Source organism: Massilioclostridium coli (genome assembly GCF_900095865.1).
GTDB lineage: Bacteria > Bacillota > Clostridia > Oscillospirales > Ruminococcaceae > Massilioclostridium > Massilioclostridium facile.
The window spans coordinates 287,430-345,100 of sequence record NZ_FMIZ01000006.1 but is presented as its reverse complement, the minus strand read 5'-3'; the positions used below and the strand labels follow the sequence as shown (position 1 = coordinate 345,100).

Annotated in this window: 49 protein-coding genes and 1 tRNA gene (1 of these 50 only partly in view); 40 read left to right on the top strand and 10 right to left on the bottom strand. The window is 38.0% G+C overall.

The genetic code is table 11. From position 1 onward, the window contains the following. The 18 genes from rpsH to BQ2683_RS03750 form a co-directional block, all read left to right on the top strand. Positions 1 to 247: the 3' portion of a 30S ribosomal protein S8 gene (gene rpsH, locus BQ2683_RS03835; RefSeq protein ID WP_069987433.1), read on the top strand. Its footprint begins 152 nt before the window's first position; the window shows 247 of its 399 coding nt (coding positions 153-399); its start codon lies off the left edge, out of view; the stop codon is at positions 245 to 247. 18 nt (positions 248 to 265) lie between these two features. Continuing rightward, entirely contained in the window at positions 266 to 814 is a 549-nt protein-coding gene (rplF, locus tag BQ2683_RS03830) for a 50S ribosomal protein L6 (RefSeq protein ID WP_069987432.1), read from the top strand. Between the two features lie 19 nt (positions 815 to 833). Then, positions 834 to 1,193: a 50S ribosomal protein L18 gene (gene rplR, locus BQ2683_RS03825; protein WP_069987431.1), complete on the top strand. Its 360-nt coding sequence runs from the start codon at positions 834 to 836 to the stop codon at positions 1,191 to 1,193. A 15-nt stretch (positions 1,194 to 1,208) separates the two neighbouring features. Further along, on the top strand, positions 1,209 to 1,709 hold the full coding sequence (rpsE, locus tag BQ2683_RS03820) for a 30S ribosomal protein S5 (protein WP_069987430.1): 501 nt from the start codon (positions 1,209 to 1,211) through the stop codon (positions 1,707 to 1,709). A gap of 14 nt (positions 1,710 to 1,723) precedes the next feature. Beyond that, positions 1,724 to 1,900 carry a 50S ribosomal protein L30 gene (gene rpmD, locus BQ2683_RS03815; protein WP_069987429.1) on the top strand — a complete coding sequence of 59 codons (177 nt, stop codon included), beginning with the start codon at positions 1,724 to 1,726 and terminating at the stop codon, positions 1,898 to 1,900. A gap of 20 nt (positions 1,901 to 1,920) precedes the next feature. Further along, positions 1,921 to 2,361 carry a 50S ribosomal protein L15 gene (rplO, locus tag BQ2683_RS03810; RefSeq protein ID WP_069987428.1) on the top strand — a complete coding sequence of 147 codons (441 nt, stop codon included), beginning with the start codon at positions 1,921 to 1,923 and terminating at the stop codon, positions 2,359 to 2,361. Position 2,362: 1 nt separating this feature from the next. Beyond that, a complete protein-coding gene (secY, locus tag BQ2683_RS03805) occupies positions 2,363 to 3,655 on the top strand; it encodes a preprotein translocase subunit SecY (protein ID WP_069987427.1) in 1,293 nt (430 codons plus the stop codon). Positions 3,656 to 3,669: 14 nt separating this feature from the next. Then, positions 3,670 to 4,302: an adenylate kinase gene (locus BQ2683_RS03800; protein WP_069987426.1), complete on the top strand. Its 633-nt coding sequence runs from the start codon at positions 3,670 to 3,672 to the stop codon at positions 4,300 to 4,302. Between the two features lie 3 nt (positions 4,303 to 4,305). Next, positions 4,306 to 5,055 (top strand): type I methionyl aminopeptidase, encoded by a 750-nt coding sequence (map, locus tag BQ2683_RS03795; RefSeq protein ID WP_069987425.1) that lies wholly within the window; start codon positions 4,306 to 4,308, stop codon positions 5,053 to 5,055. 2 nt (positions 5,056 to 5,057) lie between these two features. Next, positions 5,058 to 5,318 (top strand): KOW domain-containing RNA-binding protein, encoded by a 261-nt coding sequence (locus BQ2683_RS03790; protein ID WP_069987424.1) that lies wholly within the window; start codon positions 5,058 to 5,060, stop codon positions 5,316 to 5,318. 15 nt (positions 5,319 to 5,333) lie between these two features. Then, positions 5,334 to 5,552, top strand: coding sequence for a translation initiation factor IF-1 (gene infA / locus BQ2683_RS03785; RefSeq protein ID WP_069987423.1), 219 nt, complete (start codon positions 5,334 to 5,336; stop codon positions 5,550 to 5,552). Between the two features lie 49 nt (positions 5,553 to 5,601). Continuing rightward, entirely contained in the window at positions 5,602 to 5,715 is a 114-nt protein-coding gene (rpmJ, locus tag BQ2683_RS03780; protein ID WP_040437253.1) for a 50S ribosomal protein L36, read from the top strand. A gap of 93 nt (positions 5,716 to 5,808) precedes the next feature. Further along, positions 5,809 to 6,177: a 30S ribosomal protein S13 gene (gene rpsM / locus BQ2683_RS03775; RefSeq protein ID WP_069987422.1), complete on the top strand. Its 369-nt coding sequence runs from the start codon at positions 5,809 to 5,811 to the stop codon at positions 6,175 to 6,177. Positions 6,178 to 6,192: 15 nt separating this feature from the next. Beyond that, entirely contained in the window at positions 6,193 to 6,591 is a 399-nt protein-coding gene (rpsK, locus tag BQ2683_RS03770) for a 30S ribosomal protein S11 (RefSeq protein ID WP_069987421.1), read from the top strand. 23 nt (positions 6,592 to 6,614) lie between these two features. After that, positions 6,615 to 7,241 (top strand): 30S ribosomal protein S4, encoded by a 627-nt coding sequence (rpsD, locus tag BQ2683_RS03765; protein WP_069987420.1) that lies wholly within the window; start codon positions 6,615 to 6,617, stop codon positions 7,239 to 7,241. A 65-nt stretch (positions 7,242 to 7,306) separates the two neighbouring features. Further along, a complete protein-coding gene (locus BQ2683_RS03760) occupies positions 7,307 to 8,257 on the top strand; it encodes a DNA-directed RNA polymerase subunit alpha (RefSeq protein ID WP_069987419.1) in 951 nt (316 codons plus the stop codon). 22 nt (positions 8,258 to 8,279) lie between these two features. Continuing rightward, on the top strand, positions 8,280 to 8,621 hold the full coding sequence (rplQ, locus tag BQ2683_RS03755) for a 50S ribosomal protein L17 (RefSeq protein ID WP_069987418.1): 342 nt from the start codon (positions 8,280 to 8,282) through the stop codon (positions 8,619 to 8,621). Positions 8,622 to 9,331: 710 nt separating this feature from the next. Continuing rightward, a complete protein-coding gene (locus tag BQ2683_RS03750) occupies positions 9,332 to 9,721 on the top strand; it encodes a hypothetical protein (protein WP_069987417.1) in 390 nt (129 codons plus the stop codon). Positions 9,722 to 9,818: 97 nt separating this feature from the next. On the opposite strand, the gene BQ2683_RS03745 is transcribed toward BQ2683_RS03750, so the two are convergent. Then, positions 9,819 to 10,484, bottom strand: a complete 666-nt coding sequence (locus BQ2683_RS03745) for a metallophosphoesterase (RefSeq protein WP_069987416.1) — start codon at positions 10,482 to 10,484, stop codon at positions 9,819 to 9,821. A gap of 19 nt (positions 10,485 to 10,503) precedes the next feature. Further along, positions 10,504 to 11,790, bottom strand: coding sequence for an O-acetylhomoserine aminocarboxypropyltransferase/cysteine synthase family protein (locus BQ2683_RS03740; RefSeq protein ID WP_069987415.1), 1,287 nt, complete (start codon positions 11,788 to 11,790; stop codon positions 10,504 to 10,506). 145 nt (positions 11,791 to 11,935) lie between these two features. On the opposite strand from BQ2683_RS03740, the gene BQ2683_RS03735 reads away from it, so the two are divergent. From BQ2683_RS03735 to BQ2683_RS03720, 4 genes are all read left to right on the top strand, one after another. Continuing rightward, entirely contained in the window at positions 11,936 to 13,315 is a 1,380-nt protein-coding gene (locus BQ2683_RS03735) for a D-alanyl-D-alanine carboxypeptidase family protein (protein ID WP_069987414.1), read from the top strand. Between the two features lie 23 nt (positions 13,316 to 13,338). After that, a complete protein-coding gene (locus tag BQ2683_RS03730; RefSeq protein WP_069987413.1) occupies positions 13,339 to 14,295 on the top strand; it encodes a carbohydrate kinase family protein in 957 nt (318 codons plus the stop codon). Between the two features lie 570 nt (positions 14,296 to 14,865). Continuing rightward, complete coding sequence (locus BQ2683_RS03725) at positions 14,866 to 20,160, top strand: family 78 glycoside hydrolase catalytic domain (RefSeq protein WP_069987412.1); 5,295 nt, start codon at positions 14,866 to 14,868, stop codon at positions 20,158 to 20,160. A gap of 367 nt (positions 20,161 to 20,527) precedes the next feature. Beyond that, entirely contained in the window at positions 20,528 to 21,874 is a 1,347-nt protein-coding gene (locus BQ2683_RS03720) for a sodium-dependent transporter (protein WP_069987411.1), read from the top strand. 52 nt (positions 21,875 to 21,926) lie between these two features. On the opposite strand, the gene BQ2683_RS03715 is transcribed toward BQ2683_RS03720, so the two are convergent. Continuing rightward, positions 21,927 to 22,937, bottom strand: coding sequence for an AraC family transcriptional regulator (locus tag BQ2683_RS03715; RefSeq protein ID WP_069987410.1), 1,011 nt, complete (start codon positions 22,935 to 22,937; stop codon positions 21,927 to 21,929). 160 nt (positions 22,938 to 23,097) lie between these two features. Here BQ2683_RS03715 and BQ2683_RS03710 point away from each other — a divergent pair, with 160 nt between their 5' ends. Then, complete coding sequence (locus BQ2683_RS03710; protein WP_069987409.1) at positions 23,098 to 26,880, top strand: glycosyl hydrolase; 3,783 nt, start codon at positions 23,098 to 23,100, stop codon at positions 26,878 to 26,880. A gap of 870 nt (positions 26,881 to 27,750) precedes the next feature. Here BQ2683_RS03710 and BQ2683_RS03705 read toward each other — a convergent pair. The 6 genes from BQ2683_RS03705 to BQ2683_RS03685 form a co-directional block, all read right to left on the bottom strand. After that, entirely contained in the window at positions 27,751 to 29,079 is a 1,329-nt protein-coding gene (locus BQ2683_RS03705; protein WP_069987408.1) for a sensor histidine kinase, read from the bottom strand. A gap of 2 nt (positions 29,080 to 29,081) precedes the next feature. Further along, positions 29,082 to 29,786 (bottom strand): LytR/AlgR family response regulator transcription factor, encoded by a 705-nt coding sequence (locus BQ2683_RS03700; RefSeq protein WP_069987407.1) that lies wholly within the window; start codon positions 29,784 to 29,786, stop codon positions 29,082 to 29,084. Positions 29,787 to 30,105: 319 nt separating this feature from the next. Next, on the bottom strand, positions 30,106 to 30,255 hold the full coding sequence (locus tag BQ2683_RS13030; RefSeq protein ID WP_083256363.1) for an AgrD family cyclic lactone autoinducer peptide: 150 nt from the start codon (positions 30,253 to 30,255) through the stop codon (positions 30,106 to 30,108). 1 nt (position 30,256) lies between these two features. Then, on the bottom strand, positions 30,257 to 30,841 hold the full coding sequence (locus BQ2683_RS03695) for an accessory gene regulator ArgB-like protein (protein WP_069987406.1): 585 nt from the start codon (positions 30,839 to 30,841) through the stop codon (positions 30,257 to 30,259). Between the two features lie 242 nt (positions 30,842 to 31,083). Beyond that, positions 31,084 to 32,493: an amidophosphoribosyltransferase gene (locus tag BQ2683_RS03690; RefSeq protein ID WP_069987405.1), complete on the bottom strand. Its 1,410-nt coding sequence runs from the start codon at positions 32,491 to 32,493 to the stop codon at positions 31,084 to 31,086. Positions 32,494 to 32,770: 277 nt separating this feature from the next. Further along, positions 32,771 to 34,390 carry a DUF1653 domain-containing protein gene (locus tag BQ2683_RS03685; protein ID WP_069987404.1) on the bottom strand — a complete coding sequence of 540 codons (1,620 nt, stop codon included), beginning with the start codon at positions 34,388 to 34,390 and terminating at the stop codon, positions 32,771 to 32,773. A 216-nt stretch (positions 34,391 to 34,606) separates the two neighbouring features. On the opposite strand from BQ2683_RS03685, the gene BQ2683_RS03680 reads away from it, so the two are divergent. The 6 genes from BQ2683_RS03680 to BQ2683_RS03655 all read left to right on the top strand — a co-directional run bounded on the left by BQ2683_RS03680 (position 34,607) and on the right by BQ2683_RS03655 (position 47,490). Further along, positions 34,607 to 34,693, top strand: a tRNA-Leu gene (locus BQ2683_RS03680). A gap of 312 nt (positions 34,694 to 35,005) precedes the next feature. Continuing rightward, entirely contained in the window at positions 35,006 to 35,914 is a 909-nt protein-coding gene (locus BQ2683_RS03675; protein WP_069987403.1) for a hypothetical protein, read from the top strand. Between the two features lie 298 nt (positions 35,915 to 36,212). Further along, entirely contained in the window at positions 36,213 to 41,819 is a 5,607-nt protein-coding gene (locus BQ2683_RS03670; protein ID WP_069987402.1) for a family 78 glycoside hydrolase catalytic domain, read from the top strand. A 587-nt stretch (positions 41,820 to 42,406) separates the two neighbouring features. Beyond that, positions 42,407 to 43,471: a discoidin domain-containing protein gene (locus BQ2683_RS03665; RefSeq protein WP_069987401.1), complete on the top strand. Its 1,065-nt coding sequence runs from the start codon at positions 42,407 to 42,409 to the stop codon at positions 43,469 to 43,471. Between the two features lie 66 nt (positions 43,472 to 43,537). After that, positions 43,538 to 46,834, top strand: a complete 3,297-nt coding sequence (locus BQ2683_RS03660) for an alpha-L-rhamnosidase C-terminal domain-containing protein (RefSeq protein WP_069987400.1) — start codon at positions 43,538 to 43,540, stop codon at positions 46,832 to 46,834. A gap of 146 nt (positions 46,835 to 46,980) precedes the next feature. Next, positions 46,981 to 47,490, top strand: coding sequence for a hypothetical protein (locus BQ2683_RS03655; RefSeq protein ID WP_069987399.1), 510 nt, complete (start codon positions 46,981 to 46,983; stop codon positions 47,488 to 47,490). 339 nt (positions 47,491 to 47,829) lie between these two features. Here BQ2683_RS03655 and BQ2683_RS03650 read toward each other — a convergent pair whose 3' ends face one another. After that, positions 47,830 to 48,477, bottom strand: a complete 648-nt coding sequence (locus BQ2683_RS03650) for a nuclease-related domain-containing protein (protein ID WP_069987398.1) — start codon at positions 48,475 to 48,477, stop codon at positions 47,830 to 47,832. A gap of 135 nt (positions 48,478 to 48,612) precedes the next feature. Here BQ2683_RS03650 and BQ2683_RS03645 point away from each other — a divergent pair, with 135 nt between their 5' ends. The 11 genes from BQ2683_RS03645 (at position 48,613) to BQ2683_RS03595 (ending at position 57,395) form a co-directional block, all read left to right on the top strand. Beyond that, positions 48,613 to 48,813 carry a DUF378 domain-containing protein gene (locus tag BQ2683_RS03645; protein WP_069987397.1) on the top strand — a complete coding sequence of 67 codons (201 nt, stop codon included), beginning with the start codon at positions 48,613 to 48,615 and terminating at the stop codon, positions 48,811 to 48,813. Between the two features lie 127 nt (positions 48,814 to 48,940). Continuing rightward, positions 48,941 to 49,744 (top strand): LCP family glycopolymer transferase, encoded by an 804-nt coding sequence (locus BQ2683_RS03640; RefSeq protein ID WP_069987396.1) that lies wholly within the window; start codon positions 48,941 to 48,943, stop codon positions 49,742 to 49,744. A 330-nt stretch (positions 49,745 to 50,074) separates the two neighbouring features. Further along, a complete protein-coding gene (locus BQ2683_RS03635) occupies positions 50,075 to 50,560 on the top strand; it encodes a terminase small subunit (RefSeq protein ID WP_069987395.1) in 486 nt (161 codons plus the stop codon). Beyond that, positions 50,553 to 51,803 (top strand): PBSX family phage terminase large subunit, encoded by a 1,251-nt coding sequence (locus BQ2683_RS03630; RefSeq protein WP_069987394.1) that lies wholly within the window; start codon positions 50,553 to 50,555, stop codon positions 51,801 to 51,803. The genes BQ2683_RS03635 and BQ2683_RS03630 overlap by 8 nt, the downstream gene beginning before the upstream one ends. A gap of 11 nt (positions 51,804 to 51,814) precedes the next feature. Continuing rightward, positions 51,815 to 53,014 carry a serine/threonine protein phosphatase gene (locus tag BQ2683_RS03625; RefSeq protein WP_083256361.1) on the top strand — a complete coding sequence of 400 codons (1,200 nt, stop codon included), beginning with the start codon at positions 51,815 to 51,817 and terminating at the stop codon, positions 53,012 to 53,014. 16 nt (positions 53,015 to 53,030) lie between these two features. Beyond that, positions 53,031 to 53,993 carry a hypothetical protein gene (locus BQ2683_RS03620; protein WP_069987392.1) on the top strand — a complete coding sequence of 321 codons (963 nt, stop codon included), beginning with the start codon at positions 53,031 to 53,033 and terminating at the stop codon, positions 53,991 to 53,993. A gap of 12 nt (positions 53,994 to 54,005) precedes the next feature. Next, positions 54,006 to 55,019, top strand: a complete 1,014-nt coding sequence (locus BQ2683_RS03615) for a phage major capsid protein (RefSeq protein WP_069987391.1) — start codon at positions 54,006 to 54,008, stop codon at positions 55,017 to 55,019. Positions 55,020 to 55,079: 60 nt separating this feature from the next. Then, positions 55,080 to 55,457, top strand: coding sequence for a hypothetical protein (locus tag BQ2683_RS03610; protein ID WP_069987390.1), 378 nt, complete (start codon positions 55,080 to 55,082; stop codon positions 55,455 to 55,457). Next, a complete protein-coding gene (locus BQ2683_RS03605) occupies positions 55,454 to 55,780 on the top strand; it encodes a hypothetical protein (RefSeq protein WP_069987389.1) in 327 nt (108 codons plus the stop codon). The genes BQ2683_RS03610 and BQ2683_RS03605 overlap by 4 nt, the downstream gene beginning before the upstream one ends. Continuing rightward, a complete protein-coding gene (locus tag BQ2683_RS03600; RefSeq protein WP_069987388.1) occupies positions 55,768 to 56,451 on the top strand; it encodes a hypothetical protein in 684 nt (227 codons plus the stop codon). The genes BQ2683_RS03605 and BQ2683_RS03600 overlap by 13 nt, the downstream gene beginning before the upstream one ends. After that, positions 56,448 to 57,395, top strand: a complete 948-nt coding sequence (locus BQ2683_RS03595) for a hypothetical protein (protein ID WP_069987387.1) — start codon at positions 56,448 to 56,450, stop codon at positions 57,393 to 57,395. Before BQ2683_RS03600 ends, BQ2683_RS03595 begins: the two co-directional genes overlap by 4 nt. Positions 57,396 to 57,671 lie beyond the last annotated feature (276 nt).

Below are 57,671 nucleotides of genomic sequence, written 5' to 3'. Positions count from 1 at the left end.
TATTGAAGATGGTAAACAAGGTATCATCCGTATCACTTTAAAATACGGTGAAAATAAATCTCAGATCATCACTGGTCTGCGCAGAGTTTCTAAGCCAGGTCTTAGAATCTATGCTAGCTGTGAAGATCTTCCAAAAGTTATGAAAGGCCTTGGAATCGCTATCGTTTCCACATCGAAAGGTATTATGACTGATAGAGCTGCACGTAAAGCAAACTGCGGCGGCGAAGTTCTGGCATTTATTTGGTAGTATAAGGAGGAATCAAGAATGTCTCGTATAGGTAGAGCTCCAATTCAGGTTCCTGCTGGCGTGGACGTTAAAATTGACGGCCACCACATTACAGTAAAAGGCCCTAAAGGAACTTTGGAAATGGATTTCCACAAAGATATGGCTGTTGCTTTAAACGATGGTGTCATCGAAGTAACTCGCCCAAGTGATAAAAAAGATCACAGAAGCCTGCACGGTTTAACCAGATCTTTGATCAACAATATGGTAATCGGTGTAAGCGAAGGCTTTAAAAAAGAATTAGAAATTAACGGTGTTGGTTACCGTGCTGCAAAACAGGGAAAAGATCTGGTTATGAACCTGGGTTATTCCCATCAGGTAACCATGAGTGAAATCGATGGCATTACCATCGAAGTTCCAAACCAGACTTCAATCATCATTTCCGGCCCTGACAAACAAAAAGTTGGTCAGTTCGCTGCGGAAGTTCGTGAAAAACGTCCACCAGAACCTTATAAAGGCAAGGGGATTAAATATGTTAACGAACATATCCAGCGTAAAGAAGGTAAAGCCGGTAAAGGTGCGAAAGGTTAGTTAAAGGAGTGACTGAACAATGGTGAACAAAGCTAGTAGCAATAAGGCTAGATTAAGAAGACATCGCAGAGTTCGCGGCAAAATCTCCGGAACACCTGCATGCCCACGCCTGAATGTATTCCGCTCCGCTAAGCATATCTATGCACAAGTGATAGATGACATTAACGGCGTTACACTGGTTTCCGCTTCCACAATGGATAAAGAATTTGAAGGATTCGGCGGAAACAAAGAAGCTGCACATAAAGTTGGTGAACTGGTAGGCAAAAGAGCTTTGGAAAAAGGGATTGAAACTGTTGTATTTGACAGAGGCGGTTACCTGTACCACGGCAGAATTGCTGAGTTAGCAGCTGGAGCCCGCGAAAGCGGCCTCAAGTTCTAAAGAGGAGGTATACTTTTGGCTAGAATAGATGGATCACAACTGGATCTGCAAGAAAAAGTTGTTGCGATTAATCGTGTTTCCAAAACTGTAAAAGGTGGTCGTATTTTTAAATTCGCTGCTTTGGTTGTAGTTGGAGACGGAAACGGAACCGTAGGTTTCGGTTTGGGTAAATCTGGTGAAGTTCCAGATGCAATCCGCAAAGGCATCGAAGATGCAAAGAAAAACCTGGTTAAGATTTCACTGAAAGGTACTTCTATCCCTCACGAAATCGTTGGTGAATTCGGTGCAGGTCGTGTTTTGATGAAACCAGCTCCAGAAGGTACTGGTGTTATCGCAGGCGGCCCAGTTCGTGCGGTTGTTGAAGTTGCTGGTATCAAAGATATCAGAACAAAAGCGCTGCGTTCTAACAACCCTTGCAATGTTGTAAAAGCAACTATCCAAGGTTTGTCTTCTTTACGCAATGCAGAAGAAGTTGCTGCATTACGTGGTAAGAGCGTAGTAGAAATTTTGAAATAAGGAGGCGCAGGCAAATGGCACTCAATATTACATTGAAAAAGAGCCTGATTGGTTCTAAAAAAGACCAGATTGCAACTGCTGCTTCTCTGGGTCTGAAAAAAATTGGCGACGTTACTACACAACCAGATAACGCTGCTACACAGGGTAAAATCCGTAAGATTTCCCATCTTATTGAGGTTACAGAAATCTAAACCTAAGGAGGTGTAAACCGATGAAATTACACGAATTATCTCCAGCAGCTGGTTCCACAAAAGCACCAAAACGTATTGGACGCGGTGCTGGTTCTGGTACAGGTAAAACAGCTGGTAAAGGACACAAAGGTCAAAACGCACGTTCCGGCGGTGGTGTAAGACCAGGTTTCGAAGGTGGACAGATGCCTTTGCAAAGACGTATCCCAAAAAGAGGGTTCAACAACATCTTTGCAACCAACTACGCTATTGTAAATGTGTCTGATTTAAATAAATTTGAAGATGGCGCTGTTGTTGACACAGCTGCTTTAAAAGAAGCTGGCTTGGTGAAAAAAGTAATGGACGGCGTTAAAGTTTTGGGCAATGGAGAACTGACCAAAAAACTGACTGTTTGTGCAGCTAAGTTCTCAGCTACTGCAAAAGAAAAAATTGAGAAAGCAGGCGGAAAGGCTGAGGTGAAGTAAGATGTTTCAGACGGTTCGTAATGCGTTTAAAGTAGCAGATTTAAGAAAGAAAATTCTTTATACCATTCTCATCATCATCATTTTTAGACTGGGCTCTGCTATTACGGTTCCGTTTTTGGATCCTTCAGTATTAAAAAGCATCGTTACTTCAGATAATAGTTTCCTTGGATATTTTAACGTATTAACCGGTGGTGGGTTGGAAAAAGCAACTATTTTTGCAATGTCCATCACTCCATACATCAACGCTTCGATTATTGTCCAGTTGTTAACTGTGGCAATTCCTTATCTGGAAAGGCTCCAGAAAGAAGGGGAAGTTGGGAGAAAGAAACTGGGTAAAATCACCCGTTTCCTCACATTCGTCCTTGCGCTGATTCAAGCAGTTGGTTTCTTCTTCTTACTGAAATCCAACAACGCTGTTGAATATTCCACAGGCTGGGAAGTTTGGTTTACAGGTATTATTATTGTAGCTGCATTTACAGCAGGTTCCTGCTTAATTGTATGGTTAGGTGAAAGAATTACACAAAAAGGGATTGGAAATGGTATTTCCGTCATCTTGTTTGCTGGTATTATCTCCCGTGCACCACAAGCATTTAGTACTTTAAAAAGCATGTGGGAATTGGGTGGTCAAGGCCAGTGGCAGAATTACATCTATGTTCCATTAATTGTGGTAATCTTTATTGCAATGATTATCTTTATTATTGTAATGACAAATGCGGAACGCCGTATTCCAGTAATGTACGCAAAACGTGTTGTAGGAAGAAAAATGTATGGTGGTCAAAATTCTCATATTCCTGTAAAAGTAAGTATGAGTGGTGTAATGCCAATTATCTTTGCTACCTCCATCCTTTCTATCCCAAGCTTGATTGCACAGTTTGTAAATGTTCAAGAAGGCTTCTGGCTGCATTTCTTCCAGGTCTTCCGTTATGATAGTTGGGGTTATGCAATCCTTTACTTTGTACTGATTATTGCATTTAACTTCTTCTATATCGCGATTCAGTATAACCCAATTGAAATTGCAAACAACTTACGTAAAAATAATGGTGCTATTCCAGGTATCCGTCCTGGTAAACCAACATCTGATTTCATCTCCAGAGTAATTTGGAAAATCGCTATGCTGGGAGCTGTGTTCCTAGGTATTATTGCGGTATTCCCAATCTTCTTCCAGATGGCAACAGGTGCTCAAATCGCTCTTGGTGGTACATCCATCATCATTATTGTAAGTGTTGCTTTGGATACAATGAGAGCATTGGAATCCCAATTGACCATGCGTAAACACAAAGGCTTCTTAGAATAATCAGGAGGGCAAGTATGAATTTAATTCTTTTAGGTGCTCCGGGTGCCGGAAAAGGTACACAAGCAGAAATTATTTGTGATACATTAAAAATTCCAGCTATTTCTACCGGTAATATCCTGCGCGAAGCGGTCAAAAATGGCACAGAGCTGGGATTGAAAGCCAAAGAATATATGGAATCTGGCAATTTGGTTCCGGATGAGGTTGTAATTGGCCTGTTAAAAGAACGGATTGCGCAGCCTGACTGTGAAAATGGTTATGTGCTGGATGGATTTCCACGTACAGTTCCTCAAGCGGAAGCTTTGGATGCAATGGGCGTAGTAATTGATCGAGTAATCGATATTGAAGTTCCTGATGAAAAAATTCAGGCTAGATTATCTGGACGCCGTGTTTGTGAATCTTGTGGCGCATCCTACCATGTGATGTATAAACCTTCTGCTGAAGAAGGAAAATGCGATAAATGTGGCGGGAATACGGTGCAGCGTAAAGACGACCATCCAGATACCATAAAAGAGCGTTTAACTGTTTACCATGAACAAACGGAGCCGCTCAAAGACTACTATACAAAAACAGGTAAACTGGTTATTGTAGAAGGGCAGGAAGATGTAAAAGATACAACCGCCCTTACTTTGAAAGCCTTGGAGGCATAATTGATGATTGCTTTGAGAACAGCAAGAGAACTGGAACTATTACGGGATGCGGGTAGGATTTCCGCCCAGGCATTACAGGTTGCAGGGGAACACTGCAAACCAGGTGTGAGTACAAAGGAAATTGATACCGCAATCCGCACGTTTATTCTCTCTACAGGTGCAACACCTAACTTTTACCACTACGGTGGTTTTCCTGGGAACGCCTGTATCTCTGTAAATGATACCGTTATCCATGGAATTCCTTCGAAACATGAGATTTTGAAGGAAGGGGATATTGTAAGCGTTGATGTTGGCGCTTTGTATAAAGGTTACCACGGAGACAATGCTTATACATTTACAGTAGGAGAAGTAAGCAAGGAAGCAAAACAGCTTTTGGAAGTTACAGAGAAAAGCTTGTATGAGGCAATTAAAGCGGCACAGCCAGGAAACCGTCTAGGGGATGTCGGCTATGCGGTAGAGAGTACAGTAACACCATATGGCTATGGTATTGTCCGTCAATATGTAGGCCATGGTGTTGGTACTGATCTACATGAGGAACCAGAAGTTCCGAATTTCGGGAAACCTGGGCATGGCATTCGCTTAGTGCCTGGTATGGTTATTGCAATTGAGCCGATGATCAATGGGAAAGGGGATGCAGTAAAACTGCTCTCTGATGGATGGACTGTGAAAACAGCCAGCGGCAGCTTGGCAGCCCATTTTGAACATACGATTGCAATTACAAAGGATGGCCCTATCATCCTTTCAGAGGCGTAAAGATGCAGATTATTGAAGGAATGATTGTAAAATCAAAATCGGGGCATGATAAAGATAGGTATTATTTGGTAGTTTCCTGTGACGATTCCGTTGCTTACATTTCAGATGGCAAACGAAGAAAACTGGATAAGCCAAAGGCTAAGAATTACAAACATTTGCAGCCAACAACCCATTTGGTTGATGTTACCCTTTATACGACCGATAAAAAAATTCGGAATCTGCTTTGGCAGTGGAACTATTCTGATCAAGCCGTTATCAACTAGGGAGGTAATCTGTTCATGGCAAAAGATGACGTAATTGAAATTGAAGGTAAGGTTGTAGAAGCCCTTCCAAATGCTGCTTTTAAAGTAGAATTGGAAAATGGCCATATTATCCTTGCTCATATTTCCGGCAAATTGCGTATGAATTTCATCCGTATTTTGGTGGGAGATAAAGTGACAGTGGAAATGTCACCATACGATTTAACAAAAGGGCGCATTACATGGCGTTCGAAATAAACAATAAGTTCAGTTCACGTTTTTTCGTGTAACAAGGAGGTATTTCAAGATGAAAGTAAGACCTTCGGTGAAGCCTATTTGTGAAAAATGTAAAGTTATCAAACGCAAAGGACGCGTTATGGTAATTTGTGAAAACAAAAAACACAAACAACGTCAAGGCTAAACTTTAAGCAGTATAAACTTTAGAATGAAACAAAGCTGTTTGTAAACCAATTGGGAAGAAGAACGTTAGCTTTGTACTGGAGGTGCAAACGAAATGGCGCGTATCGCTGGTGTCGACTTACCTAGAGATAAACGAGTAGAAATAGGTTTGACTTATATCTACGGAATCGGTAATAAAACCGCTAAAGATATCCTCGCAGCAACTGGTATCAACCCAGATACCCGTGTAAGAGACCTGACAGAAGACGAAGCTTCCATGCTCCGTGAATACATCGACAAACATTTAATGGTAGAAGGTGACCTTCGCCGTGATGTTGCAATGAACATCAAACGTTTGATCGAAATTAACTGCTATCGTGGCAGACGCCATAAAGCAGGTCTTCCTGTAAGAGGACAAAAAACAAAAACAAATGCTCGCACAAGAAAAGGTCCTAAAAAGACTATTGCGAATAAGAAGAAATAAGGAGGGATATCAGACATGGCTAAAAATGCTAAAAAGACAACGATTCGTAGACGTCGTGAACGCAAAAACATTGCTAGCGGTGCTGTGCATATCCAGTCCACTTTTAACAATACCATTGTTACAATCACTGACACACAGGGAAATGCAATTTCCTGGGCTAGTGCAGGTGGGTTAGGATTTAGAGGTTCTAGAAAATCCACTCCTTTTGCTGCTCAGACAGCTGCAGAAACCGCTGCAAAAGCAGCTATGGAACATGGCTTGAAAACAGTTGAAGTTTTTGTAAAAGGTCCTGGTTCCGGCCGTGAAGCAGCAATCAGAGCTTTGCAGTCCGCTGGTTTGGAAGTTAGCATGATTAAAGATGTTACCCCAATCCCACACAATGGCTGCCGTCCTCCAAAGAGAAGACGTGTTTAATTAGATGCAGGAGGTGTAACGATATGGCAAGATATACTGGTGCGGTATGCAGACTGTGCCGCCGTGAAGGCAAAAAATTATTCCTGAAAGGCGAACGCTGCTATTCCGACAAATGTGCGGTATCCCGCAGAGAATACGCTCCAGGTCAGCATGGACAAAGCAGAAAGAAAGTTTCTGAATACGGCCTGCAGTTAAGAGAAAAACAAATGGCAAGACGTTACTACGGCGTTTCTGAAAGCCAGTTCGCAAAATATTTTGAAATGGCTGTTAGAAAACCTGGTATGGCAGGTGAAAACCTGTTGAGAATCCTGGAATCCCGTTTGGATAACGTAGTATACAGAGCTGGTTTTGCATCTTCCAGAGCAGAAGCAAAACAGTTGATCCTTCATAACCACTTTAAATTAAATGGCAAAAAAGTAAACATTTCTTCTTTGCTGGTGAAACCAGGTGATGTGATCACTGTTGGCAATGATAGCAAATCCAGTGAAAAATTTAAAGCAGTTGTAGAAGCTTGGGCTTCCCGTCCAGTTCCAATGTGGATGACTGTTGACAAAGAAAATATGTCCATTAAAATTGAGCGCTTAACCAACCGCGATGAAATTGATTTGGAAATCGCAGAACATCTCATTGTCGAATTGTACTCCAAATAATAATATGATTGTTTGGACAAACAAAGTTGTACTTTGTTATTTATTGCAAATTAGGAGGGTTTTGAATGATTGAAATAGAAAAGCCAAGAATTGAGACGGCTGAACTTAAGTCAGACGGCACATACGGAAGATTTATCCTTGAGCCACTCGAACGCGGCTTCGGTACTACTCTTGGAAATTCCCTAAGACGCGTACTACTCTCCTCTCTTCCCGGTGTTGCAGTTACTTCCATTAAAATTGATGGTGTGCAGCATGAGTTCTCAACCATTCCAGGTGTAAAAGAAGATGTGACAGAAATCGTTCTCAACATCAAGGGGTTGATCGCTAAAGTACATGGCGATGTACCAAAAACAGTTTATATCGAAGCAGAAGGTGAATGTGAGGTTACCGCTGGCGATATCAAAGCTGACTCTGAAGTTGAGATACTTGATCCGGGGATGCATATTGCGACTTTGGATGAAGGTGCGAAACTGTATATGGAGCTTGTAATTGATAAAGGTAGAGGTTATGTTTCTGCTGAACGCAATAAGCAAAATATGCAGCCTGCTATTGGTGTAATCCCAATAGACAGCATCTATACACCGGTGTTAAAGGTAAACTACGCAGTGGAAAACACCCGTGTAGGTCAAATCACTGACTATGATAAGTTAACTTTGGAAATTTGGACTGACGGAACCATTTCCGCCAAAGAGGCAGTTTCCTTAGCAGCCAAGGTTCTCAATGAACATCTTAACCTTTTTGTTGATTTATCAGAAGAAGGGTATACCGAGCAGATTATGGTCGAAAAGGACGATAAGAGCAAAGAAAAAGTCCTGGAGATGACCATTGAGGAACTTGACTTGTCTGTCCGTTCTTTCAACTGCTTGAAACGCGCAGGCATTAACACGGTTGAAGACTTAACAAACAAAACCGAGGAAGATATGATGAAAGTTAGAAACCTCGGACGTAAATCATTGGATGAAGTTGTGCTCAAGTTAAAATCTTTGGGCTACGATCTTCAGGCTGATGAGGAATAAATCCCGTAAGGAGTGAATTTCAATGGCAGGTAGCAGAAAGCTCGGAAGAACTTCCGACCAAAGAAAAGCTATGTTACGTGCAATGGTTACTTTTTTGCTGGAAAATGGCAAAATTGAAACAACCGTAACAAGAGCAAAAGAAGTTCGTGCAATGGCTGAGAAAATGATTACTCTCGGTAAAACTAATACTCTCCACTCCAAACGTCAAGCTTTGGCTTATATCACAAAAGAAGATGTAACCAAAAAATTGTTTGACGAGATTGCACCGAAATATGCAGATAAAAACGGTGGTTACACCCGTATCGTAAAAATCGGTCCTCGTCGCGGCGATGCTGCAGAGATGGCGATTATTGAGTTGATCTAAAACGAATCAATAAATAGAAAGCTGGAGAAGAATCTCCAGCTTTTTTTGTTTGCTGCCTATAGGCTAAATAAAATCCCTGGTAGAACTAGGGGTAAAAAGTCTTGGCAAAATAAGAAACTCTAACAGATAGAGAATTCATTCTGCTTGATGATAGAATGGAAGATTTTAGAAAAGCAATTCGGGGATTTTTGCATACAGTTTTCTTTTCCCATAAGAGTACGGAAAGACAACCTGAACTGGTTTACTAGTAGCGGAGTAAGCGATGCGATGGTAGTCCTTCAATACCTTCTCCAGGAGTTTGAGCAAACCACTAATTCATTTTAGTGGTTTTGATTGATAATGAAGGTTTGTGGATATAACCATAAACAAGCTAAAGTATTGACTAAGCAGGCAATATCTTACTGGATTTACCTCATAAAATTATAGTATCTATTATATTAAAAATATGGTTTTTACTACTAAAACTGAATCAAGGAGAATGGTTGAATGGGATGTCAGGAAAAATACCTAAATGTCATTATTTTTATAACAAATAGTATTATATATTTATAGTATTCTATTTGTATTATAAAAATGTACAATTTTTCTTGCTTTTTTCGGTAACAAAAACAATTGAAAAGGCTTACTATTTATAGTATGCTATAAATAAATTGGTTTTGTTTATATATGAGAATCAAACTGTAGCTGTAAGAAGAAATGGAGACAATAAAATGAAATGGAAAACAATCGCTTACTACATCTTTTTTTGCCTTTGTATCGCTGGAGTTGGTTTTGGTTGGAACTATTTTGAAGAATTAAAAATCCACAATTATAGTGGGATTTATTCTTTCTATGAGAATTTGTTGTTTCTTCTATTGGGGATTGTTTTTATTTTACCACAATTGGTACATTATTTTACAAACCATCTGCGAATGAAGATAAATTGGATTTTGTTTGTTCTAAATATTCTTATTTTGCTTTTTGGATGTATAAGCTGGAGCCTTCCAATACCTAATTGGATTATTTCAATGTCTCCTATTATTATTTTTGCAACAATGGCGTATCTACCAAATTGTTGGAGTGAAACAAGAAATAAAAAATATTACCGTTCTATCTGGTAAATGTTTGATAAATGAAAAAATTCCTATGGCTGTAAATTGCCATAGGAATTTTTTCTATACTATTATTGCTATTTTAGCGTTGTGTCATCTAGAAATTTTATTTTGTTTGAATTGGGATGAGTCCGTCAAATACTGCGGTATAATAGGGAGGAATTTCTTTATCGACATGGAACTTTCCAAAATACCATTTTTTAAATTTACAATGGGTGCGGATCTGTTCCAACACATCGTGGATAGTAGTTCCATCCGCTTTGTTGATATCCATACAGCCCAAAATAGAATAAGGTGGTTCATGGCTGATAATAATATCTACAGCACCTTCCACTTGCTTGATGTGTTGAACCGCATTATCAATTTGAGCCTTTGTTGGCTCAACATTTTCCCAATTTTGGTCTAAATCGCCAGTCGTATTTTCCACAGATCCTCCACCAAAGGCAAGAATTTTTTTTCCTTCTATTTCGTACACTTCTCCCCGCATCAACTGGAAGATATTTGGCATAATCTGTCTTGCTTTTCCGCCATGAAACTCCACAATTGGATAACTCTCTAATAATTCAAAATTTTCATGGCAACCATCCACAAAAGCGATGGTATACTTGCGTTTATTTAAAGCTTTTAAAGTTTTTGTCTCTGCTCTTGAGTGATCCCAGATAAAGCCGAAATCACCGCAAATTAATAAAGTATCATTTTTTTTAATCTTTTTATAATCAGGCAGTTCCATAGCTGAAAGTTGGCCGTGTTTGTCACCTGTAACCCAAATCATGCTAGACCTCCTGGTATTTTTATTTTGTAGCGTTTGCAATTGCTTGATCCAAATCAGCGATAATATCCTGAATATCCTCTAAACCAATGGAGAGGCGGATGGTACCCTCTGTAATACCAGCAGCAACCAATTGTTCCGCAGATAACTGGGAATGAGTAGTGGTAGCTGGATGGATTACCAGACTTTTAGAGTCACCCACGTTTGCACAGTTAATCAAAAGTTTTAAGCTATCAATAAATTTAGCGCCTGTTTCACGGGTACCTTTTAAGCCAAAAGTGAAAACAGAACCAGTGCCCTTTGGCATATATTTTTGACCTAATTCATAATATTTGCTGCTTTTTAACATAGGGCAGTTTACGAACTCTACTTGTGGATGTTGTTCTAAGTATTCGGCCACTTTTAAAGCGTTTTCGCAATGGCGTTCCATCCGTAAAGAGAGTGTTTCAATTCCTTGAAGAAGCATAAACGCATTAAATGGAGAGATACATGCACCTAAATCTCTAGTAATTAAGCTGCGTAAGCGGGCAATAAAAGCGGATTCTCCCAAATCTGCGTATACCAAACCGTGATAGCTTTCATCGGGCTGATTATATAGTGGGAATCTTGGGTTATCTTTGTATTGGAATTTGCCCGAATCCACAACTAGACCGCCCATGACATTACTGTGGCCACCCAGGAATTTTGTTGCGGAGTGGATGACAATATCAGCGCCAAACTCAATTGGTCGGCAAAGGGCTGGTGTGGTAAAAGTAGAATCCACTACATAAGGGATACCATGTTTATGGGCGATTTTTCCGATTTGTTCTAAATTTGCTACATTTGCATTGGGGTTTCCCACTGTTTCAACAAAAAACATTCTAGTCTTATCGGTAACAGCATTTTCCCATGCTTCTAAATCATCTGGATTTACAAAGGTAACATGAATCCCTAACCGTTTTAAGGTTACACCCAACATATTAATAGCCCCACCATAAATCTGGATCGAAGCCACAATTTCATCTCCCTGGCTTGCCAGATTGACAACTGTATTAAAAATAGCAGCATGGCCGGAAGCAAACGCTAACGCCCCAATACCACCATCTAAAGCGGCAATACGCTGTTCTAGAACGTCTACAGTTGGATTAGCCAAACGAGTGTAGATGGAACCAGGCTTTTTTAAAGCAAATTGATCGCAGGCATCTTGTGTGTTTTCAAAAGCATATGCGTTGGTAAGATACAATGGCACTTCTACTGATTTTGTGGTGGGCTCAATTTCATATCCACTATGTAATGCCATGGTATCCAATTGGTATTTTTGTGGCTCCATGATAGATAGCCTCCTTGTAGGATAATTTTTCATGATTTTATCTGATAAAATTCATAAAATAATGATGGTTTCTATTTGAATTCCATCCTTATATTTGATATACTTATATTAAATAATAATACACTATTTGGAGGAGATTGTCCATATGAGAAAAGTAATTTCTCTGATACTGACTTGTGTCATTACAATTAGTGTTTTCTGCGCCCCTCTTACAGCAGAAGCGCTTACTTATACCCCGGATTTTGAAGTGGTTAGCCAGTCAGCTTATTTGGTAAATACAGACACAGGAAAAGTTTTATATGAAAAAGAAGCGCAAAAACAGCTGATACCAGCTTCTTTAACCAAAATGATTACCTGTATTGTGGCATTAGAACACTGTGAAGATATCGCGAATACTATGGTAACGGCACCAAACTATGTATTTGATAATTTATATGGAAAAGGTGCTTCTGATGCTGGAATTATGGCAGGGGAAACATTGAGTATGGAAGATCTCCTCTATGGATTAATGTTGCCATCTGGCTGTGAAGCAGCAGACATTATTGCGGATTATATTAGTGGTGGAAAACCAGAAGAATTCATCCAAATGATGAATGATAAGGCAAAAGAAATTGGATGTACCAACACGGTGTTTTATGACGCCAGTGGCCTGGATAATAGGAATCTTTCTACAGCTTATGATATGTACTTGATTGCCAACTATGGGATGAATATGGAAGATGGTCGGTTTGCCACGATTTCTACTACTGTCCGTCATACTATGAAAGCAACAAATAAACAAGGAGAACGTACTATTACCCACTCCAATTATCGAATGTTGGTAAAATCTTTAGGTGGAGATAAGTATTTTTATGAGTATGTAAAAGGGATTAAAACTGGTACAGGAGATGATTATAAAAACCTAGTAACAGCGGCTTCCCACGATGGATATAATTATATTTGTGTTGTGATGGGCGCACCAATCCGTGATGGCTATGGAAATGAATTGCCACAATATACCTGCTTGGATAGTAAAAATCTCTATAAATGGGCGTTTAATAATTTCAGCTTGAAAACAGTGGCGGAACCAAATTCCAAAACAATCCCAAATCAAATCAAGGTGGAGCTTGCGAAAGATACGGATACCATCCAATTAACGACAAAGGAAACGATTACTGAGTTATTGCCAAATGATATTGATGTTTCCTCTATTATGTGGGATACTTCCAATTTGCCAAAAACAATACAAGCTCCCATCAAACAAGGGCAAGAAATTGGCACAATAGATTTAAAATTACAAAATGAAGTTATACAGACGGTAACAGTGGTAGCTGCCAATGATATTGACCGAAGTATGTGGCTTTATATAGGAAATATTTTAAAAAAGATTTTGACCTCTTGGTGGTTTATCTTATTAGTAGTTATCATTGTGGTATTGCTCATTCTTTATTTTGTAATGGTAGTTGTATATAACAAGCGCCGTAGAAAAGGAAAAATACCTGTGCGTAGGAAAAAAGGACAAACGGTAAAAAGAAGGAGAAGGTAGTTTTGTAGAAAGGACGTAATTTTATGTTTGATGTAGTGGCTTTGGGTGAGATGTTGATTGATTTTACTCCGGTAAAATCGCAAGGGGATAATTACCTGTTCTCGCCAAATCCTGGAGGGGCTCCCGCAAATTTATTGTGTTCTTTGGCGAAATTCGGGAAAAGAGCTGCTTTTCTTGGAAAAGTAGGGGATGACCAGTTTGGACATTTATTGAGAAAGACACTGGAAGACAACCATGTAAGCACAGAAGGAATGGTAATGTCAAAGCAATACCAAACTACCCTGACTTTTGTACACTTAAACGAACATGGGGACCGTTCCTTTCGTTTTTATCGGAATCAAGGTGCGGATACGATGTTGGAACCAGAAGAAGTTTGTTATGAACTGATTGACCGGACAAAAATTTTTCATTTTGGCTCGTTAACATTGACCTGCAATCCTGCTAGAAAGGCTACATTATCCGCCCTAGAATACGCCAAAAAAGCAGGGAAAATCATTTCTTATGACCCTAATTTGCGCCTTAGTTTATGGGATAACAAACAATTGGCAAAAGAAATGATACAAAAAGGGCTGGACTACGCCAATATTTTAAAATTATCGGAAGAAGAAGCCATGTTTTTAACAAATTGCCAGGATTATATGAAAGCTGCTCAGACATTGATGGAGCGTTACCATAATTTACGGATCATTTTAGTGACCCTAGGGGCAAATGGTTCCCTTGCGTTAAACCGGCATAACTGTGTTTCTTTAACAGCATATCCGGTAAAGGCAGTGGATACGACAGCTGCGGGAGATTCCTTTTTTGGAGGATTTTTATATCAATTATTAGAATTGGGAAAGCCTTTGGATGCGTTACAGGAAGAAGATTTGATTTCCTGCCTTTCCTTTGGAAACGCAACTGGCTCCTTGACAACGACGAAAAAGGGTTCCATTTATGCGTTGCCTGATTTACAAGAAGTAAAAAAATTGATGAATGAATAGTATGGATAGAGGAAACCCCAACGGTTCTAATTTGGAACCATTGGGGTTTTTCTTATATGGAATTGATATGGTATCATCTTTATTTCGCTCCAAAACTAGGAGAAAAAACTTTGAAATAGTACCCTTCAAAGATGCAGTAAAACAACCTATAATATCATTCACTTACATTTAATATTATGAATCCATCTAGTATTTAAGATGAGATTAATCTTATACAGATTCCTAAAGAGAAAAAGAGAAACAATAACAATGGCTATTGTGATAGCTAAATTTTCATTTATATAGGATTTTTGTAGTATTGTGTTAATTTAAGGTGCATTTTAGAGGATTAGTTGGCAATATCAGCTTTTATAATTGTAATCATAAAATTAGGATTAATGTTGGTTATAATTGCTATAGTTATTAAAAATTATATTATTTTTATGTTGATAATTTATGTTGATTTTCATAGTTTTTATCTTTATAATATATAAATATAAGAATATTATGGAAAAATATTATGAAAATTAGAAAAAGGAGGTGAACAATTTTAAATCGTTTTAACCATAAATAATAAGGAGGAACAAGAGTATGAAGAAAAGATGGACTCGTTTTTTAAGCGGGTTATTGACAGCGGCAATGTTATCCACAGTTGTTGTATTTGCACCAACTAGCTTTGCTGCTGAGGCCACACTATCCGTTCAGGAAATGAAGGTAAATTCCTTAAGCGAACCGCTTGGAATTGACCAATTGCCAAAATTCAGTTGGGGATATTTCTCCAATATCAATGGAAAAGAACAAACTGCCTACCGTATTATTGTAGCTTCTTCTCAGGAAAAAGCAGAAGCGCATGAGGGGGATATCTGGGATTCGACCAAAATAGAGAGTAGCCAAAATTTTGATATTCCGTATGAGGGGACAGACCTAGCATCTAAAACAGAGTATTATTGGGCAGTAGAATGTTGGGACGAAAATGGCCAGTCGATTGGATGGAGTGAGGTTTCCAGATTTGAAACAGGAATGCTTCATCCAGAGGATTGGACAGCCGAGTGGATAGGGGACGATATCATTGGCAATACTCTGTCTACTACAGTGGATGGCTGCTACTGGATTTGGAGCCTAAATGGATCTCCTTTTGACCAAGCTCCAGCAGGACATCATTATTTCCGTAAAACTTTTTCAGTAAATCCAAATAAAACGGTAAAACAGGTTATTTTTGGTTTTACAGCGGATGACCAAGGTGTGTTTTACCTAAATGGAGAAAAAATTGGACAAACGCAGGCTTGGGAAAGCGGAGGAGTATATGATATTACCGATAAAATCCTCTCTGGTGAAAACTTAATTGCCTTGGACGGCAATAATACAAGCCAGGGTTATGGCGGTGTTATTGGAAAATTGACCATTGCTTATACCGATGATACGACAGATACTGTGATTACAGATAATACCTGGAAAGTAAATGGTATAGGGGATTCTGGTTGGGAACAGCCAGGGTTTGATGATAGTAATTGGGTTACCCCTGACCAAAATGTTTTATATGGTGGTGACCCTTGGGGAACCCGAGTTGTGATGGAAGTAACTAATACGGAACCAGTATCTGCCCCAATCTTCCGAAAAGAATTTGAGGTAAAGCAAGAAATTGAATCTGCAAGGGCCTATATTTGTGGATTAGGGTTATTTGATTTAAAAATCAATGGTGAGAATCCAGATGATACCGTATTAAATCCAGCCCATACTCAATATAATAAAACAGTAATGTACCGAGTGTTTGATGTTACAAACCAATTACAACAAGGTTCCAACGCCATTGGAGTAGAGCTGGGTAAAAGCTTCTACAATGAAACCGTAACTACCTGGAACTGGCAGAATGCTGTTTGGCGGGATAATCCAAAATTGTTAATGCAGTTGGAAATTACCTATCAGGATGGTAGCAAACAAATTGTAGATACTGGCACAGATTGGTCGGTTACCAGCAACGGCCCAACTGTATTTGACAGCATCTACTATGGAGAAACTTATGATGCCCGTTTAGAAAAAACAGGATTTGATCAGCCTGGTTATAAAGAGGATGACTCTTGGCATTCAGCAGTAAACGTGGATGCTCCAACCGGGAAACTGATTTTCCAACAGATGGAACCAATGCGCCGGGCGGAAACACTGGATACAACCGTGACTAAATTAGATAGCGATTCCTATATTATTCATCCTGAAAAAATGACAACAGGATGGATTAAGTTAAATATGGGAAATCTTCCAGAAGGTACTGAGGTTACCATTACTTATGGCGAGAAATTAAACGCGGATGGCACATTGGCTGCCCAGGGAAATGACAGCTGGTTTATCCGCACCATCCAACAGGATAAGTACATCGCCAAAGGGGAACCTGGAGAAAATTTTGAGCCACGCTTTAGTTATAAAGGTTATGAATATATTCAAGTAGATGGATATTTAGGAGAATTGACTTCCGACCAAATTGAAGCGTATGCCATCCATAACGATGTGGGAATTCCTTCTTCTTTTGAATCTTCAAATGAGATGATTAACTCCATGCATGATGTTATGGTGAATACTTTATTAAACAACTTCCAGGGAAAACCAACCGATACCCCTGTATGGGAGAAAAATGGTTGGACTGGGGATGCAAATGTTTCTACCGAGAGCATGGCATATAATTTTGATATGCGTCTGTTCCTCTCAAAATTCCTAAATGATATGGAGGATACCCAAACTGAAACAGCAATTGGAAATATTGCGCCTTCCGCTGACTGGAGCATTGAAAATACTCCAGTATGGAATGGAATTTATTTCCTAGGTACAGAACAGTTATATAACCAGTTTGGAATGAAATCCTTTGTAGAAGAACAATACGATGCTATGAGAAAGATGGCGTTGGTAGATATTAAGACAATCCAAAATAACGGATGGGTTTGGTTTGATACTCAAATGGGTGATTGGGTTAGTCCTTATGGAGGCACTGATCCTAACGCACCAGGTATTGCCATGTCTCCAGAAGGTTCTGCAATTTGTGGAACGGGATATGTATACCAAATTTTAAAAACAATGACCCATATGGCAGAGGTTTTAGGAAAAGAAGAGGATGCGGCAGAATATCGTGCTGCTATGGAACAGATTTATACTGCGTTTAACGAAAAGTTTTTTGATGAAGAAAAACAGATTTATGATACAAATTATTGGATTCCTGAAAACGCAGGGTTACGTACAAAATTCCGCCAAACATCCCAGCTGGTAGCATTGGCTTTTGGATTGGTTCCGGAAGAATACAAAGATGCTGTAGTGAAAAACCTGGTAAATGACATTGTGGAAAAAGGATATCATTTTGAAGTTGGTATGGTAGGAAATAAATTGTTGTTGCCAGTGCTAAGCGATAATGGTTATAACGATGTAGCTTATAAGGTGCTGACCCAAACCACCTATCCAAGTTGGGGATATTGGTTAGAACAAGGAGCTACTTCCGCTTGGGAAGGTTTTGAAAATACAACTCGGTCCCATAACCACTATTTCTTGGCAAACTATGAAGAATGGCTTTATAAAGGGCTGGCAGGTATCCGTGATTTTGCGGATGGTGGCAACACCTTTACAATTCAGCCACAGCTGGCAGGCTCTTTAGAGTACGTAGACGCTGTTACAAATACCGCCTATGGCAATATCCGTTCTTCCTGGAAGATAACAGAACAGAATACTGAATTTAGTTACCAAATTCCAGTTAGTACAACAGCGACTATTTATCTACCAACAGCAGATACAATTTATAATAAAGACCATCAAGAAATTTCGACATCGGATGTAGGTATTGTTTCGATTGAAAAACAAGGAGAAATCACAAAATTAGTAGTAAAATCCGGTAATTATCAATTTTTCTGTAACACAAACCAAACTGTTTATAAAGATGATCTGAGAGATGCGATTTCTTATGCAGATAGCTTACAGCAGGAGGATTATTTGCAGGAAGCATGGACTGAATTCCAGCAGGTTCTGGAACAAGCCAAATCCGTAGAATCACAACAGGATACCAATCAAATTGCGGTTAACCAGGCAACCAATAGCTTGGAACAGGCAATTGAAGTGTTAACAAACAAAGTTGACACTGTTCGTAAAAACTTAAAAGAACTACTGCAATCCATGTCTACGCTTTCTAAAGCAGACTTTACTGACCATTGGGAAGATTTTCAAGCTGTATACGAAAAAGCTTCTGCATTGTCAACAGATATCCAAGCAACTACAGAGCAGTTGCAAAAAGTGACGGATGAGTTAAATCAGGCTTATGAATTGTTGCGCTATTACCGTACTGGAAATATAGCGTTAAATAGTACTCCTACCGCTTCTAGTTCTGTGAATGGTTCTAATGGTTGGGATATTAGAAATTTAACGGATGGAGATTTGAAAAACTTAAGCTCTATCAATGAAATTTGTGGTTGGACTTCAAACAATGATATCAACAATAACCATACCGAATGGGTGGCAGTTGATTTAGGAACAATCAATCGAATTAGTGAAGTTGTATTGTATCCATCTGGAATTGATGCCAATAACAATGCTTATGGTATGCCAATTGACTTTACCATTGACATTTCTGACGATGGTATCAATTGGACAACAGTTCATACAGAACAGAACTATCCATTACCTACCAGTGATCCACAAAAATTTGTACTAGATCAATCTTACTTCGCAAGATATGTTCGGGTTCACGCAACTAGTTTACGTCCAAAACCAAGCGATAATAACCTATATAGAATGCAGTTAGTTGAAATGGAAGTTTATAACCATCCAGTAACCGATGCACAGTTAACAGGGATTACCCTCAGTGACGGAAACTTAGAACCAACGTTTGACCCATCTGTTCGAGAATACCGTGTAGAGGTTGCCAATGATGTGGAGTCCATTTTAGTGACGCCATCTATCTCCCAAGGTGGATCTGTAACATTTGATGACAGTGATATGTTGGGCAAAGACGAGGCAACAGGGAAATACCTATTGAGAGAAGGGGAAAACCAGTTAATCCTTCACGTGGTGACAGAAGAATCCCAAGCAGTTCAGTCAACATCGATTACGATTATCCGTGAAAAATCGGAAGTTGTGGATACAGACAAATCGATTTTGAATGCTATTATTAAATACGCCGAAGAAGCTAAAACTAGTGGGGAATATGACAATGCTATTGAAAGTGTACAAAAAACATTTGATGCAGCATTGGAAAATGCCAAGGCAGTAGCAAATAACGCAGCAGCAACCCAGGAAGAAGTAAATGCAGCATGGAAAACCTTAATGAACGAAATTCATAAACTGGGGTTTGTAGCTGGAGATAAAACAGCGCTAGCTTCTTTGATTGAAGCAGCCAATGAAATCAATGCGGAACTTGACCGTTATGTAGAAGCGGGAAAAGCGGAATTTACCGCAGCATTAGAAGCGGCGCAGAATACTTACAATAATGGAGACGCTATGCAGGCGGAAATCAATGAAGTAGCGGATAAACTGTTAAACGCAATGTTGAACCTGAGATACAAAGCGGATAAATCTATTTTGGAAGAAGTAGTAGCAGAGGCAGAGAAAGTGGATGCGAACGCATACACGGCAGAAAGCTACGCAGTACTGGAAGCAGCAATAAATGACGCAAAAGCAGTACTGGAAAATGAAAACGCAACCCAGGAAGAAGTAGACACAGCAGTAGCCAATGTACAGAGTGCAATGGATAGTTTAGTAGCAGTAGAAGGAACAGAAACACCATCTGATAATAGTGCTGCTCAAATTGGACAGGAAAGCACAACAAACGCAGCGAAAACAGGGGATACTACCCCAATAGCAGGTGCAGTTGTTGCAATGGTTGCAGGTGCAGTGCTGATGACAATCCGTAAGAAAAATAAATAATAAATATATTATGAAGAACAAGAGTTGAATAATCCCCCATCTAAACAGAATAGATGGGGGATTTTAATATGTGAAAAGAAATTATAACTATTTGGAAACAAACTTGTCCATATATTTATAAATTGTTTCAATGTGATAGTAACATATATAAAATTAAAATGAATTTTGTTAACATTGAGTTTTATTAATAAATAATTGACATTGCGATAAAAAAATTGTAAAATTATAGAGAACAAAGTACTTCTATTTTTATGAATAGACGCTAATTTTTCTATGACAGATAGAAAAAATTTTTTATTTGGGTAATGATACAGTGGGCAAATTTTATTTGGGCTGTATTTGCCTACTGTAAAAGGAGTGTAACATAATGGTAAAAAATCAGGTAACATCCTTAAAAAAGAGGGATGTATTTATTTCCAGGTGGGGCTATATTTTAGCCTGTATTGGATCTGCGGTTGGTATGGGAAATATCTGGATGTTTCCTAGTCGTGTTTCCAAATATGGCGGAGGCTCATTTTTAATCCCCTATTTTTTGTTTGTCATCATTATTGGATTTTCTGGAGTAATCGGAGAAATGGCTTTTGGTCGCGCAACCCGTTCCGGACCAATGGATGCATTCCAAAAAGCAGTAGAATCCAGAGGGAAAAATGGAAAAATTGGTAAAGTATTGGGTGCTATTCCAGTTTTGGGTTCTTTGGCTTTAGCGATTGGATATTCCGTTGTAATGGGCTGGATTTTGCGGTATACAGTGGGGGCGTTTACAGGAAAAACCTTGGAACCAAATAGTGTGGAAGGATTTAGCGCTGCTTTTGGCAGTATGGCTTCCAATTTTGGAAATAACCTATGGCAACTAGTGGGTATTGTATTGGTAGCAGTTATTTTGATTTTTGGCATCAGTTCCGGGATCGAAAAAGTTAATAAGGTAATGATGCCATTATTTTTCTGCATGTTTGTTGGATTGGCAATCTATATGTTGTTCCAGCCAGGTTCTTTGGCTGGTTACCGATACATGTTTTCGGTGGATGAGAATATTTTAAATCCAATGACATGGGTTTATGCTCTTGGGCAAGCATTTTTTTCCCTCTCTTTAGCGGGCAATGGAACGCTAATTTATGGTTCCTATTTAAGCGATAAAGAGAACATTATTGGAGCGGCATGGAAAGTTGCTTTATTTGATACTTTGGCTGCTATGCTGGCGGCTTTGGTAATAATTCCAGCAATGGCTACTGCTGGTACAAACCTGTTTGATGGTGGCCCTGGTTTAATGTTTATCCATCTTCCTAATCTTTTTAAATCTATGCCAGGTGGGCAGATATTAGTTATTATTTTCTTTATTGCCGTATTTTTAGCAGGGATTACCTCGCTGATTAACCTGTTTGAAGCACCTATCGCTACTTTACAGGAGATTTTAGGGTTTTCCAGAACAAAAGCAGTTTTATCCATTTTAGGGATTGGTGCAGTAGTTGGTGTGTGTATCCAGGCGATTGTAAGCCAATGGATGGATGCAGTTTCGATTTATATTTGTCCATTAGGTGCTGGAATGGCAGGCATCATGTTCTATTGGGTATTTGGTTCTAAATATGTCCGAAAAGAAATGCAAAAAGGGAGAAAACGCAAAATTGGAAGATGGTTAGAGCCAATGACAAAATTTGTGTTTTGCGGTTTAACGGCAGCGGTATTTATTTTAGGAGTAGTATTCCAGGGAATTGGATGATATAGCAATAAAAACAGATGGCTTATCGGATTTTGCAAGCCATCTGTTTTTTCTATAAAGAATTATCCTCGTGTGATGGGTTTGGCTGATAATAAAGTTTACGGTACTCTGCTGGTGTACAGTGAAAATGTTTTTGGAACAGTTTGAAGAAATGGGAACTATAGTTAAAACCTGTTAAATTAACGATATCAGCAATTGGCATATCAGAATTGCGCAAAAAATTGCAGCAATGTTCTAATTTATACTCTAAAACAATATCGGTAAACGTACGGTCGGTAAAGCGTTTAATATAAGAAGATAAATAACTGGGGTTATAAAAAAAATGGTCCGCTGCAGATGTTAAAGTAACTGTATTATAATTTTGAGAAATGTAATCTAATATTTCCGCGATATCAGTGGGAATAAAATTTTTTTCTTCTGTAGTTTGTTCATCCTCACTAAATTGTCGGATCAGGGAAGAGAAAAGTACGATTAAATATGCTTGGATGGTATTTTGATAGCAGATTTTTTTCTGGATAAATTCTACCAATATTTTTTCGATAATTTCAGAAACATCATTTTCTGGATGGTTGCGGAACAATAAGTATTCATTTTTATCTTTTTTATTGTAAAGTGAATTGATAAAAAATTGGACCATAATACTGTTATCTGGAATTAGGTTGATAAATGCTTTATCAAATAAAGAGGTTTTAAACATAATATTAAAAACAATCGAATTGGTGTTTTCTCCTATATCCAAACAGTGGACAGCGTTGGGGTTTAAAAGACAGATATCCCCTTGATTCATCTGTATGGTAATGTCCTGCTGTCGGTAGATATGATTGCTACAGCTTCCATGGTAAATATAAATTAATTCAAAAAAATCATGTTTATGTTTTGGGCCATGGTTAAAAGCAGGATGGTGAATACCAATCGCGATATCATTCTGTTTCAAACCAAAAATATGGTCTGAGATAATATCTATTTGATTGGTGTCTTTCAGGTTAGGGAACCTTCGATGGTTCTGTGTTTGGAAATTTTTTTGTTTCCAATTTTCAATATACTGTTCGATAATTTGGTTCATATTGTCACCTAGTTCTAAAAATATTACATATGTATTCTAAAAAAATAGCGATGATTTTTTTATTCAATTAGATTAAAATTATAACAGACCGTTAAATTAATTATAGATGTTTTGGCAGGATATTGTCAAGCATTAAGATTATCCTTGGAGGAGGAGAACGATGAAAAAGGCAAAAAAACTAATAGCGGCTGTTACATCGCTTGCTTTAGCAGCAAGCTGTTTTACAGGGGTACTTCCTGTCCAGGCTGCAGAAAGTGGAAATTCTACTTTCCAAACAGAATTTAAAAATGCAAGTAATCATGATTCAAAATTAAGGGTACGTTATTGGATTCCAGGTGGATGGGCAGCAAAAGACCTGGATGAAATTGACCGGGAGATTAAAGAACTTGCGGATGCGGGTTACGGCTGTGTTGAGGTTGCGGATGTAAGGGATAAGATGAGCCAATCCGAGCTGGATGCTTTAGCTCAAAAAGATGAAAATGGGGACACCTATTTATATGGCTCTAAAAACTGGGAGAAATCTGTAAAACAGATTTTAAAATCTGCGAAAAAATATGGCCTTACTGTGGATATGACATTTGGACAACGTTGGCCGGCATCTTCCAATGAAATTACGCCAAATGATGATGCCGCAGCGAAAGAACTGGTTTATGGCACAGTGGAATTGTCAAACGGGCAAAATTATCAAGGTAGTGTACCTGTTACTTCCAAAGTTACTACTACGAATGAAGAAAACCCTGTTATTGAAAATGATTTAATTGGTATTTACGCTGCAAAATACGATTCTACCAAAGAAGTGGAAACTGGAGGAGGCTGGATGCAGCCAGCAACAAAATATACCCAGTACTCCTTGGATCAATCCACAATGGTACAGTTAACTCCAAACGAAAATGGGGAAATTGATTTCACAGCACCAGATGACAATTATGTTGTAGTAGCGATTTACCAGCGTGGTACAGGACAGTTGGTAGGATACCAGCCTTCTATGGATAACCACACAGGCACAAATTACGATGCTTATGTAGTAGACCATTTTAGCGACGCTGGCGTCAATGTAATGCAGAAATACTATGAAAACAACCTGTTCTCTGACCCTGAAACCGCTGAATTGATAAAAGAAGTAGGTGGGAACTGGTTCGAGGATTCTTTGGAAATGACGACAGCAGGACTGTGGACATACGATATGTTGGAGGAATTCCAAGAAGAAACTGGGTATGATTTAACCAACTATCTTCCATTTGTATTAAAAGTAACAGGTATGGATAGTATTTCCAACAATTCACCTTTTATATTGACAGATGATACAGACAATTTAGTAACCAATGTCAGAAATGATTATGTGGAAACGTTAAGTAATTTATATAACTATGAACGTACCCAAGATATGGTGGATTGGGCAGAAACTTACGGTATGGGATACCGGGTACAAGCGTATGGTTCTACGATTGATTCTGCTTTAACTTCTGCTATTGCTACTACCCCAGAAGGAGAATCTCTTACCTTTGGAAATAAACACGATAGTTTCCGTGTAATGGCAGCAGGTCGTGATATGGGCGGAAACACCATTTTATCCGATGAGATTGGTGCCAACTTTGGATATGGCAGCGCATATGGCTTCCCATTTGACGATTTGATTGCAAACTTTAACAAGAACTATGCAGCAGGAGTTAACTCCATGTATCTCCACGGTTATTCTTATGCGTATTCACCAGAGGCACAATGGCCAGGTTTCCATGCGTTTGGCAGTGATATTCCAGGACCGTTTAGCTCTAGAATGCCAGAATGGGAACATATTAATGATATTACAGGATATATTGACCGCACTCAATATGTATTACAGCAAGGGGTACAAAAAACTGATGTGGCAATTTATCAACCAACTTATAACGCAAGCTATGGCGCTCCATATTATACCGATACAGGTTTGACTGAAGCGGGTTATTCCTATCAATTCTTTACTAGAAGTTTGTTTAACCTAGATAGCGCTGTTATAAAAGATGGCGTATTAAATCCAGATGGTCCAGGATATCGTGCAATGATAATCAACAATGTTTCTTCCATGGCGGTTGAAACCATTGACAAATTAATTGAATATGCAAATGCAGGGTTCCCAATTATTGTAGTGGGACAGACTCCAACTACATCTATTTCTTTAGTAGACAATGCCCAGGATGTTGTAAATAAATTTAATGAGTTGTTAGCGATAGATGGCGTTGTTCAAGTAGAAAATACTTCTGAAGTAGTATCCGCTCTAGAAGCGAAAGGTATTGAACCAGCAGTGGATAAACAGACTGCAAATGCAGATATCGTTACAATCCATCGTACTACAGAAGACGCTGATTTTTATTACTTATTTAATGATGCAGGGGAACAGGCACAATTGGAAATTGCATTGGAAGGTAATGGAACCCCATACTTGTTAGACGGATGGACTGGCGAAATCACTCCAATTGCAAATTACACAATTGAAGATGGACAAATCATCGTTCCAGTTGACCTCGCTACCAATGATGCAATGATGGTTGGTATTTCTTCCACAGGTATCTTTGGAGAACCAGCAGATAATCATGCTATTTCTTCCAATGCTAAAGTCAGCTATAAAGATGGCAATTTGACAGTACGTGCAACAGAAGATGGAACCTATACTGTAGTAGATGAAGAAGGAAAAGAATACAACTACAATGTAACTGGCCTTGCAGAACCAATTGATTTAAATGACTGGAATTTAACAGTGCAAAGTTGGAGCAAGGGTGATAACGCTGACAATGACGTATTGGATACCAAGAAAGAAGATATTGCAGTAGGCAAAACAGATTTGATTGCTTGGAAAGACATCCCACAATTGGGTTCAACAGTATCCGGTATTGGTACTTACAGTACAACATTTAATTTTGATACTAGCAATAACACCAGTGCATATTTGGATGTAACAGAAGTATTTGATACCTTCCGTGTATTTGTAAATGGACAGCAATTGCCTGCCATCAATCAGATTACCAAACAGATTGATTTAGGCGACTATTTGGTAGATGGAGAGAACACCTTGGTAATTGAAGTCGCTTCTACTTTAGCAAACGCAGTTGGTTCTAAAAAGATTCAAGAGTATGGCGTTATCGGGGATGTATGCGTGGTTCCTTACCAGGATATTACGGTAAAAGAAGCAGATAAAGGCGTTTTGAATTCTGTGATTGCTTATGCGGAACAAGCCAAAGCAAGCGGGGAATATGATAACGCCATCGCATCCGTACAAAAATCCTTTGATGAAGCTTTGACGAATGCCAAAGCAGTAGCAGGCAATGCAGCAGCAACCCAGGAAGAAGTAAATGCAGCATGGAAAACCTTAATGAACGAAATTCATAAACTGGGGTTTGTAGCTGGAGATAAAACAGCGTTAGCAAGCTTAATCGCAGCAGCAGAAGGAATTGACCTGAGCAAATATGTAGAAGCAGGTCAAGCAGAATTTACCGCAGCATTAGAAGCGGCGCAGAATACTTACAATAATGGAGACGCTATGCAGGCGGAAATCAATGAAGTAGCGGATAATCTGTTAAACGCAATGTTGAACCTGAGATACAAAGCAGATAAATCTATTTTGGAAGAAGTAGTAGCAGAGGCAGAGAAAGTGGATGCGAACGCATACACAGCAGAAAGCTACGCAGTACTGGAAGCAGCAGTAAATGAAGCAAAAGCAGTACTGGAAAATGAAAACGCAACCCAGAAAGAAGTAGACGCAGCAGTACAATCTGTGCAGGCTGCAATGGATAGTTTAGTAGCAGTAGAAGGAACAGAAACACCATCTGATAACAATGCTACTCAGACTGGACAGGAAAATACAACAACAAAAGCAAACGCAGCGAAAACAGGGGATTTTGCTCCAATCGCAGGTGTAGTAATGTTGGCAGTAGCAGGCACAGCAGTATTACTTTCCCGTAAGAAAAAATAATATCAAGGGAAAGATAAACGTTTATAAGCCCGATTTCGATTGAAATCGGGCTTGTATTATTGCTGCCTATAGGTTTAATAAAACCTTGGCAAAATGAGAAACTCTTATAGATGAAGATTGCCTTCTACTTGAGAATGGAATATTTTGAAAAAGTAATTCGGGGATTTTTGCATACAGTTTTGTTTTCATACAAGGGTACGGAAAGAAAACTCGAACTGCTTTGCCAGTAGCGAGGCAAGCGATGCGATTCAATATCTCCTACAGGAGTCTGGGCAAAGCCACTAGTAAACTAGTGGCTTTTTTGTCTTAAATTCATTTGAAAATGAGTATGTAAAAAAACAAAGGGTTAAAATAGAAGTTATTTTTTGATGCTAAGAAGTTGACAATAATGGTAGTTGACTGTTTACTAGCTGTAACGTAAGGTGCGCAAATGGACTTGACGGGTAATAGGCAGATAATCACAATTATTTCAATTTGGTATAGCTAAATTTACGTTATATAAGGCGAATAGATATTATAAATGGATAAACGATATACCCTAATATTCCTTATAATTTGTCTGTGATGAATATAGGAAAATGGACAATACAATAGGGAAATTTCATATTGTAGGAAAAATAAAATGTCTTACAGCTTTTGTCGTAGATACTGTGTTAACTGTATCTGTAATAGGGCGTAACGATAGTGCTGAATTAGTTATGAAAATCAATCGTTAATCTATAAAAAATCCCCCTAAAGGAAGGCAGAAGCGGCTCCTTTTAGGGGGATGTATTTTTTAAGGCGATGGAATTTCGATAGCGCAAATAAGCTGGTTAGAATAGCAATAGGGGTTATTTGTTTTAGGGAATAGATGTTTTGGTTCAATAAACGCTACTTTAATTTGAAATATAGTATTAGATTTACACAGAAGAAGCTGTTTTCCTCATAAATATCAGTTTCACCATTGTATTTTTTCACTAGCTTTTTGACTTTTGGGATACCAAAGCCATGAAGATTTTTATCTTTTTTTGTAGTAAATAATTTTTCGTTACTTTTTAAGACAGAACCGGAAATCGAATTTTTTACAATAATACGAATAGAACGGCTATTTTCAAAAAGTTCAAAGTAAACTTCTTTTTTGTCCGTTTTGGGATTGGATTTATAATAATCTAAAATATTTTCCAATAAATTATCCAGTATTAAGCAGAGATCCATCTCGTTTAAACTGCTTTCCGCAATTGTTTTAAGGGAAGAAACTGAAAATGTTGTTTTAATACGTTCATCTTGCAGCAATGCCATTTTGTTATTGATTACACCATCGACTAAAATATTATCGGTAAAAACAAATCTTCTGGTCTGATCAATATAGTCCAGGTTTTCTTCCAGAAGTTTAATAGCACCTTCGGGATGATTATTTCTTAGCAGCGACAACAGTGATGTATGGTATGATTTTAAATCATGCCGCAAAGCATGTAGTTGCTGGTTGGAAGCTTTTAATTCTTCCGCAAATTGTTTTTTGGTTTGTTCCTTTTCCAGTGATATTTTATATTCAATTTGCTTTTGATTATCTTTTTGGGATCGGATAAATATCCAGTATGTTACGATATTTAAAATTAAGATAGAAAAAGCTGAAATCAAAATATAAATTAAATTTTCTTGCAAACTGTAATGAGAGATTAATACAACGCAGTATAGTAATAAAACTGAAATCAACGGATTGATAATGAGCATAACCCACCAACTTACCGTTGTATTGGTACGAAATTTAAAACGTACACTTAAACGAGAAAGATAGAAATAAAGGACTTTTGATAAAATCAGTAGAAAAATACGTCGTACATTACGTTCTGTTGTACTAGTATACCAAGAAGAATCAAAAATGATACTACAAAATCCTCCGGCAATTACTGATGTTGCAGCATCCAGTATGACAGTAAACACTGAGGTAAAACATTTTTGCCATTTTTCTCCCTGCAAACATAGTAATGAAAAGATAAAACAAATGGTCATTGAAGCGAGAACAGAGAAAAACTCTACTTTTGAAGGCAATGTGAAAAAAGTAATCTCTACAAATAACATTCCCCAAAAAAGCCATTTAAAATATTTCCATTTTTTCTCCTTTGTCTTATACCCTAAATATTGTATGACAAAATCGAGCATAATATAGGATTCTATCGCATTGGTTATTAATTCTATCACTATCCATAAACCAGTTGACATTCTTATCTCCTTGAAAATTGCATGAAAGCATCCTTAACGGACGAGGTATATGTGCGGCTGAGTGGAACCGATACTTCACCAGTTAAGAATAGTTCATGTTTGGAAATTTCCTCAATGTGGGCATAGTTGACCAAAAAACCTTTGTGGCAACGGATTAACCCATAACGCCCCACTTCTTTTTCAAACTGGTTAATTGTTTTTCGAATTTTATAGATGTTTTTTGCTGTATGTACCATAATATAATTTTTGGCACTTTCCACATACAAAATTTGCGGAATGCTAACAGATACCTGCTTACCTTCTGCATCCAATAAAATTTTTTGATTACGCTTTTGGATCCACTGAAGGAAACGTTTTACCAGATCCTCTAAATCTTCATCCAAACAGGATTTTCGAATAAATCCAAATGGACGGCATCGGATCGCCTCAAAAACAAGTTCTTCATGGCTGGTAACAAATGCGATGGGTAGATGTGGCTTTTTCTGGTTGAGGATGTTTGCCATTTCCATTCCATTTTTTCCGGGCATTTCTACATCCAGTAGAACCAAATCCACGGTGTTTTTTAAACAGTAACGAATGGCTGTATTGCTATCTGAAAATATACGATGGTCAATATTCAGATGTTTTTTTGAAAAGTAATGTGTTAATTTTTCCTGGATCAGTTTTAAAAATGCCCAACTGTCATCGCAAGTAACAATTATTAACATGACAGAAACTCCTTTTTGTCTTGAAATTTCCTTCCATACTAAGTATAAAGGATTTATCATTGGTTTTCAAGGGATGGCTAAAAAATAACAACCCATCCTGATGAACTACTATTTTATAGAAAAAACCGGAGTAAAATTTTACTCCGGTTTTTTGGGTTATAGTTACAGAATCATTTAAATAGAAAAATGTTGTGTGTTCGACATTTACTATTTGATTTACTGAGGAATTTGCTATCTACAGTTTTTTCAGTAACCTATAACCTCTTTACGAAAATTCCTTTATTTTAATTAATAAAAGAAGATGTTATCAAAAAGTAATCTATTTTTTATTTGCCAATCGAGCTGATAAATTAACTGGTTCTTTTGGTTGATGAGTATCAAAAATAGATGCTGTACCATTGGACATTCTAACTGTCCCCAATACCACTTTAGCAGCTTTTTTTGCAATCGATTTTTTTAAATTTTTCATTTTAACCGTCGCTCCTTAAAGAATGGTTTTTTATTATCCCCACAATCATCAACATGGAAATCACCAATAAAGTGGCGGCGATACAAACACCAATCGAGATATGATATGTGGTAAGGATAACCGCAGAAATGGAAAGCAACACCATCATAGTTAAGCTTATCTTCCGGTATTTTCGCCCTTGTTTTTTAGTAAACGGTTTATTTGGGTGTTCTACCGGGGAAAGACAAAAAGCTATGATTAACGCTACAATACAAAATATGATTGTACCCCATAACCACATTGTAAGAGGCAGCCAAACTGTTACACCATAAACTAACAAAAAAGCACCCACAAATGTCAGATTACATACCACATAAGTATCTGCATGAAATCCACCACTGTAAAGACGAATCCCAATCATACAGATTAAATAAACTACAGCATACCATACTTGATGAAGAATAATACCTGCTAACAATACCAACATGATTCCAAGAATACTGGATAAAACCAACTCTGTACCATATTGGTAAATGTCTTGTTCATCCTCTGTGATGACATTGTTTCTTAAAAAATAAGCAACAACTTTTTGAGAAATATGTTCCACTTGTTTGGCATTCCTTTCTTATCTACGTGTATTATTTTACCAGTTTTGCTCTAATTTTCAAGATATTTGGGACGAATGGCTATATACAGGGATGAACAGACATTTTTCAATTATTTTTTACAAATAAAGAAAGTATTTTACAAAAAATTATGGTAAATTACCTTTTATCGACAATTAAATTTTCTTTTTTAGCCCAATTATAAAAACTGCCAGGAGATAAATTCCTGGCAGTTTTTTCGCTTTTATTCTTTTCCGTTCCAACAGTAAGTACACAACTTGCATGGTTCAATTCCAATGGATTCGATCAAATCATCCAAGCGGTGGTATTTTAAGGAGGTGAATTTTAATTGTTTTTCAATTTCTTTTACCATTTCTTTGTAATTTGTGCTATCGGGGTTTGCGTAATCTTCCAGCATCTTTTCTGCTTGGTCGCCTTCCCGTTCTAAAATAATGCGGCGGGTGATTAGATCCAATTCCGATTTGGAACGGGAGAAATTTAAATATTTACAACCATACAACAATGGTGGACATGCTGGACGAATATGCACTTCTTTCGCACCACTTTGATACAATAATTCTGTTGTTTCCCGCATCTGTGTCCCGCGTACAATGGAATCGTCAATTAACAGCAGCTTTTTATTTTTAATCAATACATCCACTGGAATCAGTTTCATCCGGGCAATCAGGTTCCTCTGGCTTTGTTTGGTTGGCATAAAGGAACGGGGCCAAGTTGGGGTATATTTAATAAATGGGCGCGCAAATGGAGTGCCGGATTCATTTGCGTAGCCAATAGCGTGGGCGATGCCGGAATCCGGTATACCAGCGACAATATCCGGATGAACTTCGTCAGAATCACGTTTTGCCAACATTTTACCGCAGCGGTAACGCATATCCTCAACATTTACCCCTTCGTAGGTAGAAGTTGGATAGCCGTAGTATACCCACAGGAACGAACAGATTTTCATTTCTTTGCCCGGTTTGCTGACTGTTTCTACCCCTTCTGGTGTGATATACACAATCTCGGCAGGACCTAATTCTTTATAATCCTGATATCCCAGGTTAATATAAGCAAAGCTTTCAAATGAAACACAGTAGCCAGTCTCTTTTTTACCAACAATTAAAGAGGTTCTTCCCAGGCGGTCCCTGGCTGCATAAATCCCCTCATGGGTCATTACCAGTACTGTCATAGAACCGTCAATTACCTCCTGTACATATTTCAGGCCTTCCACAATACTATCTTTTTGGTTGATTAACGCCGCCACTAACTCGGTAGCATTAATATTGCCGCCACTCATTTCAAGGAAATGGGTCCTACCTTTTTCGTATGCCTCTTTTACCAGCTCATCTACATTATTGATTTTTCCAACCGTAGTAATCGCAAAGCTGCCTAAATGGGATTGCACCAACAGTGGCTGTGGCTCGCTGTCAGAGATACAGCCGATCCCCATTGTACCTTCCAGCTCGTCTACATCTCGTTCAAACTTTGTACGGAAAGGGGAATTTTCGATATTATGGATTGCGCGGTCAAATCCTTTTGGACCATAAACAGCCATTCCACCTCTGCGGGTTCCCAAATGTGAATGATAGTCTATTCCAAAAAATAAATCCATCACACAACTTTCTTTTGATACAACGCCAAATACTCCACCCATGAAGATAACCTCGTTCCTTTCAATTTAAAATTCTATTTATGATAGCTAATTACTGACAAAAATTTATCCCACTTACTATCCTACTAGAAAGGGGAAAATAAACACTATCTTTTATTATATAGGAAAACATACAAAAAGAAAACCTATTTTTTTGTTTCAAAAAAAATTCTGATAAAATGTTAAATTTTTTCCCTGCTTCCTCCATGAAAAATTGTGATGATATCCAGTAAACAATAAAAACGCAGTCCTATTCTTTGTAATAGAACTGCATTTTTTGTTATTCTTCGCCAATATAACGGAACCGGGGCTGTTGGATGCCATCCCGTTCCACAATTTCGTAAAACATATCCGCTGGACGTATCCAGGTAGAGCCATCCCCGTATAGTTGTTGATAGACTACATACCACTCCTGGGTTTCGGAATGCCGCGCGAAATCAATGACCAGATAGTCGTTCCCTTTAAAATGACGGTATCTCCCTAGCCGCCATTTTTGCTCGTCAGATAGTTCTAATTTTTCTACTGGTGATTCCTTCGGACTATGCCATTGGAATATGTCCTGAGTCTCCAATAGAACCATTGCGGAGTTTGCTGGGATCGCAAGCTGGAATTTACCACCATCATTTTTAAAAGCTGTACCATCTCGCAACAGGTCCATCAGCATAGCGCAGTTCGCATATAGCTCCATTGTTTCTTCATGGTCTGCCAGATTTAACACAATATAAATTACTTGCCCGTCTGTATAACGTTTAAAAATCAGCTGTTCATTTTTGATTTGCACGTTTTCAAATTTACCGTATTGAATGGCAGGAAAATATTGACGGATTTGAGCTAATCTAGATAGGTGGGAAACCAATGCTGGGTTTTTCCCTTGCATTTCAGTGAGATCCAGACAAGGACGCAGGGGACTATCGTCATCTCTCGTCCTTTTTCCTTCAATTCCCCATTCGCTTCCGTAATAAAGGGAAGGTGCCCCAGGCATGGTATATAAAATTGTATATACATTTTGTAGATGTTTTTTATCATTTAAATGGGAAGCTAGGCGGTCTACATCATGGTTATCCACAAAATTATAGGTATAAATGTTTTGATAAATTCCTCCATTGCCAAATTGCCGGTTTAAGGAATGGGCAATTTCAAAATAGTTTTTATCATTATGGGAGGAATATAACCCTTTATAACACTCATAATTCGTAGTAGAATCCAACATTTCAGGGTTTGCCCAACGGTTGTAGTCCCCATGGATAATTTCCCCCATCAACCAGAAATCAGATTTTTTAGAGGTAGTAAAATGCTTTAGAGTACGGAAGAAATCCATATCTACACAATCAGCAGCATCCAATCGCAATCCATCAATGCCAAAATCATCGATCCATTTTCCAACCGCATTGAGTAAATGCTCTACTACCTCTGGATTGCGAAGGTTCAGTTTTACCAGATCAAAACAGCCGTTCCAAGCTTCATACCAAAATGGATCTCCCATTGGGCTGCCACCGCCAAAATTAAGGTTGTGGAACCAACTGCAATAATGGGAGTTTTCCCGTTTCTCCTGTACATCTTTAAACGCCCAGAACTCTCTTCCTACATGGTTAAACACTCCATCTAATACGATGCGAATACCATTTTGATGGAGTTGTCGGCAAATTTCTTGAAATGATTCATTGGTTCCCAGGCGTTTATCTATCGTATAATAGTCTTTTGTATCATATCCATGTCTGCTGGATTCAAATACTGGACCTAGATAAACAACATTGATGCCTAACATTTTTAAATGGGGAATCCATTCTATCAATTTTTCAAAACGGTTTACTGGTTCAATTTCCTCATTATATTTTGGCGCTCCACAAAATCCTAAAGGATAAATATGATAAAAAACTGCTTGGTGAATCCAGTGGCTCATTGTTCTCTTCCTTTCTTTCACACAGGCTATTTTAGTGATAACAAAAGACAACGATTTTATACAAATAAAATTTAATTTATTATAACATATTGCCGGAAAAACAACAATTGTAGGAACGACAAAAAATTTAATTTTTTTTCTAAAAATCCTTGACAGAATAAAACTGCCGTGATATAATAGCTAAGCAGTTCGAGTTTCGGACTTAAAATTAGATATGCGGATGTGGCGGAATCGGCAGACGCGCTAGATTCAGGTTCTAGTGAGAGCAATCTCATATGGGTTCAAGTCCCTTCATCCGCACCAGAGCGAGTCTGGACGCAAGTTGCGTTCAGGCTTTTTTGTTTTTATGAGTGATAATCTTGTTTTTATTGCGGCTCTCTTTTTTATAATACAACTGTAAATTATAAACCACATTTTAGGCAATAGAAATTAGGATGTAGTTTTTTCTTTATATCATTTTCAATAAATTATTTTCTATCAGAAGGATATTTTATCTCCAATTAAATGATGAATTTATATTACTTTGTGGTATCATGTTCAAAAACTATTTTTCAAATAGAACGATATATCATTTGATGATGTGATTTAAAATGAAGTAAAACGAGGATATTTTCAATGAGATTACTTGAAAAATTAGTGAAGTGGAAATGCTGTTTCACAACAAAAAATATAGCCATTATTTCTAGTACATTAGCCGTGTTGATTATTACCAGTATAGCGTTGTTTACTTACCAACTCTCTAATCTGACAACAACAGATAATAACAACAGTTTATCAAGTCCTTTGGAAAGTGCACAGGAGAGCAGCAGAAAAACTTTTTCTGTCGATAGTTCTATGCAACCTCAAGTTTCTGAAACCATTTCTGATATACCAATAACCTCAACTGATGCACAAACATTAACTGAGACAGAAACATCAAAGGTACAACCATGTCACCATAATTATAGGAATGAAGTGGTTCCACCTACTTGTTCTGAGCAAGGTTATACGATTCATACTTGCCAGAATTGTGGATATCAGTATATAGACTGTTATGCTGCACCACAACATGATTATGGAAAATACCTTTGTATTAATTGCGGAATGCCAGATCCATCTGCGGATCCCTTTTACGCCTTGAACGCATGGATGGCAAAAAATGTTCCATACAACGAAGAGATACAGGGATATGAATGGATATACCAAGTTGGGGATGAAAAATATATTATTTCTACTCTAGGCGGTGGAGATGCTATTGTATTACAATACTGTTTTGGTGACGAAGATTTGGATTTGTATTTTTCAGCATCTGATTTTCTGGATACTTATTATAGCAAAGGGGAAGAGGGCGGAAGATATTTAATGGATAAATCTGACTTGATTGTTCCATCTAAACCATTATTTGATAAAGATTTTGCTTATATGTCACAAGAATTTGTTGAGCAGTATAGTAAGAGAATTGATGATACAATCAATGTGGCGCAAAACCAAATGTTATCTACGATAGGGATGAATCTAAAATCCTTTGGTTTTCCTTCCTTATAACGATACCGATAAAGAATTTATATGCCTTGCAGAATTTTTCTGTAAGGTTTTTTGTTTGTAAAAAAATAGATTTATCATTTATAGCAAATAACAAGTAGTAAAAAAACAGTTTTAAATTGTTTAATTTTTACAAATAAGATAAAATGTATTTGGAAATTAATACAAAAATTTTAAATATCTATTTCTTTTTTATAGAAAGAAGAGTATAATTTACTATATAAATCATTGGGACCTTTTAATTGAAGAAAGGAGGTTTTCATTTTTCGTATTAACTATTTTACTTAAGGAGGAAAAAACATTGAAGAGAAAAAATCGTATACTTGCGTTGGTTTTAGCGTTGTGTCTAATGTTATCTGTTTTTACACCAATCAATATTTTTGCGGCAGACACAAACGAAACCACTATTACAAACTTAAGGGCAGAAGATGCGGTAAACCCTGTAGGGATTGATGTAACGAACCCTACTTTCAGTTGGCAGATGGAATCTTCTGTAATTGGACAACATCAAACGGCATATCAGGTTGTTGTAGCAAAAGACAAAGATTTGTCCCAAAAAGTTTGGGACTCTAAAAAGCAGGAAAGTAGTGTATCGATAGGAATCCAGTATGCTGGGGATGCTTTACAAGCATCTACTACCTATTTTTGGAAAGTAACTGTATGGGATAAAGACCAACAGGCAATTCAATCTGATATTGCTACTTTTGAAATGGGCTTATTGGGAGAGGATGCTTGGAACGATTCCCAATGGATTCAGATGGGAACTTCTACTGAAACTCCTGTAGACCCAGAACCTATTCATCTAGACTATACCCTGGAAGCTGATATTCAGATTGTTAACACAGGAGTTGCCTTAGTATTTGAAGCGGAAGATAAGGACAACTACTTAATGTGGCAGGTAAGAACAGCAAAAGAAGATGCAACAAAATTGCAGCTTCGTCCACATTTTAAAAAGAATGGTAATTTTAATGCATTAGAAGATGTGGATATTACAGAATATATGAAAGAAGATGTAAAGGCTGTTCAACATTTAAAAATAGAAGTTACCAATGATCAGATTGACACCTATATCAATGGAAATTTAGTAAATACTTGTCCAAAATCCAGTTTAGCTGGTGTTGGATTGAATGGTGAAATCGGAAATATTGGATTCCGTACCAGTTCTGCTGAACAAGAAGATGGCTGGTTGGACAACATTGTTTTAACAGATTATTCTACAAACGCTGATGGAATTGTCGTTAAAAATTATAATTTTGATGATGGAAAAAATCCATTTGGCGGTGGAACTATTGTTGACGGTAGATTAAGTACCCATTTTGTAGGTTCTGATGATACTTATGTGGAACCATTTGATCCTGAGACTGGAGAAAAAGAACCTGTACACTATGTAGTGGAAGCGGATGTTACTTGTTCAAATACTGCGGTTAGCCTGTTGTTTAATGCAATGGATAGCAATAATTTCTATATGGTACAACTAAACATCAAAGACCAACCGGGTAAAGTAATGTTTAAACCGCATACCTGGAAAAATGGAAGCTACGCAACCTATGCTTCCCATACGAAAGATGTAACTTCAGCAATTGGAAGTATTGAAGAGTTTAAAACAAAACCTGCACACATCAAATTAGATGTTACACAGGATGAAATTAATACTTATATTAATAACCAATTAGTAGATACTTTTACAATTGGCGAGATAAGTGACCAAAGCACTACAGGTATCCCAGTCCAAATTGGTATGTTAGGGTTCCGTGCTGATGGAAACGAATCTGGTACAGTAGATAACTTCACCTTAGTGGATTACACAGATTCTCAGGAAGGAGAAGTTGTTTATAACTATCATTTTGACGATGGACAAAATCCATTTTTACAGGGTTCTATCAATGAAAATGGAGAATTTGTAGCAAGTGGTGGATTTGGTATCTTACTTCCTCCACAAGGAATCCCTACTTTCCGTAAGGAAATTACACCAGAACAGAATTTGGCTTCTGCTAAATTATATGTAACAGGACTTGGTGTATTTGATGTATTTATTAATGGGGAACGAGTTGGTACCCGTCAAGAAGACGGCTCCATGGTATATGATGAATTAAAACCAGGGTATACCCAGCCATTAAAACGTGTATTTAGCTATACCTATGATGTTACTCAAATGATAAACGAAGGAGAAGCCAATACCGTTGTGGCAAATGTCAGCTCTGGTTGGTGGAATGGTGCTGTTGCAGGAAATCAAGGAAAAAACAATGCGTTCCGTGCCCAGATATTACTGACCTATACGGATGGCAGCCAAAAAGTAATTGGCACTGATAGGACATGGAAAACCTCTTTACAAGGTCCTATCGTTTTTGGAGATATTTTTAACGGTGAAACTTATGATGCGAATGCGGATACATCTTTCCGCTATAATGGGTATGATGACTCTACTTGGAACTATGCGGATATCAACCAGGAATTCAGTGGTGAGATTGTTTCGCAAATCGGACCTTCTGTTCGTGTACGGGAGGACCTGACAGTAAACACAAAAACAGTTACCGTATATGATGGTGCGATTGATGCAAATGAAAGCCAACATGGTAAAATTAATGTAACTGGAACTTATCAGGATGGGGAATCCTTTACGTTGCAGCCAAATGAAAAAGCGGTAATTGACCTGGGTCAAAACTTTGCTGGATGGGAAAAAATCCAAGTAGAAGGACCAAAAGGTGCTATGCTAACCATGAGACATGGTGAAATGCTGAACGATAATGATGGTTTAAAATCCCGCGGAAATGACGGCCCAGAAGGTAGCATTTATACTGCAAACCTGCGCTCTGCTCAAGCTACTGGACGTTATATTTTAAGTGGAAATGGAATCGAAACTTATCAGGCAAGCGCTACTTTCTATGGATTCCGTTACCTGGAAATCAGCACAACACAACCAGTGACAATCCATAATGTAAAAGGAATTGTGGTAACATCCGTTGCAGAAAATACAGGTACTTTATCTACTGGAAACACGGATGTAAACCAGCTAATCAGTAATATTTTCTGGGGACAATACAGCAACTATTTGTCCGTTCCAACAGACTGCCCACAACGTGACGAACGTCAAGGATGGTCTGCTGATACACAGGTGTTCTCTACCGCAGCTTCCTATAATGCAGATTCCAAAGGATTCTTACAAAAATGGATGCAAGATATGAAAGATTCTCAGGCAAGCAATGGCGCTTATCCAGATACAGCACCAGCTACTCGTTTTGGCGGTACAGGACAGCTTGGTTGGGCGGATGCAGGAATTATTGTTCCATATAACTTGTACAAGATGTATGGAGATAAATCTGTAATTGAAGAAAACTATGAATCCATGCAGAAATACATTGATGTATTCTTAGCTTCTACAGATAAAAAAGGCGCAGGCCATTCCTATGGTGACTGGCTGGCATACGAAAGCAATGACGATGATATGAAATCATTGCTGGGTATTGCTTATTATGCTTGGGATGCCCAGATGATGGCTGAAATGGCTGAAGTATTAGGTAAAACAGATGACGTTACCAAATATCAAGAAATTTATGAAATCGAAAAAGAATACTTCCAGCAGCAGTATGTCAATGAAGATGGTAGCTTAAAACGTGGAGAACAAACCGCATGTCTGTTTGCGTTATTCCTTGACTTATTACCAAATGAAGAATCTGAAGCAATCGTAGAACAAACCTTATTGGATAATATTTCTAGAAATGGAAATAAATTGCAAACAGGATTTTTAGGTACTTCCATTATTATGCAAACCTTAAGCAAAATTGGAGCAGATGATGTTGCGTACCAATTGTTGCTACAACACGGTAACCCATCTTGGCTGTACTCTGTGGATCAGGGTGCAACTACTATTTGGGAAAGATGGAATTCTTATACCAAAGAAACCGGTTTTGGCGATGTTGGAATGAACTCCTTTAACCATTATTCTTATGGTGCGGTAGCAGAATGGATGTATGGTTACATGGCTGGTATTATGTATGATTTTGATCAGCCTGGATTTAAACATATTGTATTACAACCAACACCAGATCAGTTAATTGGACATGTGGATTGTTCCTATACCTCTGAATATGGTACTATTGTAAGCAACTGGGATTATGAAGATGGACAGTTTATTTATGATGCAGTTATCCCAGCAAATACAACCGCTACTATTTATGTTCCAGTAGAAGATGGAAAATCCATTACAGTGAATGGAAAAGCACCAGAAGAAGTTACGACTGAAACAGATGGTTTAATTTATGTTAAAACCGAAGATGGTAAAGCAGTATTTGAAGCAGTATCTGGTTCTTATCAATTTAAAGCTGGAGTAACCGAGTATTGTTATATTGATGTAGAACAAGCAGATGAAACGGTCCCATACCAAATTAGTGTGAATGGTGGCGAATTGCAGAGTGTTCCAACTACCATTAAAACAGTAGCGAATGAGCCTATTACAATACAGGCAGTTGTTAAAAATGATGTGGATTACAGCTTCCAACAATGGAGCGGTGATGCAACATCCACAGACCAGACGATTACTATTACACCAACTGATAATATGACATTATCTGCTCAATTTAAATGGAGTGGATATGATGACTTAGCACTTGGTGCAAAAGTAACTGCAAATAGTGTTTATACTGCAGCTGGATGGAGTGCTGACTATTTAACAGATGGTATCTTAAACCATTTGGGAGGAAATAATGGATTTACCAGTGAGAGTTATGGAACAAATTCTCCAGATATCAGTAACAATCCATTTGAGTTGGTTGTTGATTTGGGAGAAGTAAAAGAATTTGACCGAATCCAATTGTATCCACGTACAGATGATTTCTCTCCAGAAGGAAAGACATTTAACTTCCCTGTAAAATATGAAATCAATATAAGTGAAAATGGTATAGACTACACTACTATCTATGAACAGGATGAAGATAATGCTCCTGTATGGAAACCTCTTGTAATTTCTTGCGAAACATTACAACAGGCTCGTTATATTCAAGTAAGAGCCTTTACATTGGGTACCCGTGATGTTCCAGGCAGTGATGGATATCGTTTCCAATTGGCAGAATTAGGTGTATACAATACTACTGAATCTCCAGAACCACCTGTAGAAACAGACAAAGATATCCTGAACAAAGTAATCGTATACGCAGAAGAACAAAAAGCATCTGATGACTTTAACAATGTTATCGCAGATGTACAGGAATCCTTCAACGCAGCATTGGATGCAGCAAAAGAAATTGCGGCTGATCCAGCAGCAACTCAGGATGCAGTAGATGCAGCATGGAAAGCATTGATGACCGAAATCCATAAACTGGGCTTTGTAAAAGGTGACATCACATCCTTAGAATCCCTGGTAGCATTGGCGGAAACCTACGACATGAATGACTTTGTAGAAGCAGGCCAAGCAGAATTCCAGGAAGCATTGAAAGCAGCACAAGATTTATTAGCGGATAAAGACAATGCAATGCAGGTAGAAATCGAAACAGCAGAAAGCAATCTGTTGAATGCGATGTTGAACCTGAGATACAAAGCAGATAAATCCATCCTGGAAAAAGTAATTGCGGAAGCCAACGGCAAGGATGCAAACGCATATACAGAGGAAAGCTATGCAGTACTGGAAGCAGCAGTAGCAGAAGCAAACGCAGTAATGGCGAACGAAGATGCAACTCAGGAAGAAGTAGACGCAGCAGTAGAAAGAGTACAAGAAGCAATGAAAGGTCTGGTAGCAGTAGAAAAACCATCTACCGAAACACCAGATGAGAACAAAGCGGATGGTACACAAACAGGGCAAGAATCTACCACAACAAAAGCAAACGCAGCGAAAACAGGCGACTTTGCGCCAATTGCTGGTATTATGGTTCTTGCATTAGCAGGTACTGCAGCCATCCTTAGCCGTAGAAAAAAATAATTCTATTGAAATAGTTTTATAGTTTAAAAAGATAGCAGGTTATAATAGCCTGCTATCTTTTTTGTTTATTGTTCGTCTAAGCAAAACCAAATCCCCAGTTTTACCCAGAATAGAAAGAGAAAGTTTTAGAGGAAATAATTTTCATTAAAAAACCTACTTTTGCAGGGCAAAAGTATACAGAACAGAGATTGACGGTTAATCACATAGACTGTTGGTGTTTAATGGAACCAGATAGCAGGGTGATGCTAAGTACCTCTTGAGGGGTTATCCGGCAGTAGGCTTTCCCAGAGCCTACACAAGCCATCACTTTAATAGTAGTTTTAGCTTTTATAGTTGGATGTTATATACAAATAGATAATAGGATGTTGGTATAAAACAATAAATTTTTTTAAAAATATTGTCTTTTTATATAGTTATATTATAATATAAACTGACATTATATTACTTTTCACATAAATAACTATAAAATAAAATTGATACGAGATAACTTAATCCTATAAAAAAGGAGGGAGATAAAACAAATTAATTGTAGAAATTTTAAATTGAGATGAAAAGCAGAAAAATAAGAAAGTAGAGAGGAATTATTTATGAAACGATTTGCAAAAACAACAGCATTATTGCTGGTGTTGTCCTTGATGATGGCAATTATTTGTCCAACTATTTCGTATGGGAAAAACCTCGGAGAGAATGAAGGGTGGTTAGAGGTTACAGCAAGCACTTCTAGCAATGCAAATAGCTCGTTAACTGCACAAAATTTGGTGGATGGAAATGAAGATTCTTTTTGGTCTTCTAGTGGGTATCAGACAGATACTCCTCCTGAGGGGGATTATGCTGTACTCTCTTTCCAGGGAACTGCATCTGTTTCCAAAATTGTAATTACTCCAAGGAAAGGGTTTACTTCTACCTTCCCAAAAGATTTTAAATTACAATATACCATAAACAAAAAAGACTGGATTGATCTTGCAAGCTATGAGGATTATCAAGCAACAGAGGAAGAACAAGTATTTACTTTCGATCAACCAATAGAAGCAAAAAAAGTAAGAATTGTTGGTACACGATATGGGGTAGATGATTTTAATACTTATTATATGCAGATTGCTGAGATGAAAGTATATGGAAGTATTATTGCCCCTCCAAATCCTCCTATCTGGGGAAGCTCTCCAATTACAGAGCCTTATGAGTATGTTGCTGATGGAAGTTTTAGTGGAGAAGAACAGCCCTATTCTCCAGATCCACTAGTTAATTACCGTTGGGATAATCCAACAGCGGATGATGATTTAGAAATATTTTTAAGAAAACCAGTTTCTGCTACAACAGAACAGGAAGATGCATTTCAAAGATTAGATTCCGCTACTACAGACAATGTAGATATTGAAGTAACAGGAGAAGGAACTATTTTATTGGACTTTGGTGTAGAGTTTGCTGGATGGTTGGAAATTGACAGCCCCGATTTATCTGGAGAGCTTACCTTAGGAGTTAGTGAATATAATCAGCCAGCCTTTGTAAATTCTGGTCCACAATCTCCTTCTAAAACAGCGGCTCCAGTGAAATATGGTGATACATATCGGTTAGAGTTGAACTCTGAATTGTATGAAGGTGTTCGATTTGGATTTATTAATGTAACAAATTTTGATCAACCATTTCATATTTAAGATATCCGTCTAGTTTGCCAGACAAAACCTGTCAATTACGAGGGCAGCTTTGACAGTGATAACGAGATGTTAAATAAAATTTGGTATACCGCAGCTTATGATGTTCGTGCTAATCTGAAAAAAGATTACATGGCGGCTATTCTAATGGACCGTGGGGATCGTCATTCTTGGACAGGGGATGCTTATCCAACCCAGGCGGCCTCTTTAGTGGCTTTTTATAATACCGATTTTGTATTGGAAAATATGCGATATACTTCTACACGCTCCAATGGTATTGAAAGTTATGAGTTATATTGGGTATTAAGTTTAATTGATTATTATGAATATACTGGTGACCAACAGGGGGTCAAATCTTTATTAAGTGAAGCCACCAAACGGTTAGACCATGCCTATGATATTTATGGAACCAATCCAAATTTAGGATTTTATGGATGGGATGAACGACTAGGTGCTGGGTTTGAAAACCCAAATATTGAGGAAAACCAGAATGGATATCAACTTCTCTCCATCCAGGCATGGAAAGATTTTTCTGAGGTATTACGTGACCTTGGAGAAACTGAGTTAGCGGATAAATATCAAGGATATGCTGATGAAAAAACAGCGGAATTGCAGAGTGACCCTAAATGGTATCAAAAATATGGAATCCATGCTTTTTCCGATGCAGTAAATGCGGACGTTTTACCAGAAGAAGCGGAAGCGCAAATTGCTGAAACTTATTTTACAGATCGTATAAATCGTTTATCTTATTCTCCGTTTAACCAGTATTTTATTTTACAGGCTATGGGGGAAACAGGAAGATATGATGATGCAATTTCTTCTATTTTAGATTTGTGGGGTGGACAGATTGAATATGGTGGTACTACATTCTTTGAAACTTACCGTCCACAATGGAATGCTGAACTGGATCAAAATGGACCAGTACCAAATAACCAGGCAGGTTATACTAGTTTAGCTCATCCTTGGAGTGCAGGAGTACTACCTTGGATGAATGAAGAAATTCTTGGAATTCACGCGACACAGCCAGGATTTACTACTTTTGAGGTTACCCCTCATTTAGGTAGACAGTTAACCAGGGTTTCTGGAAGCACAATGACCCCTTATGGAAAGATAGAAGTTTCTTTTGATACCAATACAGGGGATTGTAGCGTTATCGTTCCAGAGGGGACGACAGCGAAAATTGGCATTCCAAAAGTAGAAAAAGAAATCACTTCAATTTCTATGAATGGAGCTCTCCAGGAAATTAAACAACAGGATGAAACTTTTGTTTACTTTGAAGTTTCTGGTGGTAATTATCAATTTAAAGTAAACTATGAAGGTACTACACCTACCTATACAGCACCAGTATATAAATATGACGCTGAAATTTTAGGAACAGATACAACAACCCAAGGAAACTGGGGTGGCGTATATGGTTCTGAAGGCTATGTTTTGTGCGCCTATAATGGCGGAGACGTACGTGTATTACCCGATTATGTAGAAGATATCCAGTACACCAAAGCAAATTCTACCCAATGGGCAGAAAACACCAATGATGTACGGGCATTGGCTAGCAACCGGTTGAATTTGGAAAACAGGAACATTGGTGCCCTATACACCAATGACCCAATCGCTTGCCAGCAAACCTTTACTGTGGATATTCAATTAAAGGAACAGAGAGAATACACAGTTGCCCTTTATTTTGTGGACTGGGACAGCGACAATACAAGGCAGCTGGCAATTGAAATGTTTGATGGCGATACTTTAAATATGGTAGCACCTGTAAAAGTGGTAAAAGATTATTCAGATGGTGCATATGTAATTTATCAATATGATAAATCTGCACGGTTCCGAATTGACCAAATGAGAGGGGCAAATGCTACCTTGAGTGGTATTTTCTTTGGAACAGGTATGGGGGATGATCCAATCATCACAACCACTACGGTGGATGACCAGGATCCACAAGTTTCTTATGAAGGTAACTGGACCCATGACCCTATACAGGGCGCTTGTAACGAAACCTTTAGCTATTCTAATATTGCAGGCAACAAGGCAAGCTTCCAATTTGAAGGAGATGGCATTGCTTTGTTAGCAAGCAGGGAATCCAACCGTGGAATTGCACAGGTGATTGTGGACGGAACACCATATGATAAGATTGATTTGTATTCCCCTACTATCATACGTCAATCTGAAGTATTTAGATTGGATAATTTATCAGAGGGTACGCACACCATAGAGGTTGTAGTAACAGGGGAACAAAATCCAGCAGCCTCTGGTTGTTATGTTGATGTAGATGCCTTTGTAGTTTCTAATATTGTGCAGACAGTAGAATCTGTTGCCAGTCAATTGGAAACTCCAATTATTGCACAAGATGATACTCAGTTAACAATGCCAGAAGTTCCAGAAGGCTTTATAGTAGAACTGACAAATACAAGTCATTCTGAAATTATTTCCTTAGATGGAAAAATTACAAATCCAGAAACAGATACAGAAGTAGAATTAACATTTACAGTTTCTAAAGATGGAAGATCTGCAACTGCAGTAAGGACAGTATCCGTTCCTGGTAAACCAGCAGAACCGGTAGAAACTAATAAGGATATTCTGAATAAAGTCATTGCCTATGCGGAAAACGCAGCAGATAGCGATGAGTTTGATAATGTAATTGCAGATGTACAGGAAACCTTTAAAGCAGCATTGGATGCAGCAAAATTAGTCGCAAAAGATGATATGGCAACCCAGGAAACTGTGGATACAGCATGGAAAGCATTACTGACAGAAATCCATAAACTAGGCTTTGTGAAAGGCGATATTACTTCCTTAGAAGATTTGGTAGCATTGGCAGAAACCTACGACATAAATGACTATGTAGAAGCAGGCCAGGCAGAATTTCAGGAAGCATTGAAGGCAGCACAAGATTTATTGGCTGATAAAGACAATGCAATGGCAGAAGAAATCGAAGTGGCAGAAAGTAATCTGTTGAACGCGATGTTGAACCTGAGATACAAAGCGGATAAATCCATCCTGGAAAAAGTGATTGCGGAAGCGAATGAAGTTGATTCCAATGCATACACAGCGGAAAGCTACGCAGTACTGGAAGCAGCAGTAGCAGAAGCAAACGCAGTGATGGCGAACGAAGATGCAACCCAGGAAGAAGTAGATGCAGCAGTAACAAGTGTACAGGAAGCAATGAAAGGGTTAGTAGCAGTAGAAATACCAACTAACGAAACACCAGCAGATAACAATGCGGACGGGACACAAACAGGACAAGAATCTACTACGACAAAAGCAAATGCAGCCAAAACAGGTGATACAACTCCAGTAGCGGGAGCGATTGCTGCAACGATTGCGGGAGTAGTACTGTTGGCAATCCGTAAGAAAAATAAATAACTTATCATAAAATTAAAAAAGAAAAAACAGACATTAAATAAGATGTATTGACAAAGTTTTTATAGGTGGTTGGATCGATTGTTTTCTGACCACCTATCGTTATATTGTATGTGGATACAATACGTACTAAATTGCGAGGAATAACGATGAAAATTATTAAATATTTTTGGGGACTAATTCCAATTACAATTTTCTTGTTATTGAAAATGTTTTTATTGATAATCGAAAAATCATTAAATTTAGTTTTAAGAGATACTCCTGATTGCATTTTATTTTGGTTTTTGATCTTTTCTGTTTTAATATTTATCATTTATGTAATTATAAAAATTTTTTCTTTTCCTATCATTCAAAAATTTAAATATTCATTAATAATAAAAAGCATTGTAATTTCCCTTTATTGTGTAAGTGTTATACCGATACTTGGATTTGGAATGTTATGTAGTGCTTTTACATACTGCTCAGATGATACGATGATAGAAAATGGGATGAAAATGGTTGTTCGTGATACTTCCTATTTAGATCTTAGTTTGGAGTATTACGAATATAAAAATGTGCTGTTCAGAGGAAAGCAAATATTAAAACAAGTAAGCAATAGAACATATTGGATTTACAATTCGGATGGAGAACTAATAGAAACCGGCATATATGATGATTGATATTATTCGTTGACATCCTTATAGATACCTTCTGTGCCTATAATAAACTACATACATTGTGAAAAGTAAAATGATAAAAGAGGATGCGATTCTGTTTGAACAACATCCTCTTTTTAAATTTTTGATACAATATCGTTTAAAATAATTATATTGATGGTAAATTACAAAATATAATAGCGTAATAAAATAACACTTAATTTTTTAGTATTGAATAAAAAGTAAAAATTCCCTTTTCGTATTGCCGAAAAGGGAATTTCGCTATTCTACTAAATAAGAAAAAGAGGGTTTTAAACCATACTGGAAATAATTTATCCATAATAGGATAAACTATTGGGCAATCTATTTTTGTTTCGCAATTTTTTTAACGTTTTTATTATGTTGTGCAATTAATTTTCGATCTGTTACTTGGTATTTTTTTAAAACATCATATACTCGTTCTACATTTACTCCTTTATCAGTGTAATACTGAAAATCCCCCAGATGTTTCCGGAAACGTTTTGCACTATAAACAGGCATGCCTTTTGGAATCCCTAATACTAGGCGTTTATCTGCGAATACCACTGCATTTTCAATGGAAACATTGTATACTTTTTCTTTTTGAAAAATATGGCGGATATTCTCAATGTGGGTTTTATTCTGCATAACTGGGTTATAAAATTTATGTTTATTGTCTCCTACAATATGGGTCCACTGAGTTTCATCCGGACTGCCATAAACTTCCCCTTTATAGTTTTTAGTTTCCACTACAATCATTCCAAATGGAGCGATTAAGATATGATCAATTTGTGTGGTTTGGTCATATAGAGGAAGATACAGGTCGTTAATGACTTTACCATGATAACGACGGGCATACCGCCTTAAAATTCCCGCTACAACACGTTCCCCTTTTACACCACGGCGACGGTTGGCCTTTATAAGCCATACGATACCCAATACAATGATTGCGCCAACAATTAAATATAAGATAATGAATTGTGCTTCACTCATTTTATTTCCTCCTATTTGTCGTTTTGTGCGTAAACTATAGTGTAACATAAAATTTTATTTTTGTAAATTGAATAATCTTGAAAAAGGCTGGTAATACTAGTATCGAACATTTGATAGTTAAAGGAGTTAATAACCATGTTAGATAAAATTGCATTGGCACTGGTAATTATCGGTGCTATTGTTTGGGGCGGGATTGGACTGTTTCAGTTTGATCTTGTAGCCTGGATATTTGGTGGACAGAGTGCCATCGTTAGTCGTATCATTTATTCTTTGGTAGGGCTAGCTGGATTATGGTGTATCTCATTGTTCTTCCGCAGAAACGATGTGGTAGAGTAAAACCTTGCAATATGTCATGTTCAATTTTACAAACGGCTCGGTGGAATACTGCTGGGCTGTTTTTTAATTTGTAGAATATTGGTATGGGTTTTTTAAAAAAGGGTATACTTATTTAGGGGGATGGAATGTGAAACAGAGTGTTAGATTATTTTTAAAGTCCTTTCTATTATCTTTTATTATTATAGGGGGGGTTGCGGCGGTTATTTTAATTGTCATGATCCAATCCCAGACAAAAGAAGAATCTCCAACAACGCAGTATGTATATCAGGCGTCAAAAGATGAAGATTTAACTACTCTTTTGATTTTTACCCCTTCTAGAGGAGGGGAGGCAGAACGATTTTTATTGTTGCACATTAGCGCCATGCAAAATAGAATCTCGATAGCGGAACTACCTATTACAATGAAAACTACTGTAAATGGAAAAACAGACACAATAAGTGGAATGTATGATTATGGTGGTGCTTCCTATGCGGTACGAGGAGTATCTGAAAAATTAGAGATTACAATCCATCGGTATATGAGGATTGATTATAACGGATTGATTCAAATTGTGGATTATTTGGGTGGAATGGCATACACACCTTCAGAAATGGTGGAAACTATCTGGGAGGATGGCAGCATGACTGTTATCCAGCCAGTAGAACAGATGATAGACGGCAGACGGTTTTTGGCTTTAGCAAAACAAGGGGATATTGCCCAACTATTGAGTATATTATGCCAACAACAGATAAATAAAGAATTTGAAGAAAAACTGGATGATTTTTATTCTACTTTAATGAACGAAACGGATAGTAATTGCAGCAGTTTGGATTATGAACTGAGAAAATTTGGGTGGAAACAGATGTTAAGGCAGGAAACAGCGGAGTTTACAATAATACCGATAGAATCGGATGAATCTGCTTGGATCGAGGAAATCAAAAATCATTTTTAGTGATATATGTTATCGATGTATATGGGTAAGTGGTATGTCGCCAAGTTGATATGGAATGTGAAAAAATAGTAGCATATAATTTGATGTATCAAATACATTATGATAAAAATTATATTTCGATTGAGCAACACGCCTAATTTTTGTATGGCAGGCTAAGTATGGGCATAAAGGCGAAATACAATAAAAGTAAGTATTGCTTTACTTGGGCTATAATAAAAACTTAGAGGATTTCCATAAAAATAGATATAATTTTGAAAAGTTGCATGTTTTCATGCAACTTTTTTGTTGTTTTTAGGGGTAAGTGAAAAGGAAAAGAAAGGAAAATTTTAAATGTTAAACCCAAAAGAACAGTTATTTTGTTATTATTTTAGCTGTTTTCAAAATTTAAAAGAAGCATCTATCAAAGCGGGGTATCCAGCTTTGTCCGCGGAAAAAACAGCCGCTAAATTGATGGGACGGGAAGAGATAAAACAACAAATTTGTGAATATTCCAAACAAAAGGATATGGAGTATTTGCAAGCAATGGTTTTATCTGGATTAGAACGGTTGGCGTTTGGAGAAATCAACGATATTATCCAATTAATGATGAAAGGAAACGAATTGGATGAAAAGCAGCTGCAAAATTTGAATTTATATATGGTATCGGAGATCAAACAGAAAGATGGCTGTTTGGAGGTAAAATTATTTGATCGATACCAGGCTTTAAAATTGATACAGGAATTGATCCAATTAAAGCAAAACCATGGAACAACAGAAGAATTTTTGCAGGCTTTTGTAGAAGGCACAAAACAATGGGGTGGAGATAAGGATGAATAAATTACAGGCTTTCTCCCCGAAACAGATGAAAGTATTGACCTGGTGGTGCCCGAACAGCCCTTATTGCCATTATGACGCCATTATTTGTGATGGCGCTGTGCGAAGTGGAAAAACGGTTTGTATGTCCCTATCATTTGTTTTTTGGGCAAGTATTTATTTTAACCAACAGAATTTTGCCTTGTGTGGCAAAACTTTGACCTCTTTAAAAAGAAATATTGTTACTCCATTAGTCCAGCTAGCCAATTCATTGGGATTTCAATGTAGTTTGGTATTGTCCCGCAATTATTTGGAAATCCAATACGGAGATCGGAGCAACCGGTTTTATTTGTTTGGAGGAAAAGATGAATCCTCTGCAGCGTTGATTCAAGGGGTGACATTAGCTGGTATTTTATTTGATGAAGTTGCCCTAATGCCCCGTTCGTTTGTGGAACAGGCTTTGGCACGTTGTTCTGTGGAAGGTTCTAAATTTTGGTTTAACTGTAATCCTGAACATCCTTTTCATTGGTTCTATTTAGAGTGGATTCAAAAAGCAGAAGAAAAACATGCGTTATATCTTCATTTTCAAATGGAAGATAACCCGTCTTTATCCCCTCAGATGCTGAAACGATATCAATCCCTGTACTCAGGTGCTTTTTATGACCGGTTTGTTTTGGGAAAATGGACTTCTCAATCCGGTATAGTTTACCCGATGTTTCAGTATGAAATTCATGTTGGGTTACAGGAACGGTCGTTTTCTTCTTACTATATTTCTTGTGATTATGGAATTACCAATCCAACCTCAATGGGGTTGTGGGGATGCTGTGAATACGCTTACCGTATCAAAGAATATTACTATGATTCTCGCAAAGAACAGTTTCGTAGGACGGATGAAGAACACTATCAACAATTGGAAAAACTGGCGGAAGGATACTCCATCCAAGCGGTTGTGGTTGACCCCTCTGCTAGCAGTTTTATTGAGTGCATCCGGCGGCACGGAAAATTCCAGGTGATTTCTGCAATCAACCAGGTGAATACTGGTATCAGTTTGGTATCCGATTGTCTATTAAAAAGGCAGCTTTTGTTTTCTCCTCAATGCAAGGATACCATACGAGAATTCTCTATCTATTGTTGGGAAGAAAATAGCAAGCAGGATCGGGTGAAAAAAGAGAATGACCATGCCATGGATGACATCCGCTATTTTGTATCCACCATCTGGAACCGGCAGCAAGACTCTTTTTTTGTGTATTCTGCTGCCAGAAATTGAATTTAGGAGGGATGAATTTGGGACGATTAAAACGCAAACAGCCAGAAGCCCCAGCAGAGGCCATTGTGCAGCTGAGGCCGGGAAATTACCCATTCCATATCCTTGACCGGTATGTTCCTCTGATGACACCTGAAACAAAGCTGTATGCCTGTATGAGGGAAGCGATTCCGGTCATTGATTCCGCTTTGTATAAAATTCAGCGGCTAATTGGTGGATTCCGTTTTGTATGTAACCAGAAATCAGCGGAACGAGAGTTAAACCAGTTTGCTCGGGAAGTAAAAGTGGGACCTACCCAAATGGGGCTGGAAAGTTTTATTTGTAGTTATTTAGATAGCTTGCTACTATTTGGAAACGCCATTGGAGAAATCGTATTGTCCGCCAATGGAAGACAGATTGCAGGGTTATATAATTCTTCTTTTGAAAATGTTTTGATCCAAAGAGGAGATAACCCATTGCAGGTTGAAATTTTCCGTAATGACCATGGAAATCCAGTGCCTTTGGAGATGCCACAGCTGATTTTATTTACAGCATTGAATCCACAGCCAGGAAAAGTTTGTGGAGATTCTATTTTGAAAAGCCTGCCGTTTGTCAGCTCTATTTTATTGAAGATTTACCATGCAATTGGAGAGAATTTTGACCGTGTTGGAAATGTAAGGTTTGCAGTGACCTATCGTCCATCTAACCAAGGGATGGATGCTGCATACGCAAAAGAGCGGGCACAGCAAATCGCGAAAGAATGGGCTGCTGGTATGGCTGCAGGAAAAACCGGAGACATCCGCGATTTTATTGCGGTCGGAGATGTAGATATCAAAGTAATTGGTGCAGATAACCAGATGATTGACTGTGAGGTACCAGCAAGGCAGATGTTGGAACAGATTATCGCAAAATTAGGGCTTCCACCTTTTATGCTGGGCTTGAGTTGGAGTACAACAGAACGTATGAGCCAACAGCAGGCAAGTACATTAAACAGTGAACTTTGTTATTACCGCAGATTATTAAATCCGGTATTAGAACGGATTGGAACCACATATTTGCGGTTAAATGGATTTTCCTGCCATCCTACTGTAGAGTGGGATACATTGAATTTTGAAGATGAAATCAATGCTGCCCAGGCAAGATTGTACAATGCACAAGCCGCAAAGCTGGAATTGGAAAACGGGGAAGAGCCAAAACAAATTCCTGTAGACTTAAGTACAGCAATAGAACCATGAGAAAGGAGGAAAATCAATGGACCAGACAATTAAAACCAACCAGTTAGAAAAAGAGGATCTACAAAAGATTAACCAATATACCAGGAGAAACTTCACCGAAAAAGAACTGTTTAGCTTTACAGTTGTGTTATGTGACAATGAGGTGGACCGGGATGGGGAAGCGTTTACCACCCAATCCTTACAAAAATTAAAGGCTCTTTATATAGGGACAACAGGGATTTTTGATCACAGCCAAAAAAGTGAGGATCAGGCGGCAAGGATTTTCCATACCTGGGTGGAAACAGATCCCCAACACAAAACCCAATATGGGGAACCCTACAGTTGTTTAAAAGCAAAAGCCTATATGGTGCGTACCGAAAAAGACAAAGACCTTTTATTGGAGATTGACGCGGGTATCAAAAAAGAAGTCAGTGTAGGCTGCCGAGTATTGCGGAAAACTTGTAGCATTTGTGGAGCGGATTTAAGCTATGGCTGCTGTGAACATAAAAATGGTGAATTTTATCAAGGAAAGCTATGTTACACCAAATTGGAGCAGCCAGTGGACGCATATGAATGGTCGTTTGTTGCTGTCCCTGCCCAGCCAGCAGCAGGTGTGACAAAACAATACCATCAAATCGAAACCCAACCAAAACGAAAAGCAAGGACCAATGAAGAAGTGGTAAAATCGCTAGGAACAGGTACTATTAGTGTGGAAGAACAGAAAAACCTGAAATTATACATAGACCGCTTAGAGGAAAAAGCTCTATTAGGGCGGGAGTATCTCCAGGACCTGAAATCTGATATTATTTCCCTAAGTTTTTTAAGCAATTCTCCGTTGGATGAACAGGCAATCCGTATTTTGTTGGAAAAAATGGATGCGAAAGAACTGAAACAATTAAAAGAAGCGTTCGCAAAATCTTGCCAGAAAACAGGCAAACCGCAACTAGGATACCAGAAACCAAAAAAAGATACATCAGAAAACCGTGAGTTTTATATTTAGGAGGAAGCGAAAATGAATTACGAAACATTACGATTAGAAAAAGGAATGTATTCCGTACCAGGAAAAAGTTTTACCCAGGTACTGGAAAGTTTAGACCCAAGTGAAAATTATAAAGGAAGTTCATTGGAAGGATTGGATGCTTACCAAAGACAGTTAAAACGGTTTGATATCAAAGTTGCTGGAAGAAATTCCGATGCATTGCAAAAATTCTTCCAGACTTCTGATTCTACTGCGTTGTTTCCAGAATATATTTCCCGTGCAGTTTACCAGGGCATGGAAGAAGTAGATGTGTTAAGCGATATTGTAGCGGCTACTACAAAAATTGATAGCCTAGATTACCGTGCTATTTGTTCAATTCCAAGTGACGATGACAAAGAGATGAAACAGGTTGATGAAGGGGGAGATATCCCATCCACTGCGGTAAAATTACAGGAAAACCTGGTAACACTGAAAAAACGTGGTAGATTATTGGAAGCCAGTTATGAGGCAATCCGATTCCAGAAACTGGATGTGTTTACTGTGACTTTGCGTCAGATTGGCGCTTATTTAGCAAAAACTTTATTGACAGATGCAGTTACCATTTTAAAAGATGGAGATGGGAATTCCAATCCAGCAACTGTAACCAATGTAGCTTCTGCTGGTAAGTTGACTTATACTGATTTGCTGACTTTGTGGAGCAAATTTGAATCTTATGAGATGAACACTATGCTGGTTGCTCCAGATGTAATGTTAAAAATGTTGGAAATTGAAGAATTTAAGAATCCGTTGACAGGTTTAAATTTCCAAGGCACAGGGCGTTTGACTACTCCTCTGGGTGCTACATTGATTAAAACATCTTCTGTTCCTACTGGTTACATAATCGGATTGGATAAACGCTGTGCTTTGGAGCGTGTAATTGCTGCGGATGTTTCTGTAGAATATGATAAATTAATTGATAAACAATTGGAACGTGCCGCTATTACCACGATTACTGGATTCACTAAAATCTTTAAAGATGCGTGCCAGGTGCTAAAAGTAAATGCGTAAAGTAAAATATCCAGGGAACCCCCCTGGATATTTTACTACAGTTCGAAAGGAGAGATTTCATTGGATGAAATGAAAATTGCCAAGATTGTGTCCGCAATGAGCGGGATACCAATGGAAGAACTTTTGCCTAGGATGCCATTAATTATACTATCCACGAAAGAAGTGCTTCGGATGGTAAAGGAAGAACAAGAGATAGAACAACACCAGGACTTGTTAGACTATATTTGTGCTGCGAACGCCTGGTACCGTTACTGTTTGACAGAAGATGCTGCAGTACCAAAAGGAAGTTTTTCTGCTGGAGGGATTTCTGTTAGTACTTCGGATGACAACCAGGCGATAAGGGCAAAAAATTTGCGAGATGAACTTTGGGCATCTGCCAATTTTCTATTAAAATATGAAGATGATTTTTATTTTTCAACTACAGGAGGGGAATCATGAAACCAAAGTTAGAGCAATGGTTCCGCTTTTACGCCCATCCTCTTACAATATCAGATGGAAACCAGAAGTATCCATGCTTGGGGATGGTGTTCTATCAGAATGAAGAAAATAATTTGTTTCAATATCCGGAACCTTACCCAGTAGGAAATGTAAACCATGGAAACTTATTGTCTTATTTTTTATACCAGGGGGATTCCCCGCAAACGAAGCCAATTATTTTAGTAGACCGTCAGCACCGTTATCAAGTAGAACAATTGGAATACATTGAACTATTTCAATGCTGGAAGGCTGCTTTAAGGGAGGGGACAGGATGGAACAATTGATAGAACAATTAATGGAGATATTACGACAGAATATGCCAGAGGTTGAGGTTGTCCCTGAATTTTCGAAGCAAGTTATTCCGTTGGAACGGATTCGGATTACAGTGGGGAACAAAACTCTGGAGCAGCAAAATGGTATCCAACAAACAGTGATTCATATTGGAGTTTATGTTCCATTTTATATGGAAAGCAACCAATGCAACCAGATGATAGACAAAATATTAGTTATGTTATCAGAATCTACACTCACTGGATATCAGGGAATTGCGGTGGGTGGAATTACCTACCATAGTAAAGCAGATGCTTTTTATACTGAAATGCAGTTAAAGTTCTCCCACTCTTCCAATACAATATCCTTTGGTAGTATCAAAATACCATGTGATCCAGAAACGGTTTCTTTGGTGTGCAAACGGCATCTGGTGTCTCGTTTTTCCGCTTTTCTTGGGGAAGTCATTCAAGATTTAGGGAAAAAAAGCCGTATCTTTTCGTTTGAAGGGGTATTGGACAAGGAGCAATATCAACAGGTGTATCAAGTGTATTCGGCAGGGGAAAAACAGACGGTAATCCTGCCGGATGAATCGGAGATGGATGCTGTTTTATCCAGTTTTTCCATCAAAAAGATATTACCCAATGGATGGAACTGCCGTTTTATTTTTACTGAGGTGACATTATGAATATCCTTGTATTAGCTTCTACAGTAAATAATGAAACAGCAACCCTATCCCATCTGGTGGAATTTGAGTATTCCGCTTGCATTTATACAGTAGGGAGTAAGTTTAAAGGTTTATTTATCGATAAAAACCAAGCATATGAGTTTGCCAGCATTAAAGTGTATTTGGAGAATGAGCTGTTATTCCACGGCTTTGTAGATAAACAGGTTACCCAGCTCACTTCTGTTGGAGAATTTTTGGAGATTGAGGCCTCAGGATATGAAACAAGGCTATTGCAAAATCAGGTTCGTCCTACTGTCTTGGAAAATTGCAGTTCGGAATATATTTACCAGAATTACGCTCTTCCTTATGGGATAAAAGCGAATGGATTACTTAGTTATACCCTGCCAAAATTAGAGATTACTGTGGGGATGAGCGCCTGGAATGTAATTGATATTTTTTGTAGAAGGGCATACTATTATTTTCCACTGGTAACAAAAGATGGAACATTAACCGCTCGATGGCTCAATCAAAAGATGTATATCATTGGAAATAAACCAGACTCTGAGCACTACTATACTAGTTTTCGGTACACCAATGACCGAAGCCAGTTATTATCTAGGATTTATTGGCAAAATCCTGACAATCCACAGGATTATTCCAATTATTTTGACGCCCCTTATGCGATTGATTATAAAATTCAACGAGAACGGTATTACCGTTTGCCAGCAGCTTGGAAAACCCAGCCAGATGATGCGGTAAAACAAGTTGCATTAAACTCCCGTGTAAAATCCATGGAAGTAGAGGTTATATTACCAGAACTTCTGGCAGCCTATCCTGGGGACAATATTCAGATAGAAGATGATTATTTTAATGCAAGGAGCTACTATGTTGGGGAAGTTATCATGACATCCAATGAGAATGGCAATCAGACATTGTTGCGTTTGTGGAATACATTGCGACTATAAGCTGTAGCTGTGTTATCAGTGGATAGAATATAATTGAAAAGGATAAAGTGAGAAATATTACAGTGTAGTTATTCCTTTTATACAATTCAAATCCTATAAATTTAGACAGTATTTTTATTCTGCGATATTGTGAAAATGCACAAAATATGATATAATATATATACTTTATCGTTCTTATTGAACAAATGCTAAAATCTGTTTTAAAATAGGTTTTTTAAGCCTATTTTTATAAAAATAGAGTAGAACGATAAAGTATTCATTATCTGATTCACAAGA

Coding starts and splice junctions, on each gene's coding strand:
- BQ2683_RS03685 (WP_069987404.1), bottom strand. CDS start 34,390: ATGAGCCACTGGATTCACCAAGCAGTTTTTTATCATATTTATCCTTTA.
- BQ2683_RS03690 (WP_069987405.1), bottom strand. CDS start 32,493: ATGGGTGGAGTATTTGGCGTTGTATCAAAAGAAAGTTGTGTGATGGAT.
- BQ2683_RS03635 (WP_069987395.1), top strand. CDS start 50,075: ATGTTAAACCCAAAAGAACAGTTATTTTGTTATTATTTTAGCTGTTTT.
- BQ2683_RS03660 (WP_069987400.1), top strand. CDS start 43,538: ATGTTAAATAAAATTTGGTATACCGCAGCTTATGATGTTCGTGCTAAT.
- BQ2683_RS03750 (WP_069987417.1), top strand. CDS start 9,332: ATGAAATGGAAAACAATCGCTTACTACATCTTTTTTTGCCTTTGTATC.
- secY (WP_069987427.1), top strand. CDS start 2,363: ATGTTTCAGACGGTTCGTAATGCGTTTAAAGTAGCAGATTTAAGAAAG.
- BQ2683_RS03625 (WP_083256361.1), top strand. CDS start 51,815: ATGAATTTGGGACGATTAAAACGCAAACAGCCAGAAGCCCCAGCAGAG.
- rplO (WP_069987428.1), top strand. CDS start 1,921: ATGAAATTACACGAATTATCTCCAGCAGCTGGTTCCACAAAAGCACCA.
- BQ2683_RS03665 (WP_069987401.1), top strand. CDS start 42,407: ATGAAACGATTTGCAAAAACAACAGCATTATTGCTGGTGTTGTCCTTG.
- BQ2683_RS03675 (WP_069987403.1), top strand. CDS start 35,006: ATGAGATTACTTGAAAAATTAGTGAAGTGGAAATGCTGTTTCACAACA.
- rpmD (WP_069987429.1), top strand. CDS start 1,724: ATGGCACTCAATATTACATTGAAAAAGAGCCTGATTGGTTCTAAAAAA.
- BQ2683_RS03705 (WP_069987408.1), bottom strand. CDS start 29,079: ATGTCAACTGGTTTATGGATAGTGATAGAATTAATAACCAATGCGATA.
- BQ2683_RS03600 (WP_069987388.1), top strand. CDS start 55,768: ATGGAACAATTGATAGAACAATTAATGGAGATATTACGACAGAATATG.
- rpsD (WP_069987420.1), top strand. CDS start 6,615: ATGGCAAGATATACTGGTGCGGTATGCAGACTGTGCCGCCGTGAAGGC.
- BQ2683_RS03715 (WP_069987410.1), bottom strand. CDS start 22,937: ATGAACCAAATTATCGAACAGTATATTGAAAATTGGAAACAAAAAAAT.
- rplF (WP_069987432.1), top strand. CDS start 266: ATGTCTCGTATAGGTAGAGCTCCAATTCAGGTTCCTGCTGGCGTGGAC.
- BQ2683_RS03720 (WP_069987411.1), top strand. CDS start 20,528: ATGGTAAAAAATCAGGTAACATCCTTAAAAAAGAGGGATGTATTTATT.
- BQ2683_RS03650 (WP_069987398.1), bottom strand. CDS start 48,477: ATGAGTGAAGCACAATTCATTATCTTATATTTAATTGTTGGCGCAATC.
- rpmJ (WP_040437253.1), top strand. CDS start 5,602: ATGAAAGTAAGACCTTCGGTGAAGCCTATTTGTGAAAAATGTAAAGTT.
- BQ2683_RS03725 (WP_069987412.1), top strand. CDS start 14,866: ATGAAGAAAAGATGGACTCGTTTTTTAAGCGGGTTATTGACAGCGGCA.
- BQ2683_RS03735 (WP_069987414.1), top strand. CDS start 11,936: ATGAGAAAAGTAATTTCTCTGATACTGACTTGTGTCATTACAATTAGT.
- BQ2683_RS03800 (WP_069987426.1), top strand. CDS start 3,670: ATGAATTTAATTCTTTTAGGTGCTCCGGGTGCCGGAAAAGGTACACAA.
- rplR (WP_069987431.1), top strand. CDS start 834: ATGGTGAACAAAGCTAGTAGCAATAAGGCTAGATTAAGAAGACATCGC.
- BQ2683_RS03595 (WP_069987387.1), top strand. CDS start 56,448: ATGAATATCCTTGTATTAGCTTCTACAGTAAATAATGAAACAGCAACC.
- BQ2683_RS03645 (WP_069987397.1), top strand. CDS start 48,613: ATGTTAGATAAAATTGCATTGGCACTGGTAATTATCGGTGCTATTGTT.
- BQ2683_RS03700 (WP_069987407.1), bottom strand. CDS start 29,786: ATGTTAATAATTGTTACTTGCGATGACAGTTGGGCATTTTTAAAACTG.
- map (WP_069987425.1), top strand. CDS start 4,306: ATGATTGCTTTGAGAACAGCAAGAGAACTGGAACTATTACGGGATGCG.
- BQ2683_RS03655 (WP_069987399.1), top strand. CDS start 46,981: ATGAAAATTATTAAATATTTTTGGGGACTAATTCCAATTACAATTTTC.
- BQ2683_RS03620 (WP_069987392.1), top strand. CDS start 53,031: ATGGACCAGACAATTAAAACCAACCAGTTAGAAAAAGAGGATCTACAA.
- BQ2683_RS03605 (WP_069987389.1), top strand. CDS start 55,454: ATGAAACCAAAGTTAGAGCAATGGTTCCGCTTTTACGCCCATCCTCTT.
- BQ2683_RS03615 (WP_069987391.1), top strand. CDS start 54,006: ATGAATTACGAAACATTACGATTAGAAAAAGGAATGTATTCCGTACCA.
- BQ2683_RS03730 (WP_069987413.1), top strand. CDS start 13,339: ATGTTTGATGTAGTGGCTTTGGGTGAGATGTTGATTGATTTTACTCCG.
- BQ2683_RS03710 (WP_069987409.1), top strand. CDS start 23,098: ATGAAAAAGGCAAAAAAACTAATAGCGGCTGTTACATCGCTTGCTTTA.
- BQ2683_RS13030 (WP_083256363.1), bottom strand. CDS start 30,255: ATGAAAAATTTAAAAAAATCGATTGCAAAAAAAGCTGCTAAAGTGGTA.
- BQ2683_RS03630 (WP_069987394.1), top strand. CDS start 50,553: ATGAATAAATTACAGGCTTTCTCCCCGAAACAGATGAAAGTATTGACC.
- BQ2683_RS03745 (WP_069987416.1), bottom strand. CDS start 10,484: ATGATTTGGGTTACAGGTGACAAACACGGCCAACTTTCAGCTATGGAA.
- BQ2683_RS03790 (WP_069987424.1), top strand. CDS start 5,058: ATGCAGATTATTGAAGGAATGATTGTAAAATCAAAATCGGGGCATGAT.
- rpsK (WP_069987421.1), top strand. CDS start 6,193: ATGGCTAAAAATGCTAAAAAGACAACGATTCGTAGACGTCGTGAACGC.
- infA (WP_069987423.1), top strand. CDS start 5,334: ATGGCAAAAGATGACGTAATTGAAATTGAAGGTAAGGTTGTAGAAGCC.
- rplQ (WP_069987418.1), top strand. CDS start 8,280: ATGGCAGGTAGCAGAAAGCTCGGAAGAACTTCCGACCAAAGAAAAGCT.
- BQ2683_RS03740 (WP_069987415.1), bottom strand. CDS start 11,790: ATGGAGCCACAAAAATACCAATTGGATACCATGGCATTACATAGTGGA.
- BQ2683_RS03760 (WP_069987419.1), top strand. CDS start 7,307: ATGATTGAAATAGAAAAGCCAAGAATTGAGACGGCTGAACTTAAGTCA.
- rpsM (WP_069987422.1), top strand. CDS start 5,809: ATGGCGCGTATCGCTGGTGTCGACTTACCTAGAGATAAACGAGTAGAA.